Raw genomic sequence first — 56995 nt, forward strand, 5'->3', positions numbered from 1 at the left:
GTGATGACGGCCCAGCCAAACAGGAAGGATACGGCCACGGCGGCCGATAGTTTGGTCGCGTCGATCAAGGACAGGCCCGCCACCATGCGCCAGCGCACGAGCGCGCCTTTCAGCACGCCAAGGCCAAGGGTTTGCCCCAAAGCAATGGCGGCCATACCTGCACGGTGCGCGTTTTTGGGGGTGGTTTGGGTGTTCAGGTGACGGTGCAAACTGGCGTCATATTGGCCGACCGCCCAAAAGCTAAGGGCCGTTGCCGCCAGAGCCAAAAGCCAATTGGCACTGGGCACAGCCGCAAATGCCAGCATGACGGCGCCAAAATCCAAGCTGGCAAGGCGCTGTTGCAGCAGCGATAGGAACAAAACGGTTAGGACAATCGCGGCAAGCGCGCGCAGCTTGTAGTGTGTAACCCCGTTCGAGGCTGGCAATGCGTTGCCCATGCGCAAAACGCACCCGTTTCCTGACTGTTCCATACCAAACCCTTTGACCACAGACCCTTAGGTCATTGGTACGGCGGGGAGGGTTTATGCGCCCTTAACAGGTCAAATTGAGCAGAGTTTAAGCGTGTATAAGGCGCGGCGGGCGCGGTTGCCCCATGTTTCGGGGTGCGCCCGCCAAAGGACTTTAGAGTTCGGCCATCAGTTGCGCTTTGGCAACTGGCAGCATCGCCGCCAGTTTGGCGCGGATTTCATCGGCCGTGGCGTGACCAACCAGATCGGCGGCGAGTTTGCGCACGACATCTTCGTTGCCGGCCTCTTCAAAATCGGCGGCGACGACGGTCATGGCGTAATCTGTCGCCTCTTGGCCGGTTTTGCCGAGCATTTCAGCGGCCCAAAGGCCGGTCAGCTTGTTGCAGCGCGCCTCGGCACGGAATTGCATATCGGCGTCATGGGCGAATTTCGCCTCAAACGCCTGTTCGCGATTGTCGAATGTGGACACGGCGGACCCTTTCCTTTGGTTTGCTTACCCCATGATATGCCCTTGATGCTCGTTTGCTGCAAGGGGGCGGGGTGCAAAAGGCAACGCTGGCTTGCGAGCGGGGCTGCCATAGACTATAGCGCGATGGATATAGGGTTTTTGGCCCTGTGAAGCATTCGAATGGGGTATCGGAAACGTCATGGCGCGCCGCAAGAAAGTATATGAGGGCAAGGCCAAGATCCTTTATGAAGGGCCCGAGCCGGGCACCTTGATCCAGTATTTTAAGGATGACGGGCTGGAGGCGGCAACCCCGCCGCAAGCCACTGTGGAAGGCAAGGGCGTGTTGAACAACCGCCTGTCCGAATTTTTCATGTCGGGGCTGAACAGCATCGGGGTGCCGACGCATTTCATCAAGCGTCTGAACATGCGCGAACAGATGGTGCGGATGGCCGAGATTTTGCCGCTGGAAATCGTGGTGCGCGACTATGCCGCGGGGCAGATGACCGAACGGTTGGGGATACCGCTGGGCACACCTTTGCCGCGCCCGATTGTGGAATATTATTTCAAGGACGAAAAGCTGGGCAATCCCTTGGTGTCCGAGGAACATATCGTCGCCTTCGGCTGGGCGAACCAACAGGATCTGGACGATATTATTGCGTTGGCCTTGCGGGTGAACGACTTTTTGACCGGCGTTATGCTGGGCGCAGGGATCAGGCTTGCCGATTTCCGGCTGGAGGTGGGTCGCGTTTGGGAAGGCGATTTCATGCGCCTGATCGTGGCCGATGAGATTTCGCCAGACAGCTGCCGCTTGTGGGATATGCGCGGGCTGGATTTGACCGAACGCGAAGACCAGCAGCGCGACCCGATCCCGCTGGCCGATGTTTATACTGAACTGGCGCGGCGCTTGGGGGTTTTGCCCACCAATGTCACGCATACAACCAAGCCGACCCTGATCAACTGAAAGGCGCCTACCATGAAAGCTCGTGTTCATATCATGCTGAAAGACGGTGTTTTGGACCCGCAAGGCGAGGCAGTGCGCCACGCGTTGGGGACTTTGGGCTTTGCGGGCGTCACGGGCGTGCGGCAGGGGAAGGTGATCGAGCTGGATTTATCGTCGACCGACAAGGCGGCGGCGGAAGCTGAAGTAAAGGCCATGTGCGAAAAGCTGTTGGCCAATACGGTGATTGAGAAATACACGGTCGAGATCGTTTAAAGCGGCGCTTGACCTGACCGCCTGCTTTGGCTCTTGTTGGGACAAAGCAGGGGGAGCATCATGCGCGCAGCAGTTTTACGGATATATAACGCAGATCTAAGCTTAGAGTCCGTGCCGTACCCCGTGTGCGAGGCGGACGGTGTGGTGTTGAAGGTGTTGGCCTGCGGCATCTGCCGGTCCGATTGGCATGGCTGGGTGGGCGAGCATCCGCGCGTCAAGCCCGGGCAAATCCAAGGCCATGAATATTGCGGCGAGGTGGTCGAGGCTGGGCCTTTGGCCAAATGGCAAGTGGGGGATCGGTTGGTCGCCCCGTTTATCCTTGCCTGTGGCGCCTGTCCCGATTGCCAGTCGGGCAACCAGAACATCTGTAAAACCCAACGTTTGCCGGGGTTTGTTGAACCCGGTGCCTTTGCCGAATATGTATCTGTGCCGTTTGCCCATAACCTTGCGCGCCTGCCCGAAACGCTGTCGCCTGTGGTGGCGGCGGGCCTTGGGTGCCGCGTGACAACGGCGTGGCACGCGCTGACGGGGCGGGCGGCGGTGCAAGCGGGCGAATGGGTTGCGGTGCATGGCACGGGCGGGATTGGCCTGTCGGTGCTGCTGCTGGCGCGGGCCTTGGGCGCGCGGGTTGTGGTGGTCGATGTGGTGGCGGAAAAGCTGACACATGCGCTGGGCCTTGGGGCCGAGGCGGCGATTGATGCACGCGAAGGTGATGTTGCTGCGCGGATTATTGAGATTACAGGCGGCGGCGCGCATGTGAGCGTCGAAGCGCTGGGGATTGAGGCCACGACAAATGCGTCGATTGAATGCCTGCGCCCCTTGGGGCGGCATGTGCAAGTGGGGATGCCCGTGGGCCATACCGCGCATATGCAGATCAATATGAACGCGGTTTATATGAAGAATTTGGCGCTGTTTGGCACGCGGGGGATGCCAAGCTGGCGCTATCCATCGTTGTTGGAGATGATTACGCGGGGGGCAGTGGATATGACGCCGCTGATCGCGCGCGAAGTGCGGCTGTCGGATGCGTCTGCCGAATTGCGGGCCTTTAACGGGCCGACATCGCCAGGGGTTGCGGTGATCTCGGACTTTTCGGGCTAGGGCATGGCGTCACGGACCACTTTGAACGCCAAGAACCTTGAGGCGCTGGGCGCGCCTGCCTTGGCTGAATTGCTGTTGGACATCAGCAAAGGGTCGGCACCTGCCAAACAGCGGCTGCGGCTGGCGCTGGCGGGTGAGCAGGGACCGGTTGAGGCGGCGGCCGAGATTGGCAAGCGGCTAGCGCTGATAGCAAAGGCGCGCACGCGGGTGACGTGGCGGCGGCGTAAGGCGCTGGTGGTGGATTTGCAAACGCAATTGGCGGCGATTGAAGGGCAAGTGTTGCCATCAGACCCCGCGCTAGGGGGCGATTTACTGTGGCGGTTTGTGGCGCTGGCTGATCCGGTGTTTGACAGGTGTGAGGACCGCACGGGCGAGATTGCATCGGTGTTTCAGGCCGGGGTTGCTGCGCTGGGCGCTGGGTCGGTTGGCATGGACCCGAGGCCAATGGCCGAGCGTGTCTTTGAGGCGCTGAGCGATAACGGCTATGGCCAGTTTGACGGGTTGATCCCTGCGATGTCAGGCGCTTTGGGGCCAGAGGGTTTGGCGGCGGTCAAAGAGCGTTTGCAAGGGGCGAAAGTGCCGCGTGGCGGGTTGTTGGCGCTGCGCCAGATTGCCGATGCGGGCAATGATGTGGATGCGTTTATCGCCAGTTATCCTGCCGGCGCGCGCGCCTTGCCAGCGGTGGCGGCCGAGATTGCGGGGCGGTTGGTCGCAGCGGGGCGGGCCGAGGAGGCCTTGGCGGTGTTGGACCGTGTGGATGCGAAACCCGATGGCGGTTGGATCCCTGTAGACTGGCAAGATGCGCGGATTGCCGCGTTGGAAGGCTTGGGGCGCACGGAGGAGGCGCAAGCCTTTCGCTGGGCTTGCTTTGAGCGGCAACTGTCTGCCCCGCATTTGCGCGACTATTTGAAACGCTTGCCGGATTTTGACGATATGGAGGCCGAAGAGAAGGCTTTGGCGTTCGCGGCGGGGTTTGGCAATGCGGTGGCTGCGTTGAACTTTTTGGTCAACTGGAACGCCTTGCCGCAAGCCGCCGCCTTGGTTATTGCCCGCCAATGCGAGCTGGACGGCGAGCATCATGAGATTTTGATCGCGGCGGGCGAGCGGTTGTCCGATGGCTTTCCCTTGGCCGCGATGGCGCTGTTTCGGGCGGTGGTGGATTGGGTGCTGCGGCGCGCGAAATCGGCGCATTACGCCCAAGCGGCGCAGCTGTTTGTGGAATGTGCGCGGCTTGATGCGCATGTGGTGGATCACGGTTCGGTCGCGCCGCATGCAAAGTTTACGGATTGGGCCGAGGAATTGCATGGCCGCAAGATTGCCTTTTGGGCGGCGGTGGCCAAGTTAGAGGCGCGTTAGACTTTGAACGTGGTTTGCACCACGCGCAAAAGCTGACGGTGCAGTTTGGCCGTGCGGTTGCGCAGATGGGTTGCGGCATGGACGGGCTGGTGGATGATCGGCGCATCTTTGACGGCCTGAAACTGGCCCGTGGCGATCAGATCCTGTGCCATGACATCCAGCAAATAGGCCGACCCGCCGAGTTTGGTCAGCAGGCCTGCGATGGTGGCACTTTGCCCTGCTGCGATGGGGGCGTCTTGGAGCTCGGGCAGGGCCGCGCGGTGATGCGCATCGAACGCAGGCGCGAAATTGGCTCGGATATAGGTGGCAGGCCGCAGGCCCGCGCGGCGGTCGGTTTCGGACGAGATCAGGCGATAGCGGGTTTCGCCCAAGGACGTGAAATTCAGGTCGGGCGAAGCGTAGGGAGTATAAAGCACCGCGAAATCGGACGCGCCAGAGGTGAGGTCGCGGCACATTTGCAGGGAAAAATCCGGCTCAATGTAAAAGGCACAATCAGGTAGGTGTTGGCGAAAGCCTTGCATCCAGTCGCCTAAAAGGTTTGGGGCAAGGTCGGATTGGATGCCAAGGCGGATGTTGATCACCGCCTCGCCCGTAGGGGTGACGGAATGGCGCGCCTCGGCCCAAGCATGGCGCAAGGAGCGGGCGTGGGGCGCAAATTTCAGGCCTTCGGTGGTGAGGTCGGTGCCTGCGCGCGAGCGGGTGAAGAGTTTGACGCCGAGTGCGGATTCGAGAGAGGCGACGCGCCCCGAAACGGTAGATTGCGTGAGGCCTTGGCGTTCGGCGGTGCGGTTGAAGCTGCGGGTTTCCACGAGGTCGAGGAAGGTTTCGATTTGGTCGGGTTGCATGGGTGGGTTCCTAATCGGGATGTCCGATTAATAAGGCCGGATTTGCCGAATTGTAAGTGGAGATGTTCGGGTGGATAGTCGTGGCTGACACCTGTGCGGGTGCCCGCCAACGGGTGCCTCCGGCGGGGATATTTTTGAACAGAAAAAGGGTGGGGTATGGCCGAGTTTCCGACGAGCGCGCGGGTGGTGATTATTGGCGGCGGGGCGGTTGGGGCGTCGTGTTTGTATCATTTGGCAAAGGCGGGTTGGACGGACTGTGTGCTGTTGGAAAAGAACGAGCTGACGGCAGGGTCGACCTGGCATGCGGCGGGGAATGTGCCGACGTTTTCAAGTTCTTGGTCGATTATGAACATGCAGCGCTATTCGGCGGAATTGTACCGCGGCCTTGGGGCCGAAGTGGATTATCCGATGAATTACCATGTCACGGGGTCGGTCCGTTTGGGCCATACGGCAGAGCGGATGGACGAGTTTCGCCGCGTGGTGGGGATGGGGCGCTATCAGGGGATGGATTTGGAGCTGCTTGCGCCTGACGAGATCAAGGCGCGCTATCCTTTCCTTGAGACGCATGATTTGGCGGGCGCGCTTTATGACCCGAACGATGGCGATATTGATCCGGCGCAGTTGACGCAAGCGCTGGCCAAGGGCGCACGCAACATGGGCGCGCGGATTGAGCGGTTTTGCCCTGTGCTAGCGGTGCGGCGCGAGGCGGATGAGTGGGTGATTGTCACCGAGAAGGGCGAAATTCGCTGCGAATATGTGGTGAACGCGGCGGGGTATTACGCGCGCGAGGTGGGCCGGATGTTTGGCCGCGAGGTGCCGATGATGGTGATGAGCCATCAGTATATGCTGTTTGATACCGTGCCGGAAATTGCCGCACATAGTGCCGCGACGGGGGGCAAGCTGCCGCTGTTGCGCGATGTGGATAGCAGCTATTACCTGCGGCAGGAAAAGAACGGCTTTAACCTTGGGCCCTATGAAGGCAATTGCCGCGCGCATTGGGTTGACAAGGACGACCCGTTCCCTGCCGATTTCAGTTTCCAACTGTTCCCAGATGATCTGGAGCGGTTGGAGTGGCATATCGAGGATGCGATGGCGCGGGTGCCGCTGTTGGGGACTGCACCTTTGACCAAGGTGATCAACGGGCCGATCCCCTATACCCCCGATGGCAACCCTTTGATCGGGCCGATGCCGGGGGTGCCCAAGGCGTTTGAGGCCTGTGTGTTCACCTTTGGCATTTGTCAGGCAGGGGGCGCGGGCAAGGTGCTGGCCGAGTGGGTGACAGAGGGCGCGACCGAGTGGGATATGTGGTCGTGTGATCCGCGCCGCTTTACGGGGTTTGAGGGAGAAGAATACTGCATTGCCAAGGGGATGGAGGTGTACGGCCATGAATATGGCATGCATTTCCCGCATTATGCGTGGCCTGCGGGACGGGGGCAGAAATTGTCATCCGTGCATGATCGGGTGGCCGGTTTGGGGGCGCAGTTTGGCGCCTATAACGGCTGGGAGCGGGCGAATTGGTATGCGCGGGCGGGCGATGATGTGACGCCTGAAGGCGTGCAGACGTGGAGGCGTGAAGGCGCGTGGTTTAGCGCTGTGAAAGCGGAATGTGAGGCCGTGCGCGATGCGGCGGGTATTTTGGACCTGCCCGGGTTTTCGCGGTTCCGTGTGTCTGGCCGCGGCGTGATCGATTGGTTGTCGGCGCAGATTACAGGGCGGGTGCCCAAGGTTGGGCGCTTGGGGTTGGCCTATTTCGCCGATGAAAAGGGCCGGATTGTGACCGAAATGTCGGTGGCGCGGGTGGCCGAGGACGAGGTGATGCTGATCACCGCCGCCACGGCGCAGGCGCATGACCGCGAGTGGTTGCTGGCCAGCCTGCCGCATGGGTTGATCTTGCGCGATGAAACCGATGATTGGTCGTGCCAGATTTTGACTGGGCCCAACAGCCGTGCGGTTTTGGCGGGGGTTTGCGAGGCGGATTTGACCCTGCCGTGGCTGACGTGGCAGCGCGCGCAGATTGCGGGCGCGGATGTGGTGTTGATGCGGGTGTCCTTTGCCGGAGAATTGGGCTGGGAAATCCATTCGCGCCGCGAGGATACGCCCGGCGTGTGGGATGCGGTTATGGCATCTGGTTCGGCGCATGGTTTGCGGCCCTTTGGGATGTTCGCGTTGAATTCTTTGCGGATTGAAAAGGGGTATCGGGCGTGGAAAGGCGATCTTTCGACCGATTACACGGTGCTGCAAGGCGGTTTGGAACGGTTCGTTGATTGGGGCCATGAGTTTCGGGGCAAGGCGGCGCTGGCGGCCGAAAAACAGCGTGGCGTGACCAAGCAATTCACGACTTTGGTGATTGAGGCGGGGGCGTATGACCCGCCGTATATGTCAACGATTTGGCACGGCGATACGGTGGTTGGTGAAGTGACCAGCGGGTATTTCGGCCACCGTATCGGGGCTTGTATCGGGCTGGGGATGTTGCGCGCGGATTTGAACGTGGCGGGGACGGTGCTGGAGGTTGAAATCTTTGGCACCCGCCACCGCGCCGTGGTGCAGGACGATGCGCCGCTGTGGGACCCGTCGAATGCGCGGATCAGGGCATAGGAATGATGTCAGTAAATCGGCGGCGAGACGACCCAGATCACCACGGCGGGAACATCGCCGGGGTTGTGCCAGGCGTAGGGTTTGGCCGCAAATTGAAAGCTGTCGCCCGGCGCGAGGGTGAAATCCTGACCGCCGATTGTGATGACCAATTGGCCGGACAAAAGCACGCCACCATCCTCACGTTCCGCGCGGGGCTTTATGGTTTTGCTGCGCGCCTTGGGGGCAAAGCTGGATTTCAGCATTTCGAAACTGCCACCAAGACCGGGCGAGAGCAATTCTTCGACCAAGCCGTGTGTGGCGTTGCCGATCGGGGTGCGGTCGGCGGCGCGTTGGATCAAGCCGCGTTCTGCCTCGCTCCGGCTGGCCGAGCGGAAGAAAAAGCTGATGGTGACGCCAAGGATTTCGGCAAGGCGGCCAAGGTCGGGGATTGCGGGCAGGGTTTGGCCGCGCTCGACCTGGCTCAACCAACCCACGGACCTGCCGACCTGTTCGGCCAAAGTGGCCAGCGTAAGCCCGCGCGCCTTGCGCAAGGCGCGGATATCTTGGCCAACCTGTTCGCTCATTCCTGCTCTCCTTTGCGCCAAACTGCGGCGAAAACGGGGGGCGGGGCAAGGGCGAAGGTGAAAAAATGTGGTGAATTGTGGAGCGTTATAGATTTTTGGTTGTGTTTTACTGCGGAAATGAAAAATACGTTTGAAATTTCATTTAGGCGCGCGCATTGATGGACGATCTTATCATATATGGAGTCTATGATGTCTTTGATCCCTAAAACAGCGCGTGCCGTCATTATCGGGGGCGGAATATCGGGCTGCTCGGTTGCCTATCATCTGGCTAAAGCGGGCTGGACCGATATTGTGTTGTTGGAGCGCAAGCGGCTGACATCGGGGACGACGTGGCACGCGGCGGGGCTGATCGGGCAGCTGCGCGGTTCGGCGAATATGACGCGTTTGGCGAAATATTCGGCGGATTTGTATGTCAAGCTGGAGGCGGAAACCGGCGTGGCCACGGGGATGCGGCAGGTGGGGTCGATCTCGGTTGCGCTGACGGCAGCGCGGCACGAGGAGTTGTTGCGCCAAGCCACGGTTGCACGGATTTTTGACGTGGATGTGGCCGAAATTTCGCCGACCGAGGCGAAGGCGATGTATCCGCATTTGAACATCGGCGATGTGGTGGGGGCAGTGCATTTGCCGTTGGACGGGCAATGTGATCCTGCCAATATTGCGATGGCGCTGGCCAAGGGCGCACGGATGCGGGGCGCCAAGGTGTTGGAAGGCGTGAAGGTTACGGCTGTGACCAAGGCCGCGGGCCGTGTGACGGGCGTGGACTATGTGGTAGAAGGCGAGCCCGGGCATATTGCCGCTGATGTCGTGATCAATTGCGGTGGTATGTGGGGCCGCGACTTGGCGGCTGACAGCGGTGTGACCTTGCCGCTGCATCCGTGCGAACATTTCTATCTGGTCACCGAACCGATTGCAGGCCTTGGGCATTTGCCGGTTTTGCGCGTGCCCGATGAATGCGCCTATTACAAATCGGACGCGGGCAAAATGATGATTGGCGCGTTTGAGCCCAAGGCCAAGCCGTGGGGCATGGGCGGCATTCGGGATGATTTCGAATTCGACACGCTGCCAGAGGATTGGGACCATTTCCAACCCATCCTAGAGGCCGCGATGGAGCGGATGCCGCTGTTTCAATCGGCGGGGATTCATACGTTTTTCAACGGGCCGGAAAGCTTTACGCCGGATGACCGCTATTATTTGGGCGAAGCGCCGGAACTTGGCGGTTATTGGGTGGCGGCGGGGTATAACTCGGTTGGGATCGCGGGGTCAGGTGGTGCGGGCATGGCGCTGGCGCATTGGATCACTGAGGGCGAGGCACCGTTTGACCTTTGGGAGGTCGATATTCGGCGTGCCCAGCCGTTCCAGCGCAACCGGACCTATTTGAAGGAACGGGTGTCCGAGACTTTGGGGCTGCTTTATGCCGACCACTATCCGTACCGCCAGATGGCAACCAGCCGCGGGGTGCGGCGTTCGCCTTTGCATGAGCATTTGAAGGCACGGGGTGCTGTGTTTGGCGAGGTTGTCGGTTGGGAACGCGCGAACTGGTTTGCGCATGAGGGCCAGGCGCGGGCGTATGAATATTCCTGGGGCAGGCAGAACTGGTTCAGCAATGCTGCGGCCGAGCATAAGGCCGTGCGAGAGGGGGTTGGGTTGTTTGACATGACCTCTTTCGGGAAGATCCGGGTCGAGGGGCGTGATGCCTGTGCGCTCTTGCAAAAGGTTTGTGCCAATGATGTGGACGTGCCTGCGGGGCGGATTGTTTACACCCAGATGCTGAATGCGCGCGGCGGGATTGAAAGCGATCTGACCGTGACGCGCCTGTCGGAAACCGCCTATTTCCTTGTGGTGCCAGGGGCGACCTTGCAGCGCGATCTGGCCTGGTTGCGCAAGCATCTGGGCGATGCCTTTGCCGTTGTCACGGATGTGACGGCGGCAGAGGCGGTGCTGTGTGTCATGGGACCGAAAAGCCGCGAATTGTTGCAGGCGGTGTCACCTGCGGACTTTAGCAATGAAGTGCATCCGTTTGGCAGCGCTCGGGAAATCGAGATTGGCATGGGGTTGGCGCGGGCGCACCGTGTTACCTATGTGGGCGAACTGGGCTGGGAGCTTTATGTCTCCACCGACCAAGCGGCGCATGTGTTTGAGGCGCTGGAAGGGGCTGGAGCCGCTGTTTCTGGCGGGCTGACGCTGTGTGGCTTGCATGTGCTTGATTCCTGCCGGATCGAGAAGGGCTATCGCCATTTTGGCCATGATATTACCGATGAAGATCATGTGCTGGAGGCGGGCCTTGGCTTTGCGGTGAAAACGGGCAAGGGCGCGTTTATCGGGCGAGAGGCGGTTTTGCGCAAACGTGAGGCGGGGCTGTCGCGGCGGATGGTGCAGTTCAAGCTGACCGATCCCTTGCCGATGCTGTACCATAACGAGGCGATTGTGCGGGATGGGCGGATCGTGGGGCCGATCACGTCGGGCAATTACGGGCACCATTTGGGTGGCGCGATTGGCCTTGGCTATGTGCCTTGTGCGGGGGAGTCGGCGGAGCAGGTGCTGGCATCGCGCTATGAGATCGAGGTTGCGGGAAAACGCTTTGCGGCCGAGGCGTCACTTGCGCCGATGTATGATCCGAAATCGGAGCGGGTGCGGATGTAGGCTGGCGGTAGCCGGGGGGCCAGCCCCCCGGCCCCCCCGGGATATTTTTGAACAGAAAAAGGGTGGCGGGATGGATGAGATTGGCGAGATTTGTGAGCCAGCGCGCGCGCGGTCTGGACGGGCAGGGGGGCGGGCAAGTCGCGTGGCGTTGCGGGCGGCCCCTTTGTCAGAAGAGATGCGGCCGGTGCGGGCTGGCATGTTGGGGGGGCAGTATAAGCCGCTGAGTGATGCGGGCGTGGCGCAGATCCATGAGTCTGCGTTGCAGGCGTTGGAGCAGATTGGGCTGTCACAGGCGCCGCCATCGGGGGTGGAGATTATGACGGCGGCGGGGGCCATTCAGGGCGATGACGGGCGCTTGCGCTTTCCGCGGGCCTTGGTCGAGGATATGTTGGCGGTGGCTGCGCGCGGCATAACGCTGCATGCACGCGACCCCAAGCATGATCTGCATTTGTCAGGCAGCCGCGTGCATTTTGGCACCGCGGGGGCGGCGGTGCATATTGTCGATCCCATCTCGCTTGAGTATCGCGAGTCGACAGCGCAGGATTTGTATGATGCGGCACGATTGGTTGATAATTTAGACAATATCCATTTTTATCAACGTACTATGGTGTGTCGCGATATTCCCGATAATCTGGATATGGACCTGAACACCCTGTATGGGTCGCTTTCGGGTACGCGCAAGCATGTGGGCACGTCGTTCAGTGACCCTTCCCATGTGGCTGAGTGTTTCGAGATGCTTTACACCATTGCAGGCGGTGAGGACAAATGGCGCGAGCGGCCGTTTGTCAGTAACTCGAACTGTTTTGTTGTGCCGCCGATGAAGTTTGCCGAGGAAAGCTGCATCGTGATGGAAGATTGTATCCGGCGCGGGATGCCAATGCTGCTGCTGTCGGCGGGCCAAGCGGGGGCGACAGCGCCTGCGCCGATTGCGCTGACGATTGTGCAGGCGGTGGCGGAATGTTTGGCGGGTGTGGTTTATGCCAATGCCATCATGCCCGGAGCGCCGTGTATTTTCGGGACATGGCCGTTCGTGTCGGATTTGCGCACGGGGGCAATGTCGGGTGGATCGGCGGAACAGGCGCTGCTGACGGCCGGTTGCTCGCAGATGCACAAGTTTTATGACCTTCCGGGCGGGGCGGCATCGGGGATTTCTGACAGCAAACTGCCGGATATGCAGGCGGGATGGGAGCAGGGGATCACCAATGCGCTCGCGGGTCTGTCGGGTTTGAATATGTGCTATGAGGCGGTGGGGATGCATGCGTCTTTGCTGGGATTCTGCATGGAAAGCCTTGTGCTTGGCGATGACCTTTTGGGCCAAGCGATGCGCCTTGTGCGGGGCATTGATGTGACGCCGGACAGCACGTCGATTGAGGCGATGAAAGAGGTGTGTTTGGGCGGACCGGGGCATTATTTGGGGTCAGATCAGACGCTAAAGCTGATGCAGACTGAGTATATTTACCCTGCGGTGGGCAACCGCATGTCGCCCAAGGAATGGAACGAGGCGGGCAAGCCGTTGCTTTTGGACAAGGCGATCGAGCGTAAGAATGCTATTCTGGCACGCGCAGGTCGTTTGATCGACCCCGAGGTGGATGCGATGATCCGCGCCAAATACAAAATCTATTTCAAGTGAGGATTCAATGACTTTTGCGAATGCCTTAAAGTTTTACGTCAACGGGGAATGGGTCGTACCTTTGGGCACGGATCGGTTAGGGGTGGAAAACCCCGGGACCGAGGAGATCGTGACCGAAATTGCCTTGGGGTCGGAGGCAGATGCCGACCGTGCGGTGGCGGCAGCGCGGGCGGCGTTTGACGGGTTCACCCTTACACCCGTGGCCGAACGCATTGCGTTGTTGGAGCGGATGCTGGCCGAATATGACGCGCGGGCCGAGGATTTTGCCCAAGCGATGCGGATGGAAATGGGCGCGCCGATCACTTGGGCGCGCGAGGCGCAGGTCTGGGCGGGGCAAGTGCATTTGCAAAGCACGATTGCGGCGGCCAAGGCGTTTCACTGGGAGGAAAGCCGTGGCGATACGCGGGTGATCCGCGAAGGGATTGGCGTTTGCGCGCTGATCACGCCATGGAACTGGCCGATGAACCAGATCGTTTGCAAGGTGGCCCCTGCGATTGCGGCGGGCTGTACGGTTGTGTTGAAACCGTCGGAAATTGCGCCTTTGTCGGGGCTGCTTTGGGCCGAGGTGTGCCATGCGGCGGGGGTGCCTGCGGGGGTGTTTAACCTGATCAACGGCACGGGGCCCGAGGTGGGCGCGCGGCTGTCATCGCACCCCGACGTCGATATGGTCAGCTTTACCGGATCGACCCGCGCGGGCGTGCAGGTGGCCCAATCCGCAGCCCCTACGGTCAAACGGGTGGCGCAGGAATTGGGCGGCAAGTCGGCCAATATCATCCTGCCCTCGGCCGATATTGCGGCGGCGGTGGCCCAAGGGGTTGCGGCCTGCATGGGCAACACGGGCCAAAGCTGCGATGCGCCGACGCGGATGTTCATTCCGCGCGGGTCAGAAAGTGTGGCCTTTGTCGCCGCGCAGGCCGCAGTGGCGGATATCGTTATTGGCGACACGAATGATGCCGCCGTGACGATGGGGCCGCTGGTCAGCCGCGCGCAATATGAAAAGGTCCAAGCGCTGATTGGGGCAGGGATTTCCGAAGGGGCCACGCTGGTCACGGGGGGGCTTGGGCGGCCCGAAGGGATGAACTTTGGGCACTATGCGCAACCGACCGTGTTTGGCGATGTCACTGCGGGCATGACCATCGAGCGCGAGGAAATCTTTGGCCCTGTGCTGGTGATCTTGTCCTATGATACGGTCGATCAGGCGGTCGCGATGGCCAATGATACGGTCTACGGGCTGGCGGCCTATGTGCAGGGCGGTTTGACCGAGGCACGAGCCGTCGCGCGGCGGTTGCGGGCGGGGCAGGTCAATCTGAACGGGCCGGAGTGGGACACATTTGCGCCGTTTGGCGGGTACAAACAATCAGGCAACGGGCGCGAATATGCCGATTGGGGTATTCATGACTTTTGTGAGGTGAAGGCAATCGTGGGGTACGGGGCATGATGCATTACGGCTATATCGGGCTGGGGAATTTGGGGGCCAATTGCGCGGCTTGTTTGTTGCGGGCGGGGATGCAGGTGACGGTGTTTGACTTGAACGCGGCACTTGCCGAACGGCTTGTGGCGATGGGGGCAGTGTTGGCCCCGAGTGCCGAAGCGCTGGCGGCATCGGTGGATCATGTGATCACTTGCTTGCCCTCGCCTGCGGTGTCTGAACGCGTGTTGCGCGGGATTTTGCCAGTGATGAAACCGGGCGCAAGCTGGGTCGAGATGTCGACGCTGGGGCGCGACGATGTGCTGCGTCTGGGGGCCGTTGCGGCGGATGCCGGTGTGCGGATGATGGAACTGCCGGTGACGGGTGGCGTACATTTGGCAGCCACTGGCAAGATTACCATGCTGGCGGGGGGCGATGCGGATTTGTATGACCTGCATTTGCCCGCGATGCAGGCGATGGGCGACCGGATTTTCCACATGGGGCCGTTGGGATCATCAAGCATTATCAAGGTGATAACCAACATGTTGGCGTTTATTCACCTGAAGGCGACGAGTGAGGCGCTGATGCTGGCCAAGCGCGGGGGCCTTGATTTGGCGCAGGCCCATGCGGCGATTGCGGCGTCTTCGGGCAATAGTTTTGTGCATGAAACCGAAGGGGCGCTTATCTTGAACGGGTCCTATGATGTGGCGTTCAATGTGGATTTGGCGCTGAAGGATTTGGGTTTTGCCCTAGGGTTTGGCCGCGAATTTGGTGTGCCGCTGGATTTGGCGGCGGCGACGGAACAAACCTATGTCGCGGCACGCGCGGCCTATGGCGGCGAGGCGCAATCGCCTATGATTGCCAAGCTGCTGGAGGATTTGTTGGGCACCGACCTGCGCGCGCCAGGTTTTCCGGCGCGGTTGGAATAAGGGCTACAGCGCGCCAAGGATGCGTTTTGCCTCATCGCGGGGCGCGGTGAGGGGGGCACGATCTTCGCCCGGGAAAAAGCGGGCGCGGGTGGCGGTGGGCATCGGTACTGGCGCCGCGATGACCACATGCGGGCCGGTTTTCGAGGTTTCGGCCGCCCAAGACCGGGCCAGCGCGATTTGGCCGGTTTTGGTGGCACCGTAAGCGCCGAAAAACTGTTCGCCAGCGCGGGGGTCATCCAAAAACAGCGCGACACTGCCGGGGCGTGCGCGCAAAAGCGGTTCCACCATCGGGATGAGGGTGCCCGTGGCGCGCAGGTTGATAGCGACCGATTTGTCCCAGTCTTTGACGTCGATATGGCCAGCAGGGGCCAAGGGGGCAGCGTGAATGGCGGCGTGGACCCACAGATCAATCCCGCCCCAGCGGTCAAAGATAGAGCGGCACAGGTGGCGCATGGCATCGTCATTGGTGATGTCCATCGGGGCCAGCGTCAGACCGCCCGTGGCACCTGCCGTCTTGGCGCGGTCATCGACCTCTTCCAGCCCGCCAGTTGTGCGGGCCACGGCGACCACATGCCAGCCTTGCAGGGCCAATTCCTCGGCCATAGCGGCACCCAGACCGCGCGAGGCACCGGTGACGAGGGCGATTTTTTGGGTCATGGTCGATTCCTTGGGCCGTCTGGACTGTTTGCCAGTGGCAGAGCCTCCGGCGGGGATATTTTTAAACAGAAAAAGGGGAAGGTGGGGCTATTCGGCCGCCTTCATCTCGAACCCTTTTTCGATCATGTCGGATGGGGCGATGGGGTATTCACCCGAGAAACATGCATCGCAATATTGCGGGGATTTGGTGTCGCGGCCCTTGGCGGCCCCTGCGGCACGGTAGAGCCCGTCGAGTGAGACGAATTTCAAGCTGTCGACACCTATCCAATCGCGCATCTCTTCCTCGGACATGGTGGCGGCGAGGAGTTTGGAGCGTTCGGGCGTGTCGACGCCGTAAAAGCAGGGCCAAGCCGTGGGCGGGGAGGCGATGCGGAAGTGAACCTCGGCGGCACCCGCATCCAAGATCATATCCTTGATCTTGCGCGAGGTGGTGCCGCGCACGACGGAATCGTCGACCAAAATCACCCGTTTGCCTTTGATCAGCGCGCGGTTGACGTTCAGTTTCAAACGCACGCCCATGTTGCGGATCTGCTCGGTTGGTTCAATAAAGGTGCGGCCCATGTATTGGTTGCGGATGATGCCCATCGCGTAGGGGATGCCGGATTCTTGGCTGTAACCGATGGCGGCAGGGGTGCCACTATCGGGCACGGGGCAAACGAGGTCGGCATCCACCGGGCTTTCCTTGGCCAATTCCACACCGATCTGGCGGCGGGTTTCATAGACCGAGCGGCCGCCGAGAATGCTGTCAGGGCGCGAGAAATACACATGCTCAAAGATACAGCCGCGTGATTTGACACGGCGGAACGGGAAGTGGCTTTGCACGCCTTCCTTTTCGGAAATGACGATCATTTCACCCGGTTCGATTTCGCGGATAAATTCAGCGCCGATGATATCAAGCGCGCAGGTTTCCGAGCTGAGTGCCCAGCCATCGCCCAGTTTACCCAAGACCAAAGGCCGCACACCCAGCGGGTCACGCACGCCCATCAGTTTGGTGCGGGTCATGGCAACGATGGAAAACGCGCCTTCGACCTTGCGCAGCGCCTCTTCCATCCGGTCGGGGATGTTGCGGCCCATCGAGCGCGCCATCAGGTGGATGATGCATTCGCTGTCGGACGAGGATTGAAAGATCGAGCCGCGTTCGATCAATTCGCGACGCAGGGCGGTGGCATTGGTGATATTGCCGTTGTGGGCAATCGCCGAACCACCCATCGAAAATTCGCCAAAGAACGGCTGCACATCGCGGATCGCGGTGGCGCCTTTGGACCCGGCCGTGGAATAGCGCACATGGCCGATGCCGATGGTGCCCGGCAGCGTGCTCATCACATCGGCTTTGGTAAAGTTATCGCGGACATAGCCGAAACGGCGGGCGGAACAAAAACCGGCCTCGGCCTCGTATGTCACAATCCCGCCAGCCTCTTGCCCGCGATGTTGCAAGGCGTGCAGGCCAAGCGCCACAAAGCTGGACGCATCCGCCATGCCGATGACGCCGAAAACGCCACACTCTTCATGCAACTTATCACTGTCGAACGGGTGGGCGAGGAAGGGGCGCATGGGCTGGCTCCGAATCCGAGGGGAAATTGATGCCCCCCGTGTAATCGCTCTGGCGGGGAGTGTCACGCCATGATCGCCGCAAAAGGCTTAGTTGCCCGCCGCAGGGGCCGTTGGTGTGACAGCCGCAGGGTCCGTTACTGGCGCGCCGCAGCTGCCGGTCAGCGATTCATAGCGGGCCACGATCCAGCCTGGTGCATCCGAAGGGATGGTGTCGTCGATATTGGTTTGGAACGACGCAAACACCTTGGCCGAGCGTGAATTATCCACCATCGGCACGGTGTTGGCCGCCACGGCGCGATCATAAACGATAAAGGCCACGGCCACCAACAGCACACCGCGTACGACGCCGAACAGGAACCCGAGGCCCTGATCAAGGCCACCAAGGATAGAGCGTTGGACGAGAGAGGACAAAAGCGGCGAAAACAGCGCTGCAATCACAAGGCCAATGGCAAAGACGGCGGCAAAGGCCGCGATGATCGACAATTCACAGCTGTCGGCCAGAAACTTGCCGACCACGGGTAGTTCTTTGACCAACGGTTGCGCTTGGGCCGCAAAGGCATAGGCCAGCACTGCAGCTCCTGCCCAGCCCGCAATCGCCAGCGACTCGCGTACCAAGCCCCGCGAATAGGCCAGCACCGCCGAGAGTACGATGACCAGTGCAACCACACCGTCGATCAGGGTAAAGCCTTCCATAGCCGTCTCCTTTTGGGTCTGTTAACCAGCCCCGAATATTTCGCCCACAAACGCCGTCAAATCGGGCATTTGGCGGACCGTCATCCCATCAACCCCGGCCATTTTTGACCGAGAGGGCGCAATTGCCTGTGTGAAACCAAGTTTCATCGCCTCTTTCAACCGATTTTCGGTCTGAGAGACGGGACGTAAGGCCCCAGACAGGCTGATTTCACCGAAAAGCACCATATCTGGCGGAATTGCAACATCCTCGCGCGCGGAAAGCAAGGCGGCGGCGACGGCCAGATCGGCGGCGGGTTCGGACACGCGCATGCCGCCGGCCACATTCAAGTACACATCAAGGCCTGCAAAGGGGATGCCACAGCGCGCCTCGAGCACGGCGAGAATCGTCGAGAGGCGGCCAGAGTCGAGGCCCACAACCGTGCGGCGCGGGGTGCCAAGGGGGGAGGGTGAGACGAGCGCCTGAATTTCGGTCAGCACAGGGCGCGTGCCTTCGATGCCCGCGAACACCGCCGATCCGGGGGCGGGTTTGTCGCGGTCCGACAGGAACAGCGCGGACGGGTTGGTGACTTGCGCCAGCCCGTCGCCGGTCATTTCAAACACGCCGATTTCGGCGGCGGGGCCAAAGCGGTTTTTCACCGCGCGCAAAATGCGGAAATGGTGGCCGCGTTCGCCCTCAAAGTACAAAACCGTATCGACCATATGTTCAACCACGCGCGGGCCTGCAATTTGCCCGTCTTTGGTGACATGGCCCACCAGAATAATCGCCACGCCGCGCTTTTTGGCAAAGGTCACCAGCTCATGCGCGGCGGACCGGACTTGGGACACCGAACCGGGGGCGCTGTCGACCGTATCCAGCCACATCGTTTGGATGGAATCGATGACGCACAGCCCTGGGCGTTCTGTGTCCAGCGTGGTCAGAATATCGCGCAGGTTGGTTTCGGCGCCCAAAATCACGGGCGCATCGGCAAGGCCCAGACGTTGCGCGCGCATTTGCACCTGTGCTGTCGCCTCTTCGCCCGAAATATACATCGATTTCACGCCGCGCCGCGCAAAGGCAGCGGTCGCTTGCAGCAACAACGTGGATTTGCCGATCCCAGGGTCGCCGCCCACCAAAATCGCCGAGGCCTCGACCAGCCCACCGCCCAAAACGCGGTCAAATTCGTCCATGCCGCTGGTCGCGCGCGGCGGCGGGGCGGATTGGGTCGCCAGATCGGTTAACGCGATTTTGCGCCCCTTGCCGCCCAGCGATTTCGGGCCAGCCGACAGCGGAGCCTCTTCGATCACCGAATTCCACGCTTTGCACGCCTCGCACTGGCCGGCCCATTTTTTATGGGCGGCGCCGCAGGCGGTACAGGTAAAGGCGGGTGATGATTTTGCCATGCGCCTTGATGCAATGATGCGCGCATCGGCGCAAGGGGGAAGGCTTAGGCGTTTTGCCCATTTTGCGCAGGTTTACGCGCGGCCGCAATCGACAGCACAAGCGACGCCAACACGCAGCCGGTGAACAGATAAAGCCCCCATGCGGTTTCAACCCGCGCCAGCCCGATGCCCTTGATCAAGATAATATACAGCGCGATCAAAAAGATATCGGCCATCGCCAGCTTGCCCAAGATGTGTAAGGCAGGGGCGACGCGCGGCGACAGCAGCCGGAACTGCACCAAGGCCAGCCCGATGGTTTTTAGATACGGCGCGAAAATGGCGAAAAACGTGACCAGCAGGGCCAGCGACACATCCTTGCCCCACAAGGCCTGCAGGCCGGATATGACCGAGATTTCGGACAGATCGAAAAAGGGCAGCACCCCCGCGCGCATCAAGGGGGCGAACCATGACAAAGGAAACAAAACCAGCAATGACAGGTTCAGCGCAATCAAGATATACCGCAAATGCCTGCCCCCTTTGGTTGCCGCTAGGCTATAGGGTGCGGCCTGCGCCAAGGTCAAGCAGGGCTTACTGCTTTTGCGGCCCAACGGACGGGTGGGTCGGTTGCTTGGGCAGGTTTACGATATTGGCGTCGCGCATATCATCGACATCATAGCCCAAGGTGGGCAGAATATCGCGCAGGTCGCTTTCCAAGGCGCGCAGGCCTTTGGTATTCTCGCGCTCGCCTGCTTCCAGATCATCCTGCCAGCGGCGCAGCTCCTCGCAGGTTGTGCGCGCCAGTTTCAGACGCTCTGTGGTTTGGGCCACTTCCTCTTGGCGTTGTTTCAGGAAGGTCTTGGCGCGCTCGACCCGCTCGACCGAATAGACCCGTGCAATATCGCGGGACTGATGGCTCATCTGCGCCGCGATTTCCAACAGCTCGGGTTCCAGATGCGACAGATCGGGGTGCTGGCGCAGGTATTCCAACCGTTTGCGCATGTCTTCAAATTCCGACGACAGGGCGAAAACAGAGCGACGGTCGGCGTTATGGACCACCTCATAGGCGCGGCGCACATCATCCATCGAGATTTGGAACGACCGGTGCGAGCGTTCAAGCCGCGACATCCGCATATTGGCGGGCAAGAAAAAGCACAGCATAATCAGCAAGGCTGTCAACCCAAGTTGTCCGTACATGCCTGCATCAGGAATATATTGCGCACCCCAGCGCAGCGAGAGTTCGGGCCAGGGTAGGACCCCGATGGCCGCCGCCCCTGTGGCCGCGACAAGAACAATTGTGCCAGTGACAATAACGATATGACTGAAAACTTGCATCGCTTGCTGCAAGGTTTGCAGCAAGGATTGACGATGGTTAAACATGTAACCCCCCAAGGTAACATTTACTTAACCTTTACCCAGCCGCAAAAGACGTTCAAAATCAACGGGGAAAATGGAAAAATCCAACGCAGTTATCTGCAATTGCGGTGGCCAAGGTGTGATTGTTTCCCAAAGCGAAACTGATACCGCTTTGGGTTGTGCGCGGCAGCTGACTTAAAGATATGACAACGGCGTCAATGTGGCCCAAAGCGCCAACCACAGGTTCAGACAAGCGGCGATTCCCAGATCGGCACTGCGTTTGACATCCGGCGCGCGCCGCAATTTCCACAATACGGCCACGGCGGCGATCAGGCAAAGTGTGGCGCCCGAAAACAAGGTTAAGGATAGCGGGAACGTATGGGCCCGCCGCAACTGGCCCAGTCCCGACGGCAAGGCGGCCAATGCGGCCGTCAGCGCAAGCAAGGTAAAGGCGAGCATGCGGTGACGCCCCGCGCCAAGCCCGGCAATGGCGGCCCACGCCAGCAGCAAAATGCAGGCAATGCCCGAGCCGATGAACCAGATCAAAACAGCCTGCCCGCCACCCATCACGCTGCGACCTGCACAAAACAGCCGCCGGATCGGTGCGCAAGGGGAAAGCCTGTCATCGAAACGATCTCCATTTGGGGGGCGCCAAAATCTCAAAAGGGGCACGCATGCCGCCTTTATCCCCGACCGGTGCCCTCAATATAGCGGCGGGTGTAGCGGGCCCCAAGACCTGTCAGAATTTCATAGCCGATCGTGTCGCCGGCATCGGCCAAATCATCAACCGATTGGTGCGGCCCAAGAATGTCGAGCGTGCGCGGGGCCTGTTCCAGATGCGACACATCAACAGTGATCGTATCCATAGACACGCGGCCGACGATGGGGCAGGGCACGTTCCCTGCCCAAAGCACCGCGCGGTTGCCAAGGCTGCGCAGCAACCCGTCGGCATAGCCGCCCGAAACCGACGCGATCTGGCTTGGCGCCTCTGCCACCCAAGTGCAGCCGTAACCCACCGTTTCGCCAATCGCCAATTCGCGGAGCTGGATCACGGGCAAGGCCAAGGCGACTGTGGGGGTGGCATCCTCAAACGGCAAGCCGCCATAAAGGCCGATGCCGGGGCGCGTCAGGTCAAAGTGATATTCAGGGCCAAGCAGCAACCCACCCGTGGCCGAAAGCGAGCGCGGCACGTCAATGCCATCGGTCATGGCGTGGAATTCGGCCAGTTGCGCGGCGTTCATCTCATGTCCCGGCTCGTCTGCGCAGGCAAGGTGGCTCATCAACAATTCGGGGCCGGCGTCCAGCACAAAGGCGGCAACCGCCTCCCATTCGCCTTGTTCCATGCCAAGGCGGTTCATTCCGGTATCAAGCTGGATGCCAAACGGATGGCCCGGCAGCGATTCCAGATGGCGGGTGATCTGGTTGATGGAATTCAGCATCGGTGTCAGATCTAGATCATGGATCATATCGGTGTCGCCCGCCATATGGCCGGAAAAGACCGAGATTTGCGGGCCATGACCCAAGGCTTGGCGCACGGCGGCACCTTCCTCGGCGCAGGCGACAAAGAATCGGCGCGCGCCTGCATGGGCCAAAGCGCGGGCCACACGGCCAGCGCCCAAACCATAGGCATCGGCCTTAACCACAGCGCCTGTCTGGGTGTCGGGGCCGGACAAACGGTCAAGCGCGCGCCAATTGGCGGCGATTGCATCAAGGTCGATAGAGAGGGTTGCTGTGGCCATGACGTTGTTTTGACTGACTGGGGATTTAGGTCAAGGGGAATCGGCGGTTTATGTGGCTTTGCGCGGGGGGGGGGGAGCCGCGCTTGGGGGCATTGAGCCCCCTGCGCGCGGCACTGACGTGGTGCAGTGTCGCGGGCGGTTTTGGACGAACGGATGTGTTGTGCGGGGCGGTGATGGGTTTAGGTATTTGGGCCAAGATGAAAGGACGGTCAGTAGCCGTTATCGGGGCCTTCCTGCCAGGCTTTGGCGAGGTTGCCAAAGCGGGTGAAGCGGCCTTCAAACGACAGTTCCACAGAGCCGATGGGGCCGTGGCGTTGCTTGCCGATGATAACCTCGGCCTTGCCATGCACGCTTTCCATAACCGATTGCCATTGCGCCATTTTTTCCAGCTCGTGGTCGCCCGGTTTTTCGCGTTCCTTATAATATTCATCGCGGTAGACGAACATCACTACATCGGCGTCTTGCTCAATGGAGCCGGATTCGCGAAGGTCACTCAGCTGCGGGCGCTTGTCTTCGCGGCTTTCCACTTGGCGTGACAGCTGGGACAAGGCGATCACGGGGATGTTGAGTTCCTTGGCAATCGCTTTCAGCCCTTGGGTGATTTCCGACACCTCGTTCACGCGGTTTTCGCCTTTGCCGGTGCCTTTGAGCAGTTGAAGATAGTCGATGATCAGCACGTCCAGCCCGTGGGTCCTTTTCAGGCGGCGCGCGCGGGCGGCGACTTGGCTGATGGGCAGGGCAGGCGTGTCGTCGATATAAAGCGGGCAGGCCTCGAGGCTTTTGGCGGCTTCGACAAAGCGGCGGAATTCCTGTTCGGTCATGTCGCCACGGCGGATTTGTTCGGATGGCACTTCGGACGCCTCGGACAGGATACGGGCGGCCAGCTGTTCGGCGCTCATTTCCAAGCTGAAAAAGCCGACCACCCCGCCCTCAACCGCCCCTTCGCCGCCGTCATGCAAAGGGCCGCGCTTGTAGGCTTTGGCCACGTTAAAGGCGATGTTGGTGGCAAGCGAGGTTTTGCCCATCGACGGGCGCCCTGCGAGGATCAGCAAATCCGAAGGGTGCAAGCCGCCGAGCTTTTTATCGAGATCAATCAGGCCTGTAGACGTACCCGCAAGCCCGCCGTCGCGTTGATAGGCGGCGTTGGCGCTGTTGACGGCCTCGGTCACGGCTTTCAAAAAGCTTTGAAACCCTCGTTCGGCAACGCCTTGTTCGCCCAGTTTGTAAAGCCGCTGTTCGGCTTCGATAATCTGTTCTTTGGGCTCGGACGCCACATCGACTTTGGCGGCGCGTGCCGAAATATCGCGGCCCAAACCGATAAGTTCACGGCGCACGGCAAGGTCATAGAGCATCTGCGCATAATCGCGCGCCGCAAAGCTGGAAATCGCCGCACCCGCAAGGCGCGCAAGGTAGGACGGGCCGCCCAGTTCCTTCAGGCCCATGTCATCCTCGAGGAAAGCCTTGAGCGTGACAGGCGAGGCGAGGGCGTTTTTCTGAATGCGGGCAGAGGCAATCTCGAAAATGCGGCTGTGGACCGGATCATAGAAATGCTCGGCCTTCACAAGGCTGGAAATGCGGTCATAGACATCGTTGTTGGTCAGGATCGCGCCCAGCAATTGCTGCTCGGCCTCGATGTTATGGGGCAGGCTGTCAGCCTCGATCTGTGCCGGAAGCTGTTGCTTGATCGGTGCGACTTCATTCATAGCGGACCCTTTTGTCTAACCTGCTGCTTTGTAGCCGAGGATGGCGGTTCACGGAAAGGCTAATAACTTTGGGGATAAACCGCCGTAAGCCTTGTGGAAAACCGCCTTTTTGGTGGCGCGCGCTCCCCATCCTACCACATCCGGTAGGGAATTGCAGGGGCTTTGCCCAAATCAGCGATTCTCGGCAAAGCTATCCCCAAAAGCGCCCCCAGAAAATTTTGGGCGCAGGAAATGCTAAGCGACAAGGCAGGGTTAGCCCTTGCGGGCATCCTGCCAAGCGCGGGGCGCGTGGAGGAAGCTTTCAACTTCGGCCAAGGTGGCAGCGTCAAAAGCACCACTTTCGCGGGCTTCGGCCAAGACATCCCACCAGGTGCACAGATGGTGCAAGGCGACACCATGATCGGCCAGTTTTTGCGTGGTGTCGGGGAAAATCCCGTAATAGAAAATGACCGCCGTATGGGCACAAGTCGCCCCCGTTTCGCGGATCGCATCGACAAACGACAGTTTTGATCCGCCATCGGTGGTCAGATCCTCAACCAACAGCACACGCTGACCTTCGGTCATCACCCCTTCAATACGCGCGTTGCGACCGTATCCTTTGGGTTTTTTGCGGACATAAGTCATCGGCAGCGCCATACGCTCGGCCACCAAAGCTCCAAAGGGAATGCCCGCCGTTTCGCCGCCGGCAATGTTGTCAAACGCCTCAAACCCCGCATTGCGCATGACAGTGACAGTCAGAAAATCCATCAAGGTGGACCGGATGCGCGGATAGGAGATCAGCTTGCGGCAATCGATATAGGTCGGGCTGGGCAAGCCCGACGCCAACGTAAACGGCTCGGCTGCGTTGAAATGCACGGCCTTTATTTCCAACAGCATCCGCGCAGTTAGGCGGGCGATTTCTTCGGCGGGGGGGAAGCTGGTGGGGATCATTGCGCGGGGTCCTTTTTGCCTTTTTCTGTTTTCAAATATCCCCGCCGGAGGCTCTGCTCCCCACGGCTAGGCGCTCCGCGGGGGATATTTGAAAACAGAAACAGGATCAGCCTTCTACATGCCAATGTACGGGAAAGCCGGGGTTGAAAACGGTTACGGGGCCAGCCTCGGTCAGGATTTTATCGGGCCATTGGGCGGCAGCACCTTTGGTCAGGGTCATCGTTGTCTTGTTGACGGGCAAGCGGTAAAAGGCGGGGCCATTGCGCGCGGCGAAATGTTCGAGCTTGTCCAGCGCGCCCTCTTCCTCAAACACATGCGCCAGCAGCGGCATGGTGTTGGTGGCGGTAAAGCAGCCTGCACAGCCGCAAGCGTGTTCCTTCAGCGCATCCACATGCGGGGCGGAATCGGTGCCAAGGAAAAACCGAGGCTCGCCCGAAGTGGCCGCGGCCCGCAAGGCAAGGCGGTGCTGTTCGCGTTTGGCCACGGGCAGGCAATAGTAATGCGGTTTTATGCCGCCTGCGAGGATGTGGTTGCGGTTGATGATCAGGTGATGCGTGGTGATTGTCGCGGCCAGATCATCACCGCCCGCGCGGGCATAGGCCACGCCTTGTTCGGTGGTGATATGTTCCATCACTACCCGCAATCCGGGGATGGACCGGCGCAGCGGGTCAAGGACTGTGTCGATAAACACCGCCTCGCGGTCGAAAATATCTACCTCGGGCGTTGTCACTTCGCCGTGCACGCACAAAGGCAGGCCAATCTCGGCCATTTTTTCCAGCACGCCGCGCACTTTATCAATATCGCGCACGCCGCCGTGGGAATTGGTGGTGGCCCCCGCCGGATACAGCTTTACCGCCTTGACCAACCCCGAGGCATGCGCCGCAGCTACATCGGCGGGGTCTGTGCCTTCGGTCAGGTATAGCACCATCAGCGGCTCGAAATGCATCCCCTTGGGCAGCGCCGCCATGATGCGCCCGTGATAGGCCTGCGCATCGGCCAGCGTGACCACAGGTGGCACCAGATTGGGCATAATGATCGCGCGGGCGAAATGGCGCGCGGTTTCGGGCAAAACGCCTTGCAACATCGCGCCGTCGCGCAAATGCAAGTGCCAATCATCGGGGCGGGGCAGGGTGATGCTCTGTGTCATGGGGCAAAGCGCTAGACTATCCGCCCTTTGTTTTCCAGTGATAAAAATCGGAAAAGCCAAAGCCGTCGCCGTATTTCAGCGCCGGATCAGGTGCCCAATCGCAGGGAGGACTGGTTACTTTTGGTCCAGGACGCCGCTTTGTTCCAGCTTTTCCAGATGCTTGCGAAACCCTGGGGCGCGCAGCCGTGACGTGACAGACCGACACACCATCGCCTCGCGCTTTGGATGGCCCGCTTCGGCGCAGGCCCTCAAAATCCAGCGCAGATACCCGCCGAAATGGCGGCGTTCGCGCCACAGCAGGTTATAGGCCTTGGCGGTCAGCTTTCCGTCGCAGGCCGCCTTTACCAATTTTGGCAAAACCCCCATTTCAGCCAAGGCTGTCGCCACGTTTTCCCCTAAAAACCGCGCTTTCAGGTTGGTGACAAAGGGTTTGCGAAATAGGGCCACATGCATCGCATCCAGCCGCGCATAGGGGTCATGCAGCGTAAAGACCTGTGCAGCCCCTTCGATCATATCGGGCGCATAGCCATAGCGTTTGGTAAAGTTCAGGCGGCGGGCGTGCAGATTGCGCGTGTCCCACCCCGCGATGTCTGGGTCAAGCGAGGCGCGGGGCTGCACGGCCAAAACCGTGGCACCAGGGGCCGCGACAGAAAACGCAGCCGCCGCATAGGCGCCCATGCCTGCGCCGTAAAACACAACGCGGTCAAAGTTATCGAAAAACGATTCGTCCACCAGTCGGTCCAAATGAGCGAATACCGATGCGTCACGATACCAGGTTTCGCCTTCGCTGATCAGGCTTAGGTGCGACCAGCCATTATGGGTGGCTTGGCCAAAAATATGCGGCATCTTGCCGGGTTCCATCGCCATGATATCTTCCAGCCGGTCAAAGCTGATGACAAGGGTCGGCCCGTCGTCGTTCAAGATCGCCCAGTGATGCGCGCCCAAAGCGTCAAACGAGCCCGAATCCTCACCCATCTTTTGCAGCAGCGACAGCCTACCCGCGCGGTCAAGCGGGGCGGCGTTGGGTGTTGTGGTATCAGCACTTTGGGACATCGGGCATTCCATCAATTCATTTGGTGTAGATAACTGGCGGGCAATCACTAGGGTATTTCATCTGCAATCAATGTCAGTGTTGCGTGGCACAAACGGGCAGACAACGGGGCAAGATGGTGGCATTTGCGGTTTTTCAAGAAACAATCCGGCACGACTGTTGCGCAGATCGGGCCTTACGCGTGATCTATTTGACCCCATGCTGCCAAATCAGCCGCGCCTCGGCCTCGGTCAAACAGCGCGCGGGGTTTGACAACATCAACCGCCCGAACAAACCGCGCCAGTTTTCATCCTGCATCAGTTCCGTAAAGCGTTGCTTGCGCCAGTTTACGGCCGTCCGGTGCAAATCTTGCAAAACGGGGTCAGCCTTTAGCGCTGCCAAAATCGCTGCGCGCAACGGGCCCAAGGCCGCGATCGACCGATCCTCGACATCGCAGAAATTGCGTTCAACCCAATACCCCATGTCAAAGCTTGATGCATCGCGGTTGGCGCGGCCCCGATCACATTTGACCAGATAGCTTTCCATCGCGCCAAGCGCATAGTGGTTCAGTTGCACCAATTCGTAATTGTCGCGGCCAAAAGGGGAAAAGATGCGGTTGCGGTGAAACTCGGGCGGCAATTCGCGGCCCGACCCGTCAAACCAGCGCTGGGTATCGGTGTTGGCGGGGCTGCGGGGGCGGTGGACGCCCAGCTTTTTGTAGCTGCCATCGCGGCGAAACAACGTCTTGAACAGCGCCGCACGCCACGGCCAGTGCAACACGGATGGGGCGGCGCGGGTGAATGTTTCGGTGACGGGCCGGTCTTCAAACCCCACCACACCCGCATTGCCAAACAGCCGCCAAGTCAGTGGAATAGCGGTGGCATCGGGCAGGGCGGCCAACAGCGCAGTCAAGGTATGGTCGCCCACATGGATATTGACGAATTCATCAATATCGAAAAACAAAATCCAATCGGCCCCGCGCACCAAAGGGTGTTTGTCCGCCGCCTTTAATGCCGCCCATTGCGGCCCCTCGTCATGCGGCCCGTCATTGCGGATATGGGTGATCTGCCCCATCGCCGCCAGCCGGTCCAGCATCGCATCGGTGCCATCCGTGCAATCATTGGAAAACACCAGAAAATCGGTAAACCCGCAGGCGCGGTGATGCGCCAGCCATTCCAGCACAAACGCGCCTTCATTGCGGACTGTCAGGATCGCGGTGGCGCGCATTTGCTTATCCTTTCCTCTAGGGCCGCCAACAATGGCGCATAGTCAGCCTGTCCCCGTAGCTCGGCAATCTTGGTCAGGTGCCACGCCAAAGCCTGCATATGCAAACCGTCCAGCGCGGCATCTGCCTGCAACTGCGCCCGCCACGCGGCCACCGCATCGTCATAGCGGCGAATGGCATCACATTCCACATCCGCCACATCAAAGCGGTCCCAATACTCGGCCTCCATCGTCTGGCCCGTATGGTTCACCCGCCCCCGATCCCGTTTTACCAAAAAACTGTCCAGCGACCGCAGCGCATAATGGTTCACCTGTGCGACGCGATAATCGCGCGCCGCCAGCATCGCGTTCACCTGCGGCGAAATACCAATCCCCCCCGGCATCTCGCGGCGCAAGGGCCGGCCCAATTCGGCGCGCGGTATCGGGCCATGAATGCCAATGCGTTGCATATTTTCCAGCCCACGAAACAGCGATTTGGCATAGATCCCTTGCCGCAAATCTTCGGCCCCCGCACGGCAAAACTGCCCCGTCACCGGCGCATCGACATACTCACGGCGGCCATCCGGCCCAAACACCCGCCACGCCACCGATATCACCTCGGCTTCGGTGCTTGCCGCCGCCACCAACGCCCGCGCGGAACCGTCGCCCACCTTCACCACCAAAAACTCGTCGGCATCACAGACGTAAATCCATTCCGCCTCGGTCACCTCAACATAGCGCCGCGCCTGTTTCAACGCAGACCGCTGGATAGACGTCACAGGCCAATGCCGTGTCGGATGATGCCGTGCCAAACCCAAGTCTTGCAAACGCAGCACCATCTCGACCGTCACATCGGCACAATCATTGGTGCAGATCACCAGATGGTCAAACCCCAAGGCCTTATAATGCGCGACCCATTCCAGTAAAAACGCGGCTTCGTTCTTCATTGTGGTGATAACGGTGTATCCGCCCATCACGCCCCTGCCATTTCATCTTTGCAAAAATACTCAATCCAGCGCCCGCACCCAAACCCGCTGATGGCGTTGCGCGTCAATGTTCCGCCTCGCCCGTATGCTCGACCGTAAAGAAAAAATCGGGCGCAAGGTCGCGTTCGTGCAAATCCGCAGGTATCACCGCAGGCCCCGCCGAAAACACCGCCGACCCGAAATGCTGCTGCAACTTGCACAGGGTTTCCATCCGCGGGCCCGTCAACTCGGCATAGAAATTTTGATAGTTCTCCGTCTCCAGCAACTCGGCAATCTTGGCGCGGTGACAGCGCAAGGAATGGTCGTGGGCTGCGCGAATATCCGGATCGGCCATCAACGCATCATATTCCGCCTGCAAGGCAGGGATCATCCGCTGAATGCTGCGGTCCTGTTCCAGATTATGGTTCATCCGGAACCAATAATTCAGCCCTTGGTCACGGTCGACATGGTTCACCCGCCCACGGTCGCGTTTCACCAAGAAACTTTCGGCCGACCGCACGGCATAATGGTTCAGGCTGACCCAATCATAGCCATAGGTTTCCAGCGTAGACCGCCAGCCATTGCGAAACATCGTGCGGGGCAGGGGTTTGCCCGACCCGTTCAGCCATTTGACCTGATCCCACAGGTCGGGCACCAAGCCTTTGGGCCGATGCACGCCCAGTTTCTTGTAAATCTCGCTGTTGCGAAACAGGGTCTTGAACCCCCAGGCTTGATGCGGCTTGCGAATGACCTCGGGCGCGCAGGCGGTGAACTGGTCCAGCAAGAACCGATCCTCGAACTCATGCACATCATTGTTCCCGAACAACCGCCATGTCAGCGAAATCATATTCGCCTCGCCCATCGCCTTATACAGCGCATCCAACGTGCCATCGCCGATCTTGATGTTGATAAATTCATCCACATCCATGCAGATGCCCCAACCGCAGTTTTGCATGATGGGTTCCTGCTCGGCCGCCTGTAACGCCGCATGCTGGGGTTTCAGGTCCCCACCGGGTACAAAGGGGTTAACCCTATGCTGCACAATGCCTTTTTTTTGCAGCATATCCAGCATCGTATCGGTGCCATCGGTGCAATCATTGGTATAGATCAGAAAATCATCCACCCCGATCGCGCGGTGATAGGCCAACCATTCAAGGATAAACGGCCCCTCGTTTTTCATTGTCGTCACAATCGCCGTGCGCCCTGCTTTGATCGCGGCTTTGGGTGCCGGTTTCATCTTGGACACAGGCGCGCGCACGGGCTTATGGGCGAAAATCCCTTCCGCCATCGCCAGCAGCGCATCATCTTCGACCAATGATGTTTTGGGGGCAAGTTCGGACGCATTGCGCCCCGGCACCTTGATCGCCATCGCACGGTAAAACGGAATGGCGGTTGCAGGGTCGGGGTTGGAATAGGCCACCCGCAGCATCCGCCAGGTGTTTGACAAGCCTGCCTTTTCGGGGGCCACGCCCCAGCGCATCGTGGGTTTGCCAATATCAAACGGCGCGCAGATATGGTCGCCGAACTGCGCTTCTTGGTTGTTGCGCACACGCCACGGGTAAATCCGGCGGCCCGCCAGGAAAACCACGCCCTTTTTCGCCTCGACACATTGGTCAAAGGCGTTTGGCCCTGCGGTCCCTTGCGGCCCCGGGGCCAGAATATCGGCCACATCCAGCGTCAGCACCGCGCGCGCCGTGGCCAAAAACCGCCATTTGACCACTTCAAACATCAAACCCTCACCCAATGGTGCGCGCCACGCATCGGGGGCGGGCACCTCCATCCGGTCCTTTCCGGGGGCATCGGGGGCTAGATAGGGGTGGTTTTCAGGGCCAAGACCCGCTTTGCCCAAGGGCACAGGGCAATCCAGCAAAACAACCTTCAGATCGAACGCTGCGCCATTGTCACTCGCTTTGGCGATTGCCGCCGCCAGTTTGGCTGCCCAGCGGGCAGGGTCGGGGTTCGGCACGCGGTTCACGATGACCGCACCGGTGGCCCCATGATGGCGGGCGTGATAGTCCAGCCAAGCGGCAATTTGGGCAGGGCTTTCCTCGATCCGGAACCCGAACAGGCAATTGCGCCCTGCCAGATGGTCGTGTTCGGCGGCGGTCGCGTCCAGTTCCAGCGGCGCACCATCGCGCAGCGCCAAAACCACGCGGCCTTGCGTCTCCACAGCAATCATCGCAGACCCCGACACATCGCGCAAATCCAGCGGCAAGGCGCTGCCTGCAACCGGATCGGCGGCGAATTTGGCAATCTTGGTATCATTGCCGAAAAACACATGCACACGGTTCGGACCAATGCGCACACAATCCAACAGCAGGCCCAAACCGTCTTGGTCCAGCCGCCTTGCGCCAAGGGTCCGGTGGATCACGTGATCCGCCTCACCTTGGGTTTTCTTGGGATACTTGCCCATAATTCGCTCCGCTTACCCCTTACGGGCGGTCTTGCGCCGCCCTTATCACTTGCGGGCATCATAGCCGCAGCGTTTGGGCCAAGCAAACTGTCCTGCGCATTTTTTCTAAAGCGTGGAAAAATAGCCATGATTTCGCCCGACTGTTTCTGTACAAACATCAATGATGGGCTAAGCTGGCGGCCAAAAGCGCGATAAAATGACAAGTGATCAAGACGTAGGACAGTAAAAATGGCACGGACACGCGAAGTTGGTACGTTATGGATCGGCGGCAGCCTTAGCTGGATGGAACAGCTTTGCCTGAAAAGCTTTGTCGACCAGGGCCAAACAATCACCCTGTTTTCCTATGAAGATATCCCCAATGTCCCTGATGGCGTGATCCGGCGCGACGGGCGCGACATCCTCGATACCGATGATTTTATCAAGTATGAGAAGAAAGACAGCTTTGCACTGTTTGCCGATTATTTCCGCATCCACATGATCCAGCAAAACCCAGGCATGATTTGGGTGGATACCGATGTCTATTGCCACCGCCCGATGGATTACGACAGCGACTATGTGCTGGGTTTTGAACTGCCAGGCGAAAAACGGGTGAACAATGCTGTGCTGGGCCTGCCCGTGGGCAGCCCGATCCTGACCGATATGCTGGCCTTTATGCAAGATCGCCACGCGATCCCCCCCTTCCTGAAACAAAGCCAGCAAGATGACTACCGCGCCGCCGCCGCCGCTGGCACGCCTGTCCATGTCAGCCAACAGCCTTGGGGCGTTTGGGGGCCGCTGATGGTCACCCATTTCGCGCATAAGCATAAGATATTGAACAAGGTCCAACCGCTTGAAGCCTTCTATCCCATCCCCTTTCCCGACCGTCTGAAGTTCATGCGCCGCACGGCTGTGGTCCAAGGGCTGCTCTCGCCTAAAACCACGGCCCTGCACCTTTGGGCGTCGAACAAGCGTGAATTGGGCCTGCGCCACGGCGGCTTGCCCCCCGAAGGCAGCTATATGGCCGACCTTTTGGTTCAACATAACATCGACCCCGCATCCGCCCCGATCAAAGGCCGTGGGCGGCATGTGTTTGATGCAGGGCTGGTCGACGCGGTGCCAAAAGGCGCGGTGCAGCGCTTTGCCGATATCGGCGGCACGGGGCAGGCGGTCGCCTTGGCCGCTTGGGGCAAATGGCTGTGCCCGATCGACCTGATCGATGTCGACCACAAAGGCCGCTGGATGGAAACGCCGTCCGACTGGGTCAGCGCCTACCGCCAGTTCCTGACCGAACATGGCGTGCCCTTTGACCAAATCAGGGTCGTCGCCAAACCTGATGATCTGTTGCCTGCCCAACTGGTGTCCAACCTCAACGGCTTTGGCGATGTCAACAAAATCAACCCCTTGGGCGACATGCTTGACCTCTGCCTCGCCCCCGCAGGCTTTCTGCTGACCGATATCCGCAAAGGCTCGGGCGGTTATCCCTATCTGAAAAAACGCGGCACCACCGCGCAGCTGTCCAGCCGCAATGATGCGGGCACCGACGTGCACCGCGTTTTGCTAACAGCAAACGGCACCGCCAAGGCCGAGGCAGAGCCGCCCGAGCCCGAAGAAAACTGGGCCGAAATCGCCACGGGTTTGGCGGGCAAAGACGGGTTTTACCGTGATGGCGGCGACCATGCGATGCTGTTCATCAAACGCTCTGACACGCTGGTCGTCACTTTTGACAACCTTGATATCGCAATGGAAAAACGCGAAGACAAACGCCCTTGGGGCTTTGCTTTCATCGAAAAACAAGGCTGGTCGATGCTGGGCGTCACCGCCGCAGGCTGGACATGGTTTCGCGACCCTTGGGTCTACAAACAGTTTGATGAGTTGAAAAAGAAGGGCTTTTTCAAGAAATTCAAACGCGTGGTGTTTTACGGCGCATCGATGGGCGGCTATGGCGCTTGCGCTTTTGCCGCCGCCTGCCCGGGGGCCGATGTCGTGGCGATTTCCCCGCAATCGACGCTGGACAAAAAACTCGTCCCGTTCGAGACCCGCTATAAAACCGCGTGGGACCGCGATTTCACCGGCAAATACGGCGATGCGGCCAAAGTTTCGTCCAAGGCGGGCCGCGTGACGCTGATCTATGACCCGTATGAACCCTTGGACAGCGGCCATGTGAACCGCTTTACCGCCAAAAACGTGGTCAAACTGCGTGCGCCGCTGATGGGCCACCGCCTTGGGTCCAGCTTGCAGCAAATGGGCATCCTCTCGTCCGTCACCCTTGGCGCGCTGAACGGCACCCTGTCCGAGGCCGATTTTTACCAAAAACTCCGCGCCCGCAAAACCTTTGCCCGCTATCAAAAAGAGCTGTTCAACCGCGCGATCGACAAAGGCCACCCCGAACTCGCCCGCCGCATGGGGCGTTGGGTGCTAACGCGCGGCGACAACCGCCATATCCGCAAGGCGATGGAGGAAATGTAAGGCCCGCAACAGGCCCAAAACAGGCAACCAAAGGCGCAGGAGCATTCACTTGGACGACTTCATATTCGACGCTGGCCTAAACAGGTTTTTCAAATCCGACAGCGGTGCAGGCTCTCGGATCACCGAAAAAGACGAGGCAACGAAACGCCAACTGACCGTCGCCAAACACGAACGCGACCTTTTGCTGAAATATCATCCGATACTGCCAATCGGGTCTTTGGCCGAGGCCGAAAAGCGGGGCGAACAGACGTCTTTCAGCTTTCGGAAATTTCCTACGGGCTATGCGGTTAGGCTGAACATTCACTATCCAGACGCGACAAAAGACGCGTTGCAGCTCCACCTTACCCAAGGAGAGTTCAGCCCGAGGGTCGGTGATATGTGGTTTCTATTTGAGCGGCAGAACCAGATTTGGATCGGCAGTTTTGAAGATGCCGAATTGAATGCCGCGCGCCGGAATGCGCCATTCGATATGCAAAACGGTTTTGACCATGGGGCAGAGGAGGCCTATCAAGCCGCCATAAACGGGCATGCGCCAGATTTGCCTGCTGCGAAAACGATTTAGTATTGTTTGGCCTATGGGGGCTATCAAAGCTGTGGTTGCAACGCGGCTTTAGGGCAGTTTTCTGGACATCCGCGCAATCACGTCGCCTGATCGTCCCGACAGCATAATCGCCAGCCAGATCCCCGATCATGATGTGCTGGCGGCGGGGTTTCCGTGCCAGCCGTTCAGTTTGGCCGGTGTTTCCGCCCGCAATGCGCTTGGCAGGCAACACGGCCTGTTGGATGAAACCCAAGGTACGTTGTTTTATGACATTGCCCGCATTGTTAAAATCAAACAGCCCAAGGCCTTGTTGCTGGAAAATGTCAGCAACATTGTCCGCCATGACCGTGGTCGCACGTTTGACGTGCTGAAACGGGTGATTGGTGATCTGGGCTATGTCTTGTCTTGGCAGATTCTTAACGCTGAAACGCTGGTCCCCCAGCGCCGCAAGCGGTGCTTTATGGTCGCCTTTCGGGATGCCGATATGGGGGAGCAGATGACGTTTCCCGATTTATCAGGCCCGCCCTTGCCCTTGCCCTTGCGGTTGGCGTTGGAGCCCGAAGTAGACGCGAAATACACATTGTCCGATCGCAGTTGGGCGGGGCATCAGCGCAGAACGGCTGCAAACCTTGCAAGGGGTGTGGGGTTCACGGCGTTCGAGGCCGATTTGGACAGGCTGTCAAACACCATCGTTGCGCGCTATTACAAAGACGGTAAGGAATGTTTGGTGCCGCAGCCTGGCAAAAACCCACGGCTGCTTACGCCAAGGGAATGTGCGCGGCTCCAGGGGTTTCCCGATACATTTATCCCAAACCCCACCCGTTCCGCCGCTTACAAGCAGTTTGGCAATGCCGTGCCCGTGCCAGTTGTGCGGGTGGTTGCACAGGCAATGCTGTCCAAACTCGACGCGATTGATGCGCGCCATCTAGGGGTGCGTGCGGTGGGCCAGTAAGCAAGCGTAGGGTGTGCATTTTGCTCACCAGTCCTACACCTGCCGCAAAGTGATATTGCAGGTCGCGTCCGCGTTAAAATTCAGTTAACAAAAATCGGATTATAAAGCCTTTTCAGTGTGTTAAAAAAATGTCCGCGCGCGAACATCCCGCCAGATTTGCATCCGGCGGGATGCCTGATTTTAGAAAAACGCCTGCAACCCCGTGACCGCGCGGCCCAAAATCAAGGCATGCACATCATGGGTGCCTTCATAGGTATTCACGGTTTCCAAATTCACCATATGGCGCATAATCTGGTAATCCTCTTGGATCCCGTTTCCGCCGTGCATATCGCGTGAATGGCGGGCAATTTCCAGCGCCTTGCCGCAATTGTTCCGCTTGATAATAGAGATCATTTCCGGTGCCGCATTCGCCTCATCCAGCAGCCTTCCAACCCGCAGGCTGGCCTGCAAACCAAGGCTGATATCGGTCATCATATTGGCCAGTTTCAGCTGATAAAGCTGGGTCTGGGCCAGCGGTTTATTGAACTGCTTGCGATCCAGCCCATATTGCCGCGCCGCATGCATACAAAATTCCGCCGCGCCCAAAACGCCCCAAGAAATGCCATAACGGGCGCGGTTCAGGCAGCCAAACGGCCCCTTCAACCCCTCCACATGCGGCAGCAAGGCATCCTCGCCCACTTCCACGTCTTTCATCACAATTTCACCTGTAATCGAGGCCCGCAGCGACAGCTTACCCGCGATTTTCGGCGCCGACAGCCCCTTCATGCCTTTTTCCAGAACAAAGCCGCGGATTTTGCCGCCATGCGCGTCCGATTTGGCCCAGATCACGAAAACATCCGCGATGGGAGAGTTCGAAATCCACATCTTGGCGCCGTTCAAAACATAGCCATTCGCGGTTTTCTTCGCGACGGTTTTCATCCCCGCAGGGTCGGACCCCGCATCCGGTTCGGTCAGGCCAAAGCAGCCAATAAACTCGCCCGATGCCAGCTTGGGCAGGAATTTCTTGCGCTGCGCCTCGGACCCGTAGGCATAGATCGGATACATCACCAAACTGGATTGCACCGACATCATCGACCGATAGCCCGAATCCACCCGCTCCACTTCGCGCGCGACCAACCCATAGGCCACATAAGACGCACCAATCCCGCCGTATTCCTCGGGGACCGTCACGCCCAACAAGCCCATTTCACCCATTTCGCGGAAAATACCCGGATCGGTGCTTTCCTCGCGGTACGCCGCCGTGACCCTTGGTTGCAGCTTTTCCTGCGCATAGGCCCGCGCCCCGTCCCTCAGCATCCGCTCTTCTTCGGTCAGCTGATCATCCAGCCGGAAGGGGTCTTCCCAATCGAAACGGCCCAGATCGGGGGCATCTTTGGCTTTCAAATGTGGCTTATCCATAGCGCAGCTCCAGTTCTATTGTTTGGGTCGTGAATAGCCGCAAAACCCTTGGCGTTCAAATGAAATAGCTTTGCAAGTTGATGAGCTTTGCGCATAAACTACTCCTCATGCGTCACGCCTACACACCCACCTTGCCCGAACTTCAGGCCTTTGTTCAAGCCGCCCGCACTGGCACCGCCACGCGTGCCGCAGCGGCGCTTGGCCTGACACAAAGCGCCATCAGTCGCGCGCTGACCACGCTAGAGGCGAGGTTGGGTGTGGCCTTGTTTCACCGCATACGCCAACGTCTCGTGCTATCGGATGCAGGCCGCGCGCTGTTGCCCGAGGCCGAACGGATGCTGGACGATCTGGACCGTGCGGCGCTAACCGTGATGTCCTTTGGCGGGCACCGCGCCGTACTGCGTCTTGCGGTTTTGCCCACATTTGCGGCCATGTGGCTTATCCCGCGACTGTCAAACTTTGCCGTAATTGCGCCCGAGGTGACGTTTGATATGACGGCCACACTGACCCCGCTGGATTTCGAACGCGACCCAAGGGATGTGGCGATCATTCGCGCCCAAGGCCCCTTGCGCGGGGCGATTATGGATGTCGTATCCGAAGAGCGTTTGGTTGTTGTCGCCGCCCCGAATCTGTTGCCCAAGGCAGGAATGCTGGATGATGCCGATTTGGCAAAATTGCCTTTGTTGCAACAGGCGACGCGTCCCAACCTGTGGCTTGATTGGTTCTTGAATGCAGGGCTTGACCCGATCACCATTCTGCGTGGCGCTCGATTTGAACAATTTGGCATGGTTCTGGCTGCGGCACGGGCCGGCCTTGGGTTGGCCTTGGTGCCCGAGACTTTTGTGACCCCCGATCTGGCCACTGGGGCGCTGCGCCTTGCATCTGCGCGGTCCATGACCTCGGATACGCCTTATGCGCTGACCTACCCGCAGCGCAGTCTTGATATTGTGGCCTTTCGGCAGTTCAGGAACTGGATATTGACCGACATGGTCCAGCAAAATGCACCGCAACCGCAATCGGGCAGGCTTTCGCTTGACCGCGCGCCTTAGGGTTGGTTTGGTGACTGGAACGCAGGGGGCAGATGTGACGGCAATTCCAGTAAGCATAGACGCAACCGAGGCGATGCTGGCCGAACAGGGCTATGTCAGCGCCCGCGCGCTGTCCACGGTGGTGTTCTTGGCGCTGAAGCTAGGGCGGCCTTTGCTTCTGGAAGGAGAGGCAGGCGTTGGCAAAACCGAGCTTGCCAAGGTGATTGCTACGGCCTTGGGCCGCCGCCTGATCCGGTTGCAGTGCTATGAAGGGTTGGATGCGGCCCAAGCCGTGGCCGATTGGAACTTTGCCGCCCAGATGATCGCGATCCGCACGGCCGAGGCGGGGGGCAATGCCGATCGTGATGCATTGCGGGCCGAGCTGTTTACCGAGGACTATCTTATTGAGCGCCCGCTTTTGGCGGCAATGCGCCCGCAGGCTGGTGGCGCGCCCGTTCTGCTGATTGACGAATTGGACCGAACCGATGCCCCGTTTGAGGCGTACTTGCTAGAGGCGCTGTCGGATTTCCAAGTAACGATCCCCGAACTTGGCACGATCAAAGCGCCCGAGCCGCCTATTGTGATTGTCACGTCAAACCGCACGCGCGAGGTGCATGATGCGCTGAAACGCCGTTGCTTGTATCATTGGGTCGATTACCCAGACGCGGCCCGCGAACTTGCCATTCTTGCCGCCCGGGCACCCGAAGCAAATGAGGCCCTAAGCCGCGAGATTGTCGCCTTTGTCCAGCGCTTGCGCGGTGAAGATTTGTTCAAAAAACCAGGTGTGGCCGAAACGATTGATTGGGCTAAGTGTTTGCTTGCACTGGATACAATCACCCTGACACCCGAGGTTATTTCGGACACGCTGGGTGCCATTTTGAAATACCAAGATGACATTCAAAAAATCCAAGGGTCCGAGGCAAAAAAGCTGCTGGACGAGATTCGCAAAGAACCTTTGTTAAAATGACCCCCTTTCTTTTCGATCCAAATATCCCGGGGGGTGCGGGAGGCTGGCCACCCGCCTTTGGCGCCCGTTCCGTTTGATGCAATACCCCGACCTGCCTATTCCTGATGACGGCAAGCTGGCGCAGAACATCGCCCATTTCGCCCGTGCTTTGCGCAAGGCGGGCTTGCCCATTGGACCTGCCCACACCGCAAATGCTGTACAGGCGGTGGCGGCAGTGGGTTTCACAAATCGTGCCGATTTTTACTGGGCCTTGAATGCTTGTTTCGTACGCCGCCCCGAACATCGCGTGGTGTTTCACCAAGTGTTCCGGTTGTTCTGGCGCGATCCGCGCTATCTAGAGCATATGATGTCGCTGATGTTGCCTGCGGTACGCGGCGCGCAAGATGACCAGCTTGCGACGCCGTCCCAAAAGCGCGCGGCCGAGGCGTTGTTGGATGGCGCCCAGCCCGAAATACCAGAGTTTGAGGGCGAAGAGCCTGAAACCCAAGTTGATATCGATGCGTCATATACCATGTCGGCGACCGAACGGTTGCGCCAATTGGATTTCGAACAGATGAGCCTGGCCGAGGTGGCCGAGGCCAAGCGGATGTTGGCCAAGCTGCGGCTGCCGATAAAGCCGCTTACCACCCGCCGCCATATCTCGGGCCATATTGGGCAAGGCATAGATGCCCGCGCTACCTTGCGCGCAGCGATGCGCCGAGGGGGGGAGGTCTCAAAGTTGGCCCGCAGCAAGCCCGCGCAGCGCTGGCCAAATCTGGTGGTGATTTGCGATATCTCGGGGTCTATGGCGCAATATTCACGGCTGGTTCTGCATTTTATCCACGCGGTTGCCAATGCTCGTGGTCAAGGCTGGTCACAGGTGCACGGGTTTACCTTCGGCACCCGGCTGACCAACATTACCCGCCACCTTGCCATGCGTGATGTTGATGCCGCCTTGGCCGCCGCTGGTGCGCAGGCGCAGGATTGGTCGGGCGGCACGCGGATCGGGGCGTGTTTGGCTGATTTCAATCGTGACTGGTCGCGACGTGTGCTGGGGCAAGGTGCGGTAGTGCTGCTGATCACCGACGGGCTGGACCGTGATGATACGACCGTTTTGGCGCGGCAGATGGAGCGGTTGCACCTGTCGTGCCGTCGTTTGATCTGGCTTAACCCTTTGCTGCGCTGGGACGGGTTCGCGCCACGCGCGGCAGGCATTCAGGCGATGCTGCCGCATGTCGACAGCTTTCGCGCAGGCCATTCGATTGCGTCGATTGAAGAACTGGGGGTGGCAATTTCCCAGACCAATGATGGGGGTGAAAAGGCGCGGTTGTTGGCGATGATACGCGAAAAATAACAGCGACCTGCCTGCGGCTTTGGGATAGGATCAGGACAAGGAGACGCAAGATTATGCAGACCACATATGACGACATTCCCGAAATCGCTCTGGCTTGGCACCGGCAGGGTAAAGGTGCTGTGCTTGCGACAGTCATTGAGACGTGGGGATCTGCCCCGCGCCCTGTTGGCAGCCAATTGGCAATTGCAGGGGACGGCGCGATGATGGGATCGGTTTCGGGCGGCTGCGTCGAATCTGCTGTGGTGCATGAGGCGCTCGAGTGTCTGGCCTGTGGTGTGCCGAAACTGCTGACGTTTGGCGTGGCCGATGCCGATGCCTTTGCCGTGGGGCTTGCCTGTGGTGGCACCATTCGGGTGTTGGTGGAACCTGTCGGCGATGCTGCGGGGGCTTTCTCTCCCGTGCTTTTAAAGGGTTTGGTTACGGCAAGGGCGGTCCGTCAGCCGGTGGTGGTATTGACCCATCTGGAGACATTTGAACGCCGATTGATGAGCGGACCCAGTGATGCGCTTTCAGACGTGGTTGCTGACCGGATGCGCAGCGATCGTTCAGGGCTGGAAGAGGATGGCTGGTTCGTCGCAGTCCATAACCCACCCTTGCGCATGGTGATAGTGGGGGCTGTGCATATTGCGCAAGCCTTGGTGCATATGGCGCGGGCGTGCGGTTATGACCCGATTCTTATTGACCCACGCGGGGCCTTTGGATCACAAACACGGTTTCCGGGCGAAACGATAACGGAAGATTGGCCAGATGAGGCGATGGCCGCGATTGTGCCTGATGCACGCACGGCCGTGGTGACACTGACCCATGACAGCAAACTGGATGATCCGGCACTGCTGTCGTCACTCGGGACGCCGGCGTTCTATATCGGCAGCCTTGGGTCGACCCGTACCCATGCCAAACGCGTGGAAAGACTGACCGCCAGCGGGCTGACAGCGGATCAAATCGCGCGGATCCACGCGCCCGTGGGCCTGAATATAGGGGCCAAATCGCCTGCCGAGATCGCTGTGTCGATCATGGCGCAGATCACCCAAACCTTGCGGCAACGCTGATGGAGTTTGGAGAGGTCCCTTTGGCCCAAGCGCAAGGCGCGATCTTGGCGCATTCCGAGGCTTTGCCAAACGGCAAACGCCTGCGTAAAGGAATTGTGCTGGATGTGGACGCGCTGGGCCAATTGGCCGCCGCTGGCATTGCGCGTGTCACTGTGGCGCGGTTGGGGGCACAGGATGTGCATGAGGATGCGGCCGCCTTGGCCATTGCCAGCGCTTTGGTGCCGGATGCAGTTACGGCGGGGCTGGTGCTGCGCCCGATGGGCACGGGGCGCGTGAATATCCTTGCGGCATCGCCGGGGATTGTGCGCTTGAATGCCCGCGCTATTCATCGGATGAACGCAACTGAACCAATGATCACCCTTGCCACGGTGCCACAATGGCAACGCGTCGAGGTGGGTGGCATGGTCGGTACAATCAAAATCATTTCCTATGCCGTGCCGCAAGACGGGCTTGCGCGGGCCTGTGCATTGGGCGCGGCTGCGATTGCGGTTTGCCCGCCTGTGCGCCGTCGTGTTGTGCTGATACAGACGGCGGTCGCGGATGAAGACGGGACCAAGGGGCACAGTGTCACGGCTGACCGTGTTGCGCGGCTGGGCGGCACGCTTGCGCCCAAGCAGGTCGTGGCGCACCGGATGGCAGATTTGGCGGCAGCACTGAGAGCGGTGCGAGAGGCCGATCTGATCTTGATCCTGACCGGATCTGCCACGTCCGACCTGCGCGATACGGCCCCTGCGGCGTTGCGGCAGGCGGGGGGAGCGGTGGTGCATTTCGGCATGCCCGTGGACCCCGGAAATTTGCTGTTCATTGGCCGGTTAGGCCGCGTACCAGTGATAGGCCTGCCAGGTTGCGCCAAATCGCCCGCACTAAACGGGGCGGATTGGGTGCTGGAGAGGGTGATGTGTGGTGTGCCCGTGACGGGGCGCGACATTGCGGCGATGGGGATAGGTGGATTGTTAAAGGAGATCCCCAGCAGGCCGAAGCCGCGCGAAGGGTGATTTGGGACAAAAAAGGGGCCGCGTTTGCGACCCCTTTTGAATTTTTGAATGACGCAGGCTTACTTTGGCCCGATCATCATCACCATCTGGCGGCCTTCCAGCTTTGGAAAGCTTTCGAGCTTACCGGCCTCTTCGGCGATCACATCATCGGCCACACGGTTCAGCAGTTCCAAACCAAGCTGCTGGTGGGCCATTTCGCGGCCCCGAAAGCGCAGGGTCACCTTGACCTTATCGCCCTCGCCCAGAAACTTCAGCACCGACCGCATTTTGACGTCATAGTCATGCTTGTCCGTACCAGGACGGAACTTGATTTCCTTGATCTCAATAATGTGCTGCTTTTTGCGGGCTTCTGCCTCACGCTTTTGCTGCTCATACTTGAATTTGCCAAAGTCCATGATCTTGCAGACCGGCGGCTCCGCATTCGGCGAGATTTCGACAAGGTCAAGCCCTGCCTCCTCGGCCATAGCCATGGCGCGCGCCGGCGTCACGACGCCTACGTTTTCGCCATCAGCACCGATCAAACGGATCTCGGGGCCACGGATGCGGTCATTCACACGGGGGCCCGTTTCGCGTTGCGGCGGGGCGTTGTGGGGTCTGCGGGCTATGGTTTGCTTCCTTCTTTCATTGATATCGATGCAAGGGTATTCCCCCCCTACGCAGTGCAAAATAGACCCGTCGCACAGGTTGTTCAACACCTTTCGGTGGAAACATGCCTTTACCTGTGCTGCTGTGCAGCAAACTCTTTCCAATTCACTACGTTTCTGTCATGTAACCGCCGCAACCGTCACTGTGAGACGGGCAATGGGAGATTAAAGATGAATAAAAGTGTGATTTTGGGCGCCGCCGTAATAGTGGCTGCAGGTCTTGGCTATTACCAGTTCAGCTATGTACCAGCACAGCAAGCGGCACAAGAAGCCACAATGAAGGCTGGAGAAGAAGCAAAAGCGGCTGAAGCTGCGGCTGCTGAAGCTGCTGCAAAAGCTGCCGAAGAAATGAAAGCTGCTGAAGAAGCCGCGACTAAAGTAGCTGAAGAGGCTGCTGCGAAAGCCGCAGAAGAGCTGAAAGCCGCTGAGGAAGCTGCCAAAAAGGCCGCTGACGAAGCTGCAATGACTGCCGAAGAAAAGGCTGCTGCGATTGCAGAAGAAGCCAAAGCTGCGGAAGAAGCGGCGATGAAGGCTGCTGAAGAAGCTGCAGCTAAAGTGGCCGAAGAGGCAAAAGCAGCCGCTGACGCTGCCGAAAAAGCTGCTGCTGATGCTGCGGCTACAGCTGCTGATACAGCAACAGCTGCTGCTGATGCGATGGACCCGAGCAAGCTGCTTGATGCTGCAAACTTTGACGCTGCAAAAGTGGGCGCGATGATTGATGGGTCTTCCTTGGATGATGCCACCAAGGCAACATTGAAGTCGGCTGTTGATACGGCTGCTGGCAACCCTCTTTTGCTGCAAGGTGTGTTGGATCAAGTGAAAGCGGCAATGGGTCTTTGATCTGCTTTGCTTTAAAATAATTAAGCCGCGCAATAGTTTGCGCGGCTTTTTTAATGTTTAGATTTAAGATGTTAGTTAAATTCCATCACCGACAAACGCCTTTTCAACCACATATTCCAGCGGCTCTGAATTGGCCCCTTCGCGCAGGCCAAACCCTTCCAGCACCGCCTTGACATCGACGTTGAACGCCAGCGACCCGCACACCATGGCGCGGTCTTCGGCAGGATTCATCCGTGGCAAATCAAGGTCGTCGAACACTTTGCCCGATGTCAGGTTGTCGGTAATCCGGCCCATCTGCGCTGTTTCTTCGCGCGTGGTTGTGGGGTAATAGCGCAGCTTGCCTGCGACCATCTCGCCGATCAGCTCGTCATTGTGCAGTTCCTCGACCAGTTGGCGGCCATATTCAAGCTCATCCGCCGTGCGGCAGGTGTGCATCATGATGACTTGGTCATATTTTTCATAGGTTTCGGGGTCGCGCATCAGGCTGGCAAAGGGGGCAAGGCCCGTGCCCGTTGCCAAGAACCATACCCGTTTTCCCGGCAATAGCGCGTCATGCACCAGCGTTCCCACGGGCTTGGGGCGCAAGATAATCTCATCGCCCACCTTGATATGTTGCAACTTGCTGGTCAGTGGACCATCCGGCACCTTGATCGAATAAAACTCCAGCTCCTCATCCCAATTTGGCGAGGCGATGGAATAGGCGCGCAGCAAGGGTTTGCCGTTGTCGCCCATCAACCCGATCATCACAAATTCCCCCGACCGGAAGCGCAAGCTTTGCGGCCGTGTCACGCGGAACGAAAACAGGTTGTCGGTCCAATGTTTAACGGACGTTACGATCTGCGCATCGGGCAAATGCGGCTTGGCGGGTTTAGGGGCTAATTCGGTCACGGTCAGGCCTTCGGTCATGTGCAATTCATCCGGCCTTAAACCGGTATCCTTTGTTTATCTTTGATCTGTATCAGGGGAAAGGGATTAGCTGGCCCGCAGCCGTGACTGATGGTCATGGGCCTGCCAATCGGCACGGGCCAGCCATTGATCGGCAGGTTGGCGCGCCGCAAGGTCATCGCTAATTTCCACCTCGTCAAAGCCTACACGCCGCGCCATGGCGTATTGATCGGCCAATACATGCCCGCGCGCGCGCAAGCGGCCCTTGAACCCCATCATTCGCAAGCGCCGCGCAAGGGTAAAGCCGCGCCCATCGGCAAAGCTGGGAAAGTCGATGCGGATCAGGCGCAGGTCATCCAGATAGGGCGCAAGGGCTGTGGGATCGTCGGTGTTGGCAAGGTCAATGGCGCCTTCGTGAAAAGGCAGTTGCGCCAGCGAGGTGAAGGCGGGGATCGGGTTTTCAGTGTGAAAGCCTGCGTCGGTGACGATCGTGCTCATGCTGCGTCCTTTGCTGATTTTCGGACCATTTTACCGTTGATAAAATGGATCCCACATTCGGTTTTTGTCGTGTTACGCCAACGTCCTGCACGTGGATCTTCGCCCTGTTTGACGGGGCTGGTACACGGCGCGCAGCCAATGCTGGGATAGCCTTGGGCCACAAGCGGGTGGCGCGGCAGACGGTTGTTGATGATGTAGTCTTGCAAGTCCTCGGGCGACCAATGGGCCAAAGGGTTGATTTTCAGCCGTGCATCGCCATCCGCCTCAAAGAATTCAACATCCGCGCGGGTGCCGGATTGATAGCGTTTACGACCGGTGATCCAAGCGTCAAAACCTGACAGGGCGGATTCCAGCACTGCAGTTTTGCGGAAGGCGCAGCATGCGTCAGTGTTCGATTTGTGTAAATTACCTTGCGGATCTTGCGCTAAAATCTGGTCGGGAGTGACAGATAATGTTCGAATTTCAGTTAGATAAAGCTTCTCGGCCAGTGTCTTTTGATAGGCCAACGTCTCGGGGAACAGCATTTGTGTGTCGATAAAGAGCACAGGCGTATGCGGTGACACCACCGAGAGCAAATGCAACAACACCACCGATTCCGCGCCAAAGCTGGACACAAGCGCCACGCGACCAACATCACGGTCGCGCAAAGCATGTTCCAAAACCGCCGTTGCTCCATGGTACTTGTAGCGGGCATTCAGCCCAGCCACGCGAGTTTCCACAGGACCAAAACGCCCATCAAGCGGCATCGCGTTTTGCCTCGTCGGGGTAAAGGGCCGCTTTGAACGGGCCAAGGCCAAGACGACGGTAGGCCTGCAAGAACGTCTCGGCAGGGTCCGTGCGCTTTTCGAGATAGGCCGCGATAATGCGTTCAATCGCAGGCACGATTTCACCGTAGGCAAAGCCGGGGCCAGCGCGTTCGCCAATGACTGCGGTTTCCGAGCCATCGCCGCCAAGGGTGATTTGGTAGTTTTCTACGCCTGCGCGGTCCAATCCCAATATCCCGATATGGCCGACATGGTGATGCCCGCACGCATTGATGCAACCCGAGATTTTGATTTTCAGCGGACCAATGTCATGTTCCAGCTTCAGTTCATCAAAACGCGTGGCGATGTCTTGGGCCACAGGGATCGACCGCGCGGTTGCAAGCGCGCAATAATCCATGCCGGGGCAAGCGATGATATCGGAAATCAGGCCGACATTTGCGGTTTCCAACCCCGAACCACGCAAAGCGGCGTGCAGGTTGGGCAGGTCCGACAGATGAACATGCGGCAGGATGACGTTTTGTTCGTGGCTGATACGGATCTCATTATGGCCGAAACGCTCGGCCAGATCGGCGATCAGGCGCATTTGGGCGGATGTGGCATCGCCCGGGGTCGCCCCGTGCTTTTTCAAACTAATGGTGACAATGCGGTAATCGGGGTTTTTATGTGCCGCAATGTTGGTGTCGGCCCAAGAGCGAAACAGCGGGTCCGCCTTGTAAAACGCGGTAAAGGCGCTGGTGTCGGCCTTGCGCAAATCGGGTGTCGAAAAGGCCGCGGTAATTTGTGCCAAAAGGACTTGATCATTGCCACCAAACAGCGGGCGCAATTCGGCAAAACGCGCTTCGATCAGACGAGAAAGCTCTTCTTTTCCAGTTTCATGCAGGGTGATCTTGATGCGGGCTTTGTACTTGTTATCGCGGCGGCCCAGCATGTTGTAGACGGACAAAACCGCTTCGACATAGGGCAGCAAATCGGCTTTGGGCAGGAACTTCCGCACTGTGGCGCCGACAAATGGTGTACGGCCAAGGCCTCCGCCAACGATCACTTCAAACCCCGGCTCACCCGCCGCATTGCGCACCATGCGCAACCCGATGTCATGCGCGCGGGTCACGGCACGATCGGTGCAAGACCCCGTGATCGCGATTTTGAACTTGCGGGGCAGGAACTGAAATTCCGGATGATCCGTGGACCATTGACGCAGCAGTTCTGCGATGGGGCGGGGGTCTTCAATCTCATCCGCCGCAGCCCCAGCGAAATGGTCAGCGGTGACGTTGCGGATGGTGTTGCCGCTGGTCTGAATGGCGTGCATCCCGACATCGGCCAGATCGGACAGGATCGCCGGAATATCGGTCAGCTTGGGCCAGTTGAACTGAATGTTCTGGCGCGTGGTGAAATGGCCATAGCCCTTGTCATAGGTATCGGCAATCTGCGCCAATGTGCGCATTTGATGCGGGTTTATGGTGCCATAGGGAATGGCGACCCGCAGCATATAGGCATGCAGTTGTAAATAGACGCCGTTCATCAGGCGAAAAGGTTTGAACTCATCCTCGGTCAGCGCACCCGACAGGCGGCGGTCGACTTGGGCTGCGAATTGGGCAGTGCGGGCGCGCACGAAGCTGTCGTCGAAATCGGTGTAATTATACATGGGTCTGCTCTGCCTGCTTGCCGTGGGGGTAATTGGATGGGCCGCGGGTGCGGAATGCTTCGCGGAAATGGACAGGTTCGGGGCCATTGGTGCCGCGCCGTGCGTCGGCCAAATAGGCACCGACGGCATTTTTGGCGCGCTGCCCATCCAGCAATCGCAGCTGGGCATGGGCCTCATTCTCGATCAGCTCGGCTTGCGCGTGGAGGGGCGACCATTGGTCGTCAGCGGTTAGATAGATCACATCGCCAGACCGCATGTCATTGGCGGTGACAACTTTAGGGGAAAATGCGCGGCTCATGCTTGGGCCTCCTGCAATTGGGAAAGGGAACGTGCGGCGGCGCGCGGCGAAAGCCCTACAAGCAGCACGGCGGGGCCATTGGCCGCCATGACAGCTGCAGGCAAATTGGCCAAAGTTGTGCCGATGATCTGTTGGTCCGCGCGTGAGATATTGGCGACGATCGACACAGGCGTATTGGCGGCGGCACCGTGCATCAGCAAACGGCCTTGGATATAGCGGGCCGATTTCTTGCCCATATAGATCGCTGTCACCTCATTGGTGCGGGCGATGCCTGCCCAATCATGATCGGCAAAACCTGCGATGTCATGGCCAGTCAGAATGCGCAGCGCGGTGTTGCGGCCCCGCCGTGTCAGAGATTGGCCGATTTCAGCGGCGGCAACGGTGGCCGAGGTAAGGCCGGGCAGGATGGTAAAGCGCAGGCCCGCCGCCTCTAGCGCCTCCATTTCCTCGTCCAGCCGCCCGAATATGCCGCAATCGCCGCCTTTAAGGCGCACAACGCGCTTGCCGGTTTGCGCATGGGCCACCAAGATGGCGTCGATCGTATTCTGGCTGGTTTGCGGGCCAAAACCCTCTTTGCCGACATCTACGCGCAAGGCATTCAAGGGGATCAATGCCAACACCTCGGGCCCGACAAGCCGGTCGTGGATCACTACCTCGGCGGCCTGCAAGGCATGATAGGCACCCAATGTCAGATGGGCCGCAGCACCGGGGCCTGCACCGACAAAGGTAACACTTTTGGGGTTTTGCAGGCTTTGCATGGCTTTTCCTTTGGTTATCGCCTGCTCAATATAGAACATTATCCCGTATTTCCGCCATATACCCTTGCCAATAAGGACGTATGTTCCGATAATAAGGCAGCGCAGAATGGGTGTTCTGCTAAACACAGGATCTTTGGAATGGCAGCCCGATTGGATGAGATGGACCGGAAAATCCTTGCGGAGTTGCAAGATGATGCAGCGCAAAGTTTAGACGAAATTGCCCGCAAAGTGGGGTCGTCCAAGACGCCCGTCTGGAATCGCATCAAGCGGATGAAAGAAGACGGCGTTATCACGCGCCAAACAGTTTTGCTGCATGCCGAAGCGTTGGGGTTAGAGGCCTGTTTCTTCGTGCTGATCCGCACGTCGGAACATGAGGCGGATTGGCAGGCCAAGTTTCTGCGCGCCTTGCAAGAGCGGCCCGAGGTGCTGGAGGCGCACAGGCTGGCGGGGGATATTGATTACATTCTGAAAGTGCGGGTCAAAAATGCGCGTGCCTATGACATCTTTTATCAAGCACTGATTTCCGAGGTGCGGATTTTCAATGTGACGGCGTTGCTGTCGATGGAAGAGATTAAGTCGACCACGGTTTTGCCTGTCTAAAGGCGGGGCAGGGGGGCTGTTTGCCCCCCTCTTTGCCTGACGGCAAATTCACCCCCCAAAGGTATTTTTACCAAGATGAAATAGCAGGTCAGGCCGTGACCATCAGGCGTTCAAGGCCGTGGAAATGGTACAGATCCGCATAGCGGGGTGGGGTGGATAGCCGCAGGTTTGGCAGGCGGTCAAACAAGATTGGCAGCGCGACTTGCAATTCCAGCCGCGCCAAAGGGGCGCCGACGCAAAAATGCAGGCCTGCGCCAAAGCTGAGGTTTGCTTTTGCCGCGCGGTTTGGGTTGAACTGATCAGGCGCGTCAAAAGCGGCCGGGTCACGGTTAGCTGCGGCCAGCAGCAGCGCCACCTCGGACCCTTTAGGGATTACGTGGCCCATCACCTCTACGTCTTCATAGGCATAGCGGGTGAACATGTGAAGCGCGGGATCAAAGCGGATGATCTCTTCGACCACAGCCTCGATCGGGGCTGCGTCAATGGCGGTGCCGGTTTCAAGCAGCGTTTTCACGCCGTTGCCGATGGTGTGCACCGTCGCCTCGTGCCCCGCATTCAAGAGCAGGATGCAGGTGGTGATCAGCTCATCTGTTGAAAGTTTCTCGCCATCTTCCTCGGCGGCGATCAAATGGGTGATCAGATCATCGGCAGGCTGGTTGCGCCGCGCATCCACATAGCTGCGCATAAAGGTACTAAAATCGCGGCTTGCATCGGCTGCGGCATCTTCAACCGCGCGGCTGCGGCCAGCAATGTACATTTTCACCATCGCATTGGACCAGCGCAAAAGGTCATCGCCCATGTCTTCGGGGACCCCTAAAAGGCGGGCGATAATGGTCACCGGCAGGCTCTGGCCGAAATGTTGGAGCAAGTTGAAATCACCCTTGGGGAAGGCGTCAATCAGGTCATGGGTCAGTTGCGCAATTTCGGGGGCAAGCGCGTTGATGCGACGTGAGGTAAAGGCGCGCATGACCAAACCGCGCAGGCGTGCGTGGCGCGGCGGTTCCAGTTCCAGCATCGAATGCGCCTCGACCGCATAGAACGGCATAGTGTGCGGCGCGATTTCGGGTTGCTGATCGGCAGGTATTTCACGCCCAAACCGCCGGTCGCGCAGAATGGCATTTACGGCGGCGTAAGAGGTGGCACAGGTTTTGCCATACTCTTGCCAGTGAAAGAACGGGCCAGCGGCGCGGGCACGATCATAAAACGCATAGGGATTCTGGACAAAGTCCGGATCGTTTGGTGATTGCGACAGGCTTTGCATTGCGTTCACGCTTGGGTCAGGGCCGCGACAATCGGCGCAAAATCGGCGGCCTTCAGGCTTGCGCCCCCCACCAACGCGCCATCAACATTCGGCAGCGCAAAAATCGCCGCCGCATTCGACGCCTTGACCGACCCGCCATAGAGAAGCCGCATGCCCTGCGCCGCCGCCCCGTAGCGATTGATAACCGCGGCGCGTATATGCGCGTGAACCTCGGCAACTTCGTCCAAAGTGGGGGTGCGGCCAGTGCCAATGGCCCAAACGGGTTCATAGGCAATCACCAAAGCATCTGGCCTATTCATATCTGGCGGCAAAGATCCGTCAAGTTGGCCGCCAATCACTGCCAGCGTCTTACCCGCATCGCGCTGCGCCTCGGTTTCACCCACACAGACAATCGCCGTCAAACCAGCGGCTTGGGCGGCAATCGTTTTGGCCTGAACCAAAGCATCCGTTTCCAAGTGGTCGGCGCGGCGTTCGGAATGGCCAAGGATCACATGGCTAGCACCTGCATCCACTAACATTTGCGCCGAAATATCGCCTGTATGCGCACCCGAACCCTGTGCGTGGCAATCTTGCCCACCAACGCTCAGGGCCGATCCGGTCGCCACTTCCGCCATGCGCGCCACCAATGTCGCAGGCGGGCACAACAGCATATCGCAACTTGTTGCCGGATGGGCCGCAATCAAAGCCTTCACCTCGGCCAGTGCCGCAGCCGAGCCGTTCATCTTCCAGTTTCCAGCCGCCAGTTTACGCATATCCGTCCCTCCAAACCTGTTTCACTAGGTTTACGGGATATTTCAGGCTTTGGGAACGGATCAAACCGTGGCATTTTATCTTGGTCAAAATACCTCCGCCGGAGGCTCGGTTTTCGCCCCATGCACAGCGCCAAACGGTTTAACGGATCACGCGTCTTTAAATTTGATCGATTCACCGCAACCGCATGCCTCGGCCACATTGGGGTTACGAAATTTGAACCCCGCCTCGAGCAATGAGGTTTCATAGTCAATTTCGGTCCCGATCAGGAACATCTGCGCCATCGGTGCAATCATCACCCGCGCGCCGTCTTGTTCAACCGTTTCGTCCAGTGGGTTAACCGATGTCACATAGTCCATCGTGTATTCCATACCCGCGCAGCCGCCCTTTTTCACCCCGATGCGCAGGCCGGTCGACCCTTGTTTTTGCATAAGGCGCGCGATTTGCTTGGTCGCGGCGGGGGTCAGGGTTACTGCGGCTTTTCCGGGAATACCGAACATTTTGGTCGTCCTTTATATCGATATCTTCAATATAGGAATTTGGGCGGCAATCTCAAGTCCGGCGCTATGACAGGCTCACATAAAACCGAGTTCAAGTCGTGCCTCGTCCGACATCATCTCCATCCCCCAAGGCGGCTCAAACGTCATGCCGACATTGACTGACTTTACACCTGCCAACGGCTCTACCGCGTCAGCAACCCAGCCTGGCATCTCGCCTGCAACGGGGCAGCCCGGAGCGGTCAGCGACATCAAAATTTCGACTTCATTTTCATCAGAAATTTCAATTGTATAGATCAAGCCAAGGTCGTGAATGTTCACCGGAATTTCCGGATCAAACACTGTGCGACATGCTTCGACCACTTGGTCATACAGCGGGTGATCTGTTGTCGATGGCTTGATCAAAGGCGTGCCTTCGATGCGGTCCTGTGGTTGGTTCATCTTGGCCTCACGTATTATTCTGACTGAATATATAGGGAATTATTCTGCGGGCGTCCAGAGGTTGCACCAAATGAAAGCGCCCTGACCATCAAAGGGCAGGGCGCGCGGGGGGGGGCTGGCCCCTTTTTCCGTTTCATCCGGCCAAATCGTACTTAGAACGGGATTTCATCATCCATGTCAGACCGGCCACCGCCGCCCGAAGACGCACCACCGCCACGGTTTGACCCTCCCGAAGAGCCGCCGCCTTCATAACCGCCGCCTTCATAACCGCCGTCATTGCCCGATCCGCCGCCGGACCCGCCGCCCGATCCGCCATCATTGCGACCGCCAAGCAGGGTCAATTCGCCGCGATAGGGGCGTAGCACCACTTCGGTCGTGTATTTCTCGGCACCTGATTGGTCCTGCCACTTGCGGGTTTCCAACTGGCCTTCGATATAAACCGTCGAGCCTTTGCGCAGATACTTTTCTGCAATCCCGCCCAACGCCTCGTTCAAAATCGACACGCGGTGCCATTCGGTCCGCTCTTTCCGCTCGCCACTGGCTTTGTCGCGCCATGTCTCGGACGTGGCGATGTTCAGGTTTACCACCTTGCCACCATTGCCAAAGGTGCGCACTTCGGGGTCGCGGCCCAGATTTCCAACGATGATAACTTTGTTTACTGATCCAGCCATGTGGCCCCCCGCCAAAGTGATGCACAGTCTTGGCTGTGCCTGATTCCGTTCCCGCCTTCGGCACCTTCGCCGAAACTGGTTAACAAATGCTATATCCCTGCTCGCCCCGCGCCGCAACAAGGTCGCCATGTTTAAGGGCCGCAAAATGGACCCAATCCGCCCCAACAGTGCCAACAACGCACCGCCGCAAGCCTGTGAAGGGCTGGCTATTGTGGCCATTTAAACTATAATCCGAAGGATTGGTGGGGTGATTCAGGGCGAGCGCATGCTTCGTGCAATTTTTATAATTTGTATTACAGCAATTCTATCGGTTGGTCCGGTTCTTGCCGAAGGCCTTGTATTGTCTGGTAAATCGAACTCTCGCAAGGCGGTGTTCAAATCACAGACGCGGCTGCTTGATACGCGTTTATCCAAACAGTATTCGGCTTCGGTACGCTTGCAGCCGAACCCGATTGTGGTGCCCAAAGATGCCACTGTTCCTAGGTTTCGTGGCAGTTACAAAGGGGAGTATTTGGCGGTGGCCAAGGCCGCTGCGCGCAAACACTCCATTCCCGAAGACCTGTTTTTGCGGCTGGTTCAACAGGAATCCGGTTGGAACCCATCGGCGCAATCCCATGCCGGTGCCACGGGGCTTGCACAGCTTATGCCCGGGACCGCGCGCAAATTGGGCGTAAACATTAACGATCCGCATCAAAACCTTGAGGGCGGCGCACGTTATTTGCGCATGATGTACAATAAATTCGGCAGTTGGCGGCTGGCGCTGGCCGCTTACAACGCGGGGCCGGGTGCCGTTGAAAAACATGCGGGTATCCCGCCCTATGCAGAAACCCGCAACTATGTTCGTATCATTCTGGGCAGCTAACTCGGTTCGCGGGACTAACCTTTGCAAGGTCGGATTATAGACTTGGACGCTGCAACAGACCTAAGCTTTACCCGGATCCTGGCCGTGCCGCGCGTCGTGATTTGCGACTGTTGGACCCAAGCCGCGCACATCTCCCATTTCTTTGTTCCCGCTCCGCATAAGGTGACCGCATGTGATATTGACCTGCGGGTTGGCGGGCGGTTCACCACGATCTTTGATGTGGGGCGCAATGTGGTCGAGAACAAGGGTGTTTATCTGGAGTTGATCCCGCAACAAGAGCTGGTCTTTACTGATGCTTACACCGAAGGCTGGAAGCCAGCGCCGGACTCGTTCATGACGGTAATTATCCTGCTTTCGGATGCAGGCGATGGGAAAATCAGCTATACCGCCATGGCCCGCCACCGCACCGCCGAGCTGCGCCAGAGGCATGAGGATATGGAGTTCTTTGACGGGTGGGGCATTGCCGCCACGCAATTGGAAGCCTGTGCCAAAGCTGCTTTAAGGGCCGCCTGCGGGCTAGCCGCAGGGGATTGGCTTAGATCAACTCTCCCGCTGGAGTGACCCGTGTTTTGCCGCGTAGATAGGGGTGCAGGGCGGCAGGCAGATCGACTGACCCATCCGCTTGCTGACCGTTTTCCAGCACCGCGATCAAGCAGCGCCCAACCGCAAGGCCCGAGCCGTTGAGGGTGTGCACAAACTCGGGCTTGCCACCCGCTGCGGGTTTATAGCGGGCGTTCATGCGGCGGGCCTGAAAGTCGCCGCAGACGGACACCGAGCTGATTTCACGGTAGGTATCTTGGCCTGGCAACCACACCTCTAGGTCGTGGGTTTTGGTAGAGCCGAAGCCCATATCGCCGGTGCAAAGCACCATCACGCGGTAGGGCAGGTTCAGTTTCTGCAAGATTGCCTCGGCGCAAGCGGTCATGCGATCGTGTTCGGCGAGGGAGGTTTCGGGGGTGGTGATGCTGACCATTTCCACCTTTTCGAACTGATGCTGGCGCAGCATGCCGCTGGTATCGCGACCCGCCGATCCCGCCTCAGATCGGAAACATTGGGTGTGGGCGGTCATGCGGATGGGAAGCTGGGAGGCGTCGAGGGTGTCGCCTGCGACGGTGTTCGTTAGCGTGACCTCGGAGGTCGGGATCAGCCACCAGCCGTTGGTGGTTTGATAGCTGTCCTCGCTGAATTTCGGCAGGTTTCCGGTGCCGAACATGGCGTCGTCTTTTACCAGAACGGGGGTCCAGACCTCATTCAAGCCGTGGTCTTCGATATGGGTGTCGAGCATGAATTGGGAGAGGGCGCGGTGGATGCGGATCATGGCGCCGCGTAGGACAACGAAACGGGAGCCGGAAAGTTTGGCGGCGGTTTGGAAATCGAGGCCGGGGAGGGCGGCGGGGAGTTGGTAGTGTTCCAAGGGTTTGAAATCGAGCGCGCGGGGGGTGCCCCAGCGGCGAAGCTCAAGGTTATCAGCCTCGGATTTGCCATCGGGAACCGAAGGGAGGGGCAGGTTATCGATGCCCATCAAAAGGTCGCGCAGGCGGGTGTCTTCGATCGCGGCCTGTTCATTCAAGGCGGCGATGGCGGCTTTTTTATCGGCGACCAAGGCGCGGAGGCGGTCAAATTCGGCGTCATTTCCGGCCCCTTTGGCGGCGCCTGCCTGTTTTGAGGCGGCGTTTTGGGCGGCGGTTTCGGTTTCGGAGGCCAGAATTTTGGCGCGGCGGGCAGCATCGATTTCAAGGATTTGAGACGAGAGGGGGGCCATGCCGCGGCGGGCAAGGGCGGCATCAAAGGCTGCTGGGTTGTCTCGGATCATCTTAATATCGTGCATTTTTTCGGCCCTTTAAATGGATGGGCTAGATATGCCCGATTATGGGGAAAAGGGGAACGGGCAATTTTGACCGCAGGTGTTCGCGCGCGGACATTTTGGTAAGAGGTTGAATTTATGGGGTAATAGGATTTTTGTTAACCAAATTTTAACGCGGACGCAGGGGTGTTTGCGGCAGGGGCAGAGTCGGGGTGAACCCCGACCTACGGGGGTGCGGGGCGGTGGTGCGCAATGAATGCGCACCCTACGGGGCGGGTGGCGGGGTCGTGGGTAGGAACGCCAACCATCTGCGCAACAATGCGGCGGCGGCGGTGCGGTTGCTGGAACTACACCGCGTTTTGAAGCCGACGGGGAGTTTGTATTTACACTGTGACGTTAGAGCCTAGGCACGGAAAAGACCAAACCGCGCAAAATCTCGGTGCCATCCACATCAAGTCTGCATACTGCTTCAAATCGCGCATTTTCAACGCGACGCCTTAAGTCATCAGGCAGGCTTTGAAGTTCGGCCACTTCATTTTCTGTTGGTGTTTTGCACCATGACCAAGCGTCTTTGAACCATGGCTGTACCTCTAGCGGGACGCCGAAATATCTGCGTTTCCGATTGGCAACTGAGAGATATCTGAAATATTTTGGCGGATTGTAGCCATTCTGCTCTGGAACTTCAGCGTCTAAAATGATGGCCCGAAACCCGCTTTTAAATGACAGCGTATATGCACCGTCTGGAAGATCGGGAAGGCTCGGGTACCCCGAGCGATAAAACGAATACGCATAAAGGGCTATGTAGCTTGCAACGGCTATACCTACGATCCGAAGTCCCCATCGTTTCATATGTTCTCCGGCTTCTGTTCAACTACTTATGTCCTGTCATTGTTCCAGATTAAATTCGGCTGATCAACGCCTTAAAAAGCGGCGTCAAAGGTAGGTTTTATCGACCCGTTTTGTGCCTGCGGGACCACGGTGCATGCGGCGCAAAAGCTGATGCGGCAGTGGATTGGCATTGATGTGACGCATCTTGCCGTGGGGCTGATTGAAAAGCGGTTGCGCGATGCGTTTGACGGGGTGGAATTTACCACCCACGGCGTGCCGCAAGATATTTCGGGCGCGCGGGATATGGCG

At 59.0% G+C, this 56995-nt stretch carries 56 protein-coding genes (2 of these 56 only partly in view); 22 read left to right on the forward strand and 34 right to left on the reverse strand.

Going from position 1 to position 56995, the window contains the following annotated elements:
* Nucleotides 1–470 carry the 5' end (the start) of a phosphatidylglycerol lysyltransferase domain-containing protein gene (locus G560_RS0109715; protein ID WP_022704122.1) on the reverse strand. 1432 nt of this gene lie to the left of the window's left edge, so 470 of the gene's 1902 nt are visible here — the first part of the coding sequence; the start codon lies at nt 468–470; its stop codon lies beyond the left edge, outside the window.
* Between the two features lie 151 nt (nt 471–621).
* Nucleotides 622–936 (reverse strand): DUF1476 domain-containing protein, encoded by a 315-nt coding sequence (locus G560_RS0109720; protein ID WP_022704123.1) that lies wholly within the window; start codon nt 934–936, stop codon nt 622–624.
* A 178-nt stretch (nt 937–1114) separates the two neighbouring features.
* Here G560_RS0109720 and G560_RS0109725 point away from each other — a divergent pair, with 178 nt between their 5' ends.
* The 4 genes from G560_RS0109725 to G560_RS0109740 are packed head-to-tail and all read left to right on the forward strand — an operon-like array spanning nt 1115 to nt 4582.
* Nucleotides 1115–1876, forward strand: a complete 762-nt coding sequence (locus G560_RS0109725; RefSeq protein WP_022704124.1) for a phosphoribosylaminoimidazolesuccinocarboxamide synthase — start codon at nt 1115–1117, stop codon at nt 1874–1876.
* 12 nt (nt 1877–1888) lie between these two features.
* Complete coding sequence (purS, locus tag G560_RS0109730) at nt 1889–2128, forward strand: phosphoribosylformylglycinamidine synthase subunit PurS (RefSeq protein WP_022704125.1); 240 nt, start codon at nt 1889–1891, stop codon at nt 2126–2128.
* 60 nt (nt 2129–2188) lie between these two features.
* On the forward strand, nt 2189–3226 hold the full coding sequence (locus G560_RS0109735) for a zinc-binding dehydrogenase (protein ID WP_028913940.1): 1038 nt from the start codon (nt 2189–2191) through the stop codon (nt 3224–3226).
* Between the two features lie 3 nt (nt 3227–3229).
* Complete coding sequence (locus G560_RS0109740) at nt 3230–4582, forward strand: DUF6880 family protein (protein WP_022704127.1); 1353 nt, start codon at nt 3230–3232, stop codon at nt 4580–4582.
* Here the strand turns inward: G560_RS0109740 and G560_RS0109745 are convergent.
* Nucleotides 4579–5427 (reverse strand): LysR family transcriptional regulator, encoded by an 849-nt coding sequence (locus tag G560_RS0109745; RefSeq protein WP_022704128.1) that lies wholly within the window; start codon nt 5425–5427, stop codon nt 4579–4581. The genes G560_RS0109740 and G560_RS0109745 overlap by 4 nt on opposite strands.
* A gap of 156 nt (nt 5428–5583) precedes the next feature.
* Here G560_RS0109745 and G560_RS0109750 point away from each other — a divergent pair, with 156 nt between their 5' ends.
* Complete coding sequence (locus tag G560_RS0109750; protein WP_022704129.1) at nt 5584–8022, forward strand: GcvT family protein; 2439 nt, start codon at nt 5584–5586, stop codon at nt 8020–8022.
* A gap of 8 nt (nt 8023–8030) precedes the next feature.
* Here the strand turns inward: G560_RS0109750 and G560_RS0109755 are convergent, their stop codons facing one another.
* The gene (locus G560_RS0109755) at nt 8031–8585 is read right to left on the reverse strand and encodes a helix-turn-helix domain-containing protein (RefSeq protein ID WP_022704130.1); all 555 of its coding nucleotides are present in this window, start codon (nt 8583–8585) and stop codon (nt 8031–8033) included.
* A gap of 189 nt (nt 8586–8774) precedes the next feature.
* Here G560_RS0109755 and G560_RS0109760 point away from each other — a divergent pair, with 189 nt between their 5' ends.
* The 4 genes from G560_RS0109760 to G560_RS0109775 all read left to right on the forward strand — a co-directional run bounded on the left by G560_RS0109760 (nt 8775) and on the right by G560_RS0109775 (nt 15192).
* The gene (locus G560_RS0109760) at nt 8775–11225 is read left to right on the forward strand and encodes a GcvT family protein (protein WP_197082876.1); all 2451 of its coding nucleotides are present in this window, start codon (nt 8775–8777) and stop codon (nt 11223–11225) included.
* Between the two features lie 70 nt (nt 11226–11295).
* Nucleotides 11296–12855, forward strand: a complete 1560-nt coding sequence (locus G560_RS0109765; protein WP_022704131.1) for a trimethylamine methyltransferase family protein — start codon at nt 11296–11298, stop codon at nt 12853–12855.
* A gap of 7 nt (nt 12856–12862) precedes the next feature.
* Nucleotides 12863–14293 (forward strand): aldehyde dehydrogenase family protein, encoded by a 1431-nt coding sequence (locus G560_RS0109770; RefSeq protein WP_022704132.1) that lies wholly within the window; start codon nt 12863–12865, stop codon nt 14291–14293.
* Entirely contained in the window at nt 14290–15192 is a 903-nt protein-coding gene (locus tag G560_RS0109775; protein WP_022704133.1) for an NAD(P)-dependent oxidoreductase, read from the forward strand. Before G560_RS0109770 ends, G560_RS0109775 begins: the two co-directional genes overlap by 4 nt.
* Before the next feature lie 3 nt (nt 15193–15195).
* On the opposite strand, the gene G560_RS0109780 is transcribed toward G560_RS0109775, so the two are convergent.
* From G560_RS0109780 to G560_RS0109860, 15 genes are all read right to left on the reverse strand, one after another.
* Nucleotides 15196–15849 carry an SDR family NAD(P)-dependent oxidoreductase gene (locus G560_RS0109780; RefSeq protein ID WP_022704134.1) on the reverse strand — a complete coding sequence of 218 codons (654 nt, stop codon included), beginning with the start codon at nt 15847–15849 and terminating at the stop codon, nt 15196–15198.
* Between the two features lie 87 nt (nt 15850–15936).
* Nucleotides 15937–17400: an amidophosphoribosyltransferase gene (purF, locus tag G560_RS0109785; RefSeq protein WP_022704135.1), complete on the reverse strand. Its 1464-nt coding sequence runs from the start codon at nt 17398–17400 to the stop codon at nt 15937–15939.
* Nucleotides 17401–17487: 87 nt separating this feature from the next.
* Nucleotides 17488–18093, reverse strand: coding sequence for a CvpA family protein (locus G560_RS0109790; protein ID WP_022704136.1), 606 nt, complete (start codon nt 18091–18093; stop codon nt 17488–17490).
* 21 nt (nt 18094–18114) lie between these two features.
* Entirely contained in the window at nt 18115–19473 is a 1359-nt protein-coding gene (gene radA, locus G560_RS0109795; protein ID WP_022704137.1) for a DNA repair protein RadA, read from the reverse strand.
* A 44-nt stretch (nt 19474–19517) separates the two neighbouring features.
* Entirely contained in the window at nt 19518–19967 is a 450-nt protein-coding gene (locus tag G560_RS0109800) for a paraquat-inducible protein A (RefSeq protein ID WP_028913944.1), read from the reverse strand.
* A gap of 73 nt (nt 19968–20040) precedes the next feature.
* Nucleotides 20041–20829: a hypothetical protein gene (locus G560_RS18960; RefSeq protein ID WP_022704139.1), complete on the reverse strand. Its 789-nt coding sequence runs from the start codon at nt 20827–20829 to the stop codon at nt 20041–20043.
* 171 nt (nt 20830–21000) lie between these two features.
* Nucleotides 21001–21372, reverse strand: coding sequence for a hypothetical protein (locus tag G560_RS18965; RefSeq protein WP_022704141.1), 372 nt, complete (start codon nt 21370–21372; stop codon nt 21001–21003).
* 116 nt (nt 21373–21488) lie between these two features.
* Nucleotides 21489–22544, reverse strand: coding sequence for an alanine racemase (gene alr, locus G560_RS0109820; RefSeq protein WP_022704142.1), 1056 nt, complete (start codon nt 22542–22544; stop codon nt 21489–21491).
* A gap of 209 nt (nt 22545–22753) precedes the next feature.
* A complete protein-coding gene (locus tag G560_RS0109825; RefSeq protein ID WP_022704143.1) occupies nt 22754–24247 on the reverse strand; it encodes a replicative DNA helicase in 1494 nt (497 codons plus the stop codon).
* 252 nt (nt 24248–24499) lie between these two features.
* On the reverse strand, nt 24500–25177 hold the full coding sequence (locus G560_RS0109830) for an orotate phosphoribosyltransferase (RefSeq protein ID WP_022704144.1): 678 nt from the start codon (nt 25175–25177) through the stop codon (nt 24500–24502).
* Between the two features lie 106 nt (nt 25178–25283).
* A complete protein-coding gene (gene pyrC, locus G560_RS0109835; protein WP_022704145.1) occupies nt 25284–26324 on the reverse strand; it encodes a dihydroorotase in 1041 nt (346 codons plus the stop codon).
* 114 nt (nt 26325–26438) lie between these two features.
* Nucleotides 26439–27377 carry a hypothetical protein gene (locus G560_RS18970; protein ID WP_033419344.1) on the reverse strand — a complete coding sequence of 313 codons (939 nt, stop codon included), beginning with the start codon at nt 27375–27377 and terminating at the stop codon, nt 26439–26441.
* A 184-nt stretch (nt 27378–27561) separates the two neighbouring features.
* Nucleotides 27562–28581: a glycosyltransferase family 2 protein gene (locus G560_RS0109845; protein WP_022704147.1), complete on the reverse strand. Its 1020-nt coding sequence runs from the start codon at nt 28579–28581 to the stop codon at nt 27562–27564.
* A complete protein-coding gene (locus G560_RS18975; RefSeq protein ID WP_022704148.1) occupies nt 28560–29531 on the reverse strand; it encodes a glycosyltransferase family 2 protein in 972 nt (323 codons plus the stop codon). The genes G560_RS0109845 and G560_RS18975 overlap by 22 nt, the downstream gene beginning before the upstream one ends.
* 76 nt (nt 29532–29607) lie before the next feature.
* The gene (locus G560_RS0109860; protein ID WP_022704149.1) at nt 29608–31935 is read right to left on the reverse strand and encodes a glycosyltransferase family 2 protein; all 2328 of its coding nucleotides are present in this window, start codon (nt 31933–31935) and stop codon (nt 29608–29610) included.
* Between the two features lie 228 nt (nt 31936–32163).
* On the opposite strand from G560_RS0109860, the gene G560_RS0109865 reads away from it, so the two are divergent.
* The 3 genes from G560_RS0109865 to dcm all read left to right on the forward strand — a co-directional run bounded on the left by G560_RS0109865 (nt 32164) and on the right by dcm (nt 35873).
* Nucleotides 32164–34380 carry a hypothetical protein gene (locus tag G560_RS0109865; protein ID WP_022704150.1) on the forward strand — a complete coding sequence of 739 codons (2217 nt, stop codon included), beginning with the start codon at nt 32164–32166 and terminating at the stop codon, nt 34378–34380.
* 49 nt (nt 34381–34429) lie between these two features.
* Nucleotides 34430–34942 (forward strand): hypothetical protein, encoded by a 513-nt coding sequence (locus tag G560_RS0109870; RefSeq protein WP_022704151.1) that lies wholly within the window; start codon nt 34430–34432, stop codon nt 34940–34942.
* A gap of 67 nt (nt 34943–35009) precedes the next feature.
* Nucleotides 35010–35873 (forward strand): DNA (cytosine-5-)-methyltransferase, encoded by an 864-nt coding sequence (dcm, locus tag G560_RS18980; RefSeq protein ID WP_269430465.1) that lies wholly within the window; start codon nt 35010–35012, stop codon nt 35871–35873.
* 180 nt (nt 35874–36053) lie between these two features.
* Here dcm and G560_RS0109880 read toward each other — a convergent pair whose 3' ends face one another.
* Nucleotides 36054–37271 carry an acyl-CoA dehydrogenase gene (locus tag G560_RS0109880; RefSeq protein WP_022704152.1) on the reverse strand — a complete coding sequence of 406 codons (1218 nt, stop codon included), beginning with the start codon at nt 37269–37271 and terminating at the stop codon, nt 36054–36056.
* A gap of 80 nt (nt 37272–37351) precedes the next feature.
* Here G560_RS0109880 and G560_RS0109885 point away from each other — a divergent pair, with 80 nt between their 5' ends.
* From G560_RS0109885 to G560_RS0109905, 5 genes are all read left to right on the forward strand, one after another.
* Nucleotides 37352–38320 carry a LysR substrate-binding domain-containing protein gene (locus G560_RS0109885; protein ID WP_231575873.1) on the forward strand — a complete coding sequence of 323 codons (969 nt, stop codon included), beginning with the start codon at nt 37352–37354 and terminating at the stop codon, nt 38318–38320.
* A 73-nt stretch (nt 38321–38393) separates the two neighbouring features.
* Nucleotides 38394–39266 (forward strand): AAA family ATPase, encoded by an 873-nt coding sequence (locus G560_RS0109890; protein WP_050525213.1) that lies wholly within the window; start codon nt 38394–38396, stop codon nt 39264–39266.
* 73 nt (nt 39267–39339) lie between these two features.
* Entirely contained in the window at nt 39340–40599 is a 1260-nt protein-coding gene (locus G560_RS0109895) for a vWA domain-containing protein (protein WP_028913947.1), read from the forward strand.
* A gap of 53 nt (nt 40600–40652) precedes the next feature.
* Nucleotides 40653–41648 carry an XdhC family protein gene (locus G560_RS0109900; protein ID WP_022704156.1) on the forward strand — a complete coding sequence of 332 codons (996 nt, stop codon included), beginning with the start codon at nt 40653–40655 and terminating at the stop codon, nt 41646–41648.
* A complete protein-coding gene (locus tag G560_RS0109905; RefSeq protein ID WP_022704157.1) occupies nt 41648–42643 on the forward strand; it encodes a molybdopterin-binding protein in 996 nt (331 codons plus the stop codon). The genes G560_RS0109900 and G560_RS0109905 overlap by 1 nt, the downstream gene beginning before the upstream one ends.
* 59 nt (nt 42644–42702) lie before the next feature.
* Here the strand turns inward: G560_RS0109905 and infC are convergent, their stop codons facing one another.
* Nucleotides 42703–43197, reverse strand: a complete 495-nt coding sequence (gene infC / locus G560_RS0109910; protein WP_231575874.1) for a translation initiation factor IF-3 — start codon at nt 43195–43197, stop codon at nt 42703–42705.
* 261 nt (nt 43198–43458) lie between these two features.
* Between infC and G560_RS0109915 the strand changes: the two genes are divergently transcribed.
* Entirely contained in the window at nt 43459–44127 is a 669-nt protein-coding gene (locus G560_RS0109915; RefSeq protein WP_022704159.1) for a hypothetical protein, read from the forward strand.
* Nucleotides 44128–44202: 75 nt separating this feature from the next.
* On the opposite strand, the gene G560_RS0109920 is transcribed toward G560_RS0109915, so the two are convergent.
* The 6 genes from G560_RS0109920 to cobA form a co-directional block, all read right to left on the reverse strand.
* Nucleotides 44203–45033: a ferredoxin--NADP reductase gene (locus G560_RS0109920; protein WP_022704160.1), complete on the reverse strand. Its 831-nt coding sequence runs from the start codon at nt 45031–45033 to the stop codon at nt 44203–44205.
* A 66-nt stretch (nt 45034–45099) separates the two neighbouring features.
* A complete protein-coding gene (locus G560_RS0109925; protein WP_022704161.1) occupies nt 45100–45510 on the reverse strand; it encodes a DUF934 domain-containing protein in 411 nt (136 codons plus the stop codon).
* Nucleotides 45507–46256: a phosphoadenylyl-sulfate reductase gene (locus G560_RS0109930; RefSeq protein WP_022704162.1), complete on the reverse strand. Its 750-nt coding sequence runs from the start codon at nt 46254–46256 to the stop codon at nt 45507–45509. The genes G560_RS0109925 and G560_RS0109930 overlap by 4 nt, the downstream gene beginning before the upstream one ends.
* Nucleotides 46246–47916, reverse strand: coding sequence for a nitrite/sulfite reductase (locus G560_RS0109935; protein WP_022704163.1), 1671 nt, complete (start codon nt 47914–47916; stop codon nt 46246–46248). The genes G560_RS0109930 and G560_RS0109935 overlap by 11 nt, the downstream gene beginning before the upstream one ends.
* A complete protein-coding gene (locus G560_RS0109940) occupies nt 47909–48214 on the reverse strand; it encodes a DUF2849 domain-containing protein (RefSeq protein ID WP_022704164.1) in 306 nt (101 codons plus the stop codon). Before G560_RS0109940 ends, G560_RS0109935 begins: the two co-directional genes overlap by 8 nt.
* Nucleotides 48211–48972: a uroporphyrinogen-III C-methyltransferase gene (gene cobA, locus G560_RS0109945; protein ID WP_028913949.1), complete on the reverse strand. Its 762-nt coding sequence runs from the start codon at nt 48970–48972 to the stop codon at nt 48211–48213. Before cobA ends, G560_RS0109940 begins: the two co-directional genes overlap by 4 nt.
* Nucleotides 48973–49110: 138 nt before the next feature.
* Between cobA and G560_RS0109950 the strand changes: the two genes are divergently transcribed.
* On the forward strand, nt 49111–49572 hold the full coding sequence (locus G560_RS0109950; protein ID WP_022704166.1) for an Lrp/AsnC family transcriptional regulator: 462 nt from the start codon (nt 49111–49113) through the stop codon (nt 49570–49572).
* A gap of 88 nt (nt 49573–49660) precedes the next feature.
* On the opposite strand, the gene G560_RS0109955 is transcribed toward G560_RS0109950, so the two are convergent.
* The 5 genes from G560_RS0109955 to ssb all read right to left on the reverse strand — a co-directional run bounded on the left by G560_RS0109955 (nt 49661) and on the right by ssb (nt 53192).
* Nucleotides 49661–50833 (reverse strand): cytochrome P450, encoded by a 1173-nt coding sequence (locus G560_RS0109955; protein ID WP_022704167.1) that lies wholly within the window; start codon nt 50831–50833, stop codon nt 49661–49663.
* A gap of 5 nt (nt 50834–50838) precedes the next feature.
* Entirely contained in the window at nt 50839–51585 is a 747-nt protein-coding gene (gene tpiA / locus G560_RS0109960) for a triose-phosphate isomerase (protein WP_022704168.1), read from the reverse strand.
* Nucleotides 51586–51732: 147 nt separating this feature from the next.
* The gene (locus G560_RS0109965) at nt 51733–52083 is read right to left on the reverse strand and encodes a HesB/IscA family protein (protein WP_022704169.1); all 351 of its coding nucleotides are present in this window, start codon (nt 52081–52083) and stop codon (nt 51733–51735) included.
* A gap of 75 nt (nt 52084–52158) precedes the next feature.
* Nucleotides 52159–52521: an SUF system Fe-S cluster assembly protein gene (locus G560_RS0109970; protein WP_022704170.1), complete on the reverse strand. Its 363-nt coding sequence runs from the start codon at nt 52519–52521 to the stop codon at nt 52159–52161.
* A 152-nt stretch (nt 52522–52673) separates the two neighbouring features.
* Complete coding sequence (ssb, locus tag G560_RS0109975; RefSeq protein WP_022704171.1) at nt 52674–53192, reverse strand: single-stranded DNA-binding protein; 519 nt, start codon at nt 53190–53192, stop codon at nt 52674–52676.
* A 265-nt stretch (nt 53193–53457) separates the two neighbouring features.
* Between ssb and G560_RS0109985 the strand changes: the two genes are divergently transcribed.
* Nucleotides 53458–54054, forward strand: coding sequence for a lytic transglycosylase domain-containing protein (locus tag G560_RS0109985; RefSeq protein WP_028913950.1), 597 nt, complete (start codon nt 53458–53460; stop codon nt 54052–54054).
* A gap of 36 nt (nt 54055–54090) precedes the next feature.
* Nucleotides 54091–54615: an SRPBCC domain-containing protein gene (locus tag G560_RS18985; protein WP_050525214.1), complete on the forward strand. Its 525-nt coding sequence runs from the start codon at nt 54091–54093 to the stop codon at nt 54613–54615.
* Here the strand turns inward: G560_RS18985 and serS are convergent.
* A complete protein-coding gene (gene serS, locus G560_RS0109995; protein ID WP_022704175.1) occupies nt 54590–55882 on the reverse strand; it encodes a serine--tRNA ligase in 1293 nt (430 codons plus the stop codon). The genes G560_RS18985 and serS overlap by 26 nt on opposite strands.
* Before the next feature lie 372 nt (nt 55883–56254).
* A complete protein-coding gene (locus G560_RS21000; protein WP_155947218.1) occupies nt 56255–56707 on the reverse strand; it encodes a hypothetical protein in 453 nt (150 codons plus the stop codon).
* 150 nt (nt 56708–56857) lie between these two features.
* Between G560_RS21000 and G560_RS0110000 the strand changes: the two genes are divergently transcribed.
* Nucleotides 56858–56995 carry the 5' end (the start) of a restriction endonuclease gene (locus tag G560_RS0110000; RefSeq protein ID WP_028913951.1) on the forward strand. 477 nt of this gene lie beyond the right edge of the window, so 138 of the gene's 615 nt are visible here — the first part of the coding sequence; it begins with the start codon at nt 56858–56860; its stop codon lies beyond the right edge, outside the window.

It is taken from the genome of Pseudorhodobacter ferrugineus DSM 5888, from assembly GCF_000420745.1.
In the GTDB taxonomy this organism is placed as follows: domain Bacteria; phylum Pseudomonadota; class Alphaproteobacteria; order Rhodobacterales; family Rhodobacteraceae; genus Pseudorhodobacter; species Pseudorhodobacter ferrugineus.

Coding starts and splice junctions, on each gene's coding strand:
- G560_RS0109985 (WP_028913950.1), top strand. CDS start 53,458: ATGCTTCGTGCAATTTTTATAATTTGTATTACAGCAATTCTATCGGTT.
- G560_RS0109830 (WP_022704144.1), bottom strand. CDS start 25,177: ATGATCCCCACCAGCTTCCCCCCCGCCGAAGAAATCGCCCGCCTAACT.
- G560_RS0109825 (WP_022704143.1), bottom strand. CDS start 24,247: ATGAATGAAGTCGCACCGATCAAGCAACAGCTTCCGGCACAGATCGAG.
- G560_RS0109880 (WP_022704152.1), bottom strand. CDS start 37,271: ATGGATAAGCCACATTTGAAAGCCAAAGATGCCCCCGATCTGGGCCGT.
- G560_RS18965 (WP_022704141.1), bottom strand. CDS start 21,372: ATGGGTGGCGGGCAGGCTGTTTTGATCTGGTTCATCGGCTCGGGCATT.
- G560_RS0109925 (WP_022704161.1), bottom strand. CDS start 45,510: ATGAGCACGATCGTCACCGACGCAGGCTTTCACACTGAAAACCCGATC.
- cobA (WP_028913949.1), bottom strand. CDS start 48,972: ATGCAAAGCCTGCAAAACCCCAAAAGTGTTACCTTTGTCGGTGCAGGC.
- radA (WP_022704137.1), bottom strand. CDS start 19,473: ATGGCAAAATCATCACCCGCCTTTACCTGTACCGCCTGCGGCGCCGCC.
- pyrC (WP_022704145.1), bottom strand. CDS start 26,324: ATGACACAGAGCATCACCCTGCCCCGCCCCGATGATTGGCACTTGCAT.
- G560_RS0109905 (WP_022704157.1), top strand. CDS start 41,648: ATGGAGTTTGGAGAGGTCCCTTTGGCCCAAGCGCAAGGCGCGATCTTG.
- G560_RS0109900 (WP_022704156.1), top strand. CDS start 40,653: ATGCAGACCACATATGACGACATTCCCGAAATCGCTCTGGCTTGGCAC.
- G560_RS18960 (WP_022704139.1), bottom strand. CDS start 20,829: ATGTTTAACCATCGTCAATCCTTGCTGCAAACCTTGCAGCAAGCGATG.
- G560_RS0109755 (WP_022704130.1), bottom strand. CDS start 8,585: ATGAGCGAACAGGTTGGCCAAGATATCCGCGCCTTGCGCAAGGCGCGC.
- G560_RS0109865 (WP_022704150.1), top strand. CDS start 32,164: ATGGCACGGACACGCGAAGTTGGTACGTTATGGATCGGCGGCAGCCTT.
- G560_RS0109725 (WP_022704124.1), top strand. CDS start 1,115: ATGGCGCGCCGCAAGAAAGTATATGAGGGCAAGGCCAAGATCCTTTAT.
- G560_RS0109955 (WP_022704167.1), bottom strand. CDS start 50,833: ATGCAAAGCCTGTCGCAATCACCAAACGATCCGGACTTTGTCCAGAAT.
- serS (WP_022704175.1), bottom strand. CDS start 55,882: ATGCACGATATTAAGATGATCCGAGACAACCCAGCAGCCTTTGATGCC.
- G560_RS0109760 (WP_197082876.1), top strand. CDS start 8,775: ATGTCTTTGATCCCTAAAACAGCGCGTGCCGTCATTATCGGGGGCGGA.
- G560_RS0109790 (WP_022704136.1), bottom strand. CDS start 18,093: ATGGAAGGCTTTACCCTGATCGACGGTGTGGTTGCACTGGTCATCGTA.
- G560_RS18975 (WP_022704148.1), bottom strand. CDS start 29,531: ATGGGCGGATACACCGTTATCACCACAATGAAGAACGAAGCCGCGTTT.
- G560_RS0109735 (WP_028913940.1), top strand. CDS start 2,189: ATGCGCGCAGCAGTTTTACGGATATATAACGCAGATCTAAGCTTAGAG.
- G560_RS0109740 (WP_022704127.1), top strand. CDS start 3,230: ATGGCGTCACGGACCACTTTGAACGCCAAGAACCTTGAGGCGCTGGGC.
- G560_RS0109935 (WP_022704163.1), bottom strand. CDS start 47,916: ATGTATAATTACACCGATTTCGACGACAGCTTCGTGCGCGCCCGCACT.
- G560_RS0109770 (WP_022704132.1), top strand. CDS start 12,863: ATGACTTTTGCGAATGCCTTAAAGTTTTACGTCAACGGGGAATGGGTC.
- G560_RS21000 (WP_155947218.1), bottom strand. CDS start 56,707: ATGAAACGATGGGGACTTCGGATCGTAGGTATAGCCGTTGCAAGCTAC.
- G560_RS0109750 (WP_022704129.1), top strand. CDS start 5,584: ATGGCCGAGTTTCCGACGAGCGCGCGGGTGGTGATTATTGGCGGCGGG.
- G560_RS0109860 (WP_022704149.1), bottom strand. CDS start 31,935: ATGGGCAAGTATCCCAAGAAAACCCAAGGTGAGGCGGATCACGTGATC.
- alr (WP_022704142.1), bottom strand. CDS start 22,544: ATGGCCACAGCAACCCTCTCTATCGACCTTGATGCAATCGCCGCCAAT.
- G560_RS0109930 (WP_022704162.1), bottom strand. CDS start 46,256: ATGCCGCTTGATGGGCGTTTTGGTCCTGTGGAAACTCGCGTGGCTGGG.
- G560_RS0109745 (WP_022704128.1), bottom strand. CDS start 5,427: ATGCAACCCGACCAAATCGAAACCTTCCTCGACCTCGTGGAAACCCGC.
- G560_RS0109765 (WP_022704131.1), top strand. CDS start 11,296: ATGGATGAGATTGGCGAGATTTGTGAGCCAGCGCGCGCGCGGTCTGGA.
- G560_RS0109915 (WP_022704159.1), top strand. CDS start 43,459: ATGAATAAAAGTGTGATTTTGGGCGCCGCCGTAATAGTGGCTGCAGGT.
- G560_RS0109890 (WP_050525213.1), top strand. CDS start 38,394: ATGCTGGCCGAACAGGGCTATGTCAGCGCCCGCGCGCTGTCCACGGTG.
- G560_RS0109845 (WP_022704147.1), bottom strand. CDS start 28,581: ATGCGCGCCACCGCGATCCTGACAGTCCGCAATGAAGGCGCGTTTGTG.
- G560_RS0109775 (WP_022704133.1), top strand. CDS start 14,290: ATGATGCATTACGGCTATATCGGGCTGGGGAATTTGGGGGCCAATTGC.
- G560_RS0109920 (WP_022704160.1), bottom strand. CDS start 45,033: ATGACCGAAGGCCTGACCGTGACCGAATTAGCCCCTAAACCCGCCAAG.
- tpiA (WP_022704168.1), bottom strand. CDS start 51,585: ATGCGTAAACTGGCGGCTGGAAACTGGAAGATGAACGGCTCGGCTGCG.
- G560_RS0109950 (WP_022704166.1), top strand. CDS start 49,111: ATGGCAGCCCGATTGGATGAGATGGACCGGAAAATCCTTGCGGAGTTG.
- ssb (WP_022704171.1), bottom strand. CDS start 53,192: ATGGCTGGATCAGTAAACAAAGTTATCATCGTTGGAAATCTGGGCCGC.
- purS (WP_022704125.1), top strand. CDS start 1,889: ATGAAAGCTCGTGTTCATATCATGCTGAAAGACGGTGTTTTGGACCCG.
- G560_RS0109965 (WP_022704169.1), bottom strand. CDS start 52,083: ATGTTCGGTATTCCCGGAAAAGCCGCAGTAACCCTGACCCCCGCCGCG.
- G560_RS0109885 (WP_231575873.1), top strand. CDS start 37,352: ATGAGCTTTGCGCATAAACTACTCCTCATGCGTCACGCCTACACACCC.
- G560_RS0109940 (WP_022704164.1), bottom strand. CDS start 48,214: ATGAGCCGCGCATTTTCCCCTAAAGTTGTCACCGCCAATGACATGCGG.
- G560_RS18970 (WP_033419344.1), bottom strand. CDS start 27,377: ATGTCCCAAAGTGCTGATACCACAACACCCAACGCCGCCCCGCTTGAC.
- purF (WP_022704135.1), bottom strand. CDS start 17,400: ATGCGCCCCTTCCTCGCCCACCCGTTCGACAGTGATAAGTTGCATGAA.
- G560_RS0109780 (WP_022704134.1), bottom strand. CDS start 15,849: ATGACCCAAAAAATCGCCCTCGTCACCGGTGCCTCGCGCGGTCTGGGT.
- G560_RS0109970 (WP_022704170.1), bottom strand. CDS start 52,521: ATGAACCAACCACAGGACCGCATCGAAGGCACGCCTTTGATCAAGCCA.